The sequence below is a fragment of the Kitasatospora azatica KCTC 9699 genome (assembly GCF_000744785.1).
Classification (GTDB): domain Bacteria; phylum Actinomycetota; class Actinomycetes; order Streptomycetales; family Streptomycetaceae; genus Kitasatospora; species Kitasatospora azatica.
The window spans coordinates 859,681-915,661 of sequence record NZ_JQMO01000002.1 but is presented as its reverse complement, the minus strand read 5'-3'; the positions used below and the strand labels follow the sequence as shown (position 1 = coordinate 915,661).

Here is a 55,981-nt window from a genome sequence, read left to right as displayed (position 1 = left end):
GACCTCGGCGGCGTCTTCGCCGGCAACACCAACACCGGCCAGGGCATCGCCACCGGCCTCCAGCAGGCCGGCAAGCAGGGCGCGGTCAAGGTCGCCGCCTTCGACGCCGAACCCGACGAGATCACCGCCCTCAAGGCCGGCACCGTGCAGGTACTGGTCGCCCAGGACCCCGGCGCCATCGGCACCCAAGCCGTCGACCAACTCGCCGCCGCCTTCGACGGCAAGCCCGCCGAAAAGCAGATCGGCACCACCATGGTTGCCATCACCAAGGACAACATGGACGACCCCCAAGTCAGCAAGTACTTCTACAAGTCCGGCTGCTGACCGACCCACACCCTCCGGGTGGACCCGATCCTCGCCACCCCTCGGGACGAGTCCACCCGGCCCCGCCGCTCCGGGAACCGGTCAGGAATGTGGAGCGCCTGAACCCTGGCACCCAGCTCCGGTCCGCTGTGGCGAGGGCGGATGCGTCAAGCTTGGGCCCTCGCCGCCGCCCTCGCGGTCTGCGGTCACTCGTGACGACGCCGGGCCAGATTCGACCGGCGGCCCGGACTGTGGCCGAAGCGTGGCCGATGAAAGATGTTGTCCCCGCCGGTGGTGATCGCTAAGGTCGGTCGGGTGACTGCCGGGTCGGCCATGGGCCACGCACGAGTGAGGTTCCCGGCCTCGGCGTGAGCCCGAGGCGGGCAAGAGGCCCGCCCCCTTCTTCGAGTCTTAGCTCCCGGCGCCCGCATCCGGCGCCTCGTTCCAGCGGATCCCAAGACCGGAGATACACCACTGATGTCCAATGACCAGCAGTACCCGCATGAAGCCGAGCCGCGAACGGCCGTCGTCCAGCTCAACCACACGGCTGTCTACGCAAGCGACCGGCACCTGTCTGCCGAGTTCCTAGCAGTAGTCCTGGGCTTGAAGGTCGGCACTCCGTTCGGGCCGTTCCTGCCTGTCGACCTCGGCAACGGCGTGACGCTCGACTACTACGAGAAGAGGAACGAGCCAATCCAGTCACAGCACCACGCCTTCCTCATCCCTGACGAGCAGTTCGGAAGCGGGCGCCTGTGCGGGGGCTGGTGGTGAGGGTGAGGGAGCCGTTGTGGGCGTGGGCGACCCAGGCGGCGATGGAGAGGCCGAGGCCGGTGGAGCCTGCGCCGCTGCGGAAGCGTTCGAAGAGTGACTTGGCCTGCTCGGGTGGTACGCCGGGGCCGGCGTCGTCGATGGTGACCGTGCCGTCGGCGGTCACGGTGATCTCGACCTCGGCGGGTTGGCCCGGGTGGTGGCCGTGGGTGAGCGCGTTGTGCAGGAGGTTGGCGACGGCCCGGCGCAGTAGTTCGGGGTCGACGACGACGACCGCCGGCTCGGTCCGCAGGCTCACCCGGTGCTGGTCGGCAGAGGTGTCGCCGACCACGGCCTCGACGAGAGTTGGTCGAGCCGCAGCGGTTCGAGGGCGAGCGGGACCGCTCCGGCCATCAGTCGCGCGCGGGTGAGCAGGCCGTCGACCAGTTCTCCCATCCGGGTGGCCAGGCGCAGGGTGCGTTGCAGGACCTCGGTGGTGCCGGCCTCGCCACGCAGGCCGGTTTCGGCGAGCAGTTGGAGCGAGGCGGCCGGTGTGCGCAGGTCGTGGGCACCACCGGCGACGCGGCGACCCCGTACCAGGACGCGCAGAGCCTCGTCGCCCAGCTGCCCGGCGGCATGCTGCTCACCTACAACGACCTCGGCCACACCGCCTACGGGCGCAGCAACAGCTGCGTCACCGACGCGGTCGACGGCTACCTGGTCGCGCTCAAGCCGGTCCGGCCGGGCGCGAGTTGCTGATCCGAAGGTGCACCAGGAGCGGTCAGCTACCGCTGCGGTAGTAGTCCATCGAGACCTTCACCGGGCCGTTGTCGGTCACGCCGATCACCCGCACGATCGCGAGGTCCTGGGTGCTTCGTGAGCGCACGCAGAACGCTCCGCCGGCGGGCAGATCGGCGAAGTCGACTGCCGTCGCCGCGTGTTGGTCGACGGCCGTCGAGCACTCGGCCGGGGTCGGCCGACCGTTGGGGGCGAGGGCGGCGTTGCTTCCGAATGGGATCAGGAACTCGGTGCTGTTGTGCCCGATGGACCACGGGGTGGACTCCGCGGCGACCACTCGGCCGGTCTTGATGTCGAAGTCGTACGAGTCGTCAGGGGCGGTCAGGACCGCGTCGGTGTACGCCGCGGTGTAGGCGGGCGGGGCGTCCGGGCCCGCCGAGTCGGCCGGCGTCCGGGCGTCGGTCGGTGACGCCGTCGCGTCCGGGGCGGTGTCACTGGGCGTCGGGTTGCCGCCGGCCGGTTCGGTGGCCGCGAGGATCTGGTCGAGCTTGTCGACCAGCAGGAGGCCGCCGACCGTGCCGCCGACGGTCAGCACCAGCGCCGCCAGCAGCACCGGCTTCCAGGACGCCCCATTGCGCTGCGACTTGACCTCCGCCGGGACTGCCGGAGCAGCCACTGCCGGAGCGGGGACCGCCGGAGCAGCGGCTGCCGGAGGGGCGACCACCGGAGCGGCGAGCGTGGGCGACGGGGCCGGCAGCAGAGCAGTCGGCGCCTCGGTCAGCAGGATCGCGGTGGGCGAGGGCTGCGGCAGGTCGGAGCAGCGGGTGAGGTCGGCGGAGACCCGGGTGGGCAGCCAGTCGTCCGCGAAGCGCAGTTGGCCGTTCACCGCCGGGTGGTTGCGGGTGGCCTCGATGATCTCGGCGGGGGTCGGACGGTCCTCGGGCCGCCTGGCCAGGCAGCGCAGCAGCAGCGCGTGCAGCTCGCTCGGGACCCGGCCGAGATCCGGCTGCTCGTTCACCACCCGGTAGAGCACCGCGGCCTCCGGGCCGACGCCGAACGGCGGTGCGCCGCCCGCCGCGTAGGCTGCCAGCGCACCCAGCGCGAAGACGTCGGCCGCAGCTGTGGCCGGGCGGCCGAGCGCCTGCTCGGGCGCCATGAACGCGGGGGAGCCGATCCGGATTCCGGTGCTGGTCACCGCGATGGCGTCGGCCGCGCGGGCGATGCCGAAGTCGATCACGCGCGGGCCGTCGGCCGCGACCAGCACGTTGGCGGGCTTGAGATCCCGGTGCACCACCCCGGCGCCGTGGATCGACTGCAGGGCCTCCGCGATCCCGCCCGTCAGCAGCAGTGTGCTGCGCACCGGCAGGACGCCGTGCTCGCGCACCACCTGCCGCAGCGAGGGGCCGGGAATGTACGCGGTGACCAGCCAGGGCACCTCGGCGTCCACGCCGGCGTCGATCACCTGGGCGGTGTACAGGCCGTGGACCAGGCGGGCGTTGGCGACCTCCTGGGCGAAGCGCCAGCGGAACTCCGGGTCCTGGGCGAACTCCGGCCGCAGCGTCTTGAGCGCCACCGGCCGGCCGCCGGGCGTGTACGACAGGTAGACCCGCCCCATGCCGCCCGATCCCAACCGGGCGTGCAGCCGGTATCCGCCGACCTCGCGCGGCTCGTCCGGCAGGAGCGGTTGGAAGGCCGGCGGCGGGACCACGGGGTCCGGGGACACGTCGACGGGCATGCGGAAGGCCTCCAGTGGTGCGGCTGCGGGGGTGCGGGCGGTGCGGGTGGCACTGTCCAGGTCTCGCCCGCTTCGCTCCCGCCACGACCTCCGTGCATGATTCCCGACCGAAGCTGAGGATTTGATGAGGGCACACCCGGGCCGCACCCAGGCCGCACCCGGGCCGCGCCGGGGGTCCGCCTCGTGAGCCGCGCCGGGAGTCCGTTTCGATGCGATCTTCTGCAAGCAACTGCGCGTTCCTGTTGACTCCGGCGCACTATTGCGCAGATTATGTCATCCACTCGCCAGGTCTCAGCTGTCCATGACAGGACTGTTCGGCAACCCCACGTGCCGATGGCCCGGGCGAGCCTGCCCGACCGCGGCCCGGCAGTGCCGCTCGGCAACCACCCTCACCCAAGGAGCCAACCCCCGTGGCAATCCGAACGCTCCGCAGGCCGCTGCTCGCCGCCCTGACGGTGGCACTGATCCCGGCCGGCTGCCTGCTCGGCACCGGCACCGCGACCGCCAACGACGGCGTCAGCCAGTCGGCGGCGAACTTCTCCTCCGCCGCGACGCCGGGTTCCCCGGTCGCGCCGGTCCCGCCGATGGGCTTCAACAACTGGTCGCGCGCCACCTGCACGCCGCAGGCGCCGCTGGACGGCTCCAACCGGCTCAACTACTCGTTCCAGCAGTACATGGAGGACAACGCCAAGGGCCTGGCGGACTCCGGTCTGATCAACGCCGGCTACAAGAGCATCACGGTCGACGACTGCTGGATGTACCGCAACAGCTCCGGCTACCTGCACGGTGGGCTCAACTGGGGCGGCGCCACCGACGTCCGCGACGCCACCAGGCAGCCCGGCTTCGACTACGAGTTGACCGCCTACGGCGACTACCTGCACAGCCTGGGCGCCAAGTTCGGCATCTACGAGACCTCTGGCACGCACACCTGCAGCACCGACGCGCCGACCGCGCCCAACCTGCCCAACGGCAGCGAGCACTACGAGCAGAACGACGCCAACTCCTTCGTCTACTGGGGCGTCGACGAGCTCAAGTACGACAACTGCGGGCAGCAGGAGCCGATGCAGACGCTGGACGCGCGGATGTCGGGCGACCTGAACACGGCGGTCAGCAACGCCAACAACGCGGGCACGCCGACGCCGAACGTGATGTTCAACATCTCCGCGCCAGCCGCCTACGGGAACGGCTCGACCAAGTTCGCCGCGATGAACTGGGTCCGTTCGCTCGGCCAGCTGTGGCGGGTGGGTCCGGACATCTGGAACTACGGTGACGGCAAGGACCCGTGGAACCAGCCGCTGCCCAGCGGCGGCTACAACTTCGGTGCCTACCAGAGCTTCGACAACTCCCTCGAGCTCAGCCGCTACCAGGGTCCCGGCAACTGGAACGACGCCGACATGCTGCTGATCGGCGACAACGGCATGACCACCGCCGAGGAGCGCAGCCAGCTGGCGCTCTTCTCCTCGCTGGCCGCGCCGCTGGTGATCTCCACCGACGCCCGCAAGTTCGAGCCCTCCTACATCGCCGCGCACCCGAGCGAGGCCGCGCACCTGAACGCCTCGGTGGCGATCCTCGGCAACTCCGAGGTCATCGCGGTCGACCAGGACCCGCTGGGCGCCGGCGGCTACCGGCTGACCGGCGGCGGTGCCAACAGCGACGGCACGCCGGCCGCGAGCAGCGGCATCGACGTGGTGGTCAAGCCGCTGGCCGACGGCAGCCGATCCGTCGTCGTGCTCAACAAGGGCGCCTCCAGTGCCAGTTACACGCTCTCGCTGTCGGCCCTCGGCTTCAGCACCGGCGGCTGCGGCTATGACGTGCGCGACCTGTGGGCGCACAGCACCAGCAGCTCCACCGGCTCGGTGCCGCTGGCCATCGGCTCGCACGACAACGCGATGCTGAAGATCACCCCGCAGAACGGCTGCGGCACCGTCACCCCGCGCGGCCAGATCACCGCCTCCCGCGACGGCTGGGGCAAGGCCTCGCTCTGCCTGGACAACTACCGTTCCGGCACCGGCACCAACAACCCGGTCGACGTCTACACCTGCACCGGCAACTCGAACCAGCAGTGGCAGCGCAACGCCGACGGCTCCGTCCAGCTCCTCCAGAACGGCACCTCGAACCTCTGCCTGACCGCGCAGAGCGGCACCAGCACCGGAGCGGTCAACGGCCAGTCCGGCCAGTGGGTCGGCGTCGCAGCCTGCGGCTCCGCGCCCGGCCGGCAGACCTGGACCTACACCCGGGACGGCAACCTGAAGCTGGCCGGCACCAGCCAGTGCCTGGACGTCTACAGCGGCACCACCACCGCACCAGGAACTCCGGTCGGCCTCTACAGCTGCGGCGCCGCGCCGAACGCCGTCCAGACCAACCAGACCTGGGCCGCGCCCTTCAGCACCCCGCCCACGTCCTGACCCGACGAAGTTCCGACACTCCGGGTGGGGTCGGCGGCAGCGCCTGGCGCCACCGCCCCCGCCCGGCTCACCCGCAGGGCCGAAGCGGACCGCAACCGGTGCTGCGCCGACCTGGAGCCACTCTCCCGCCATGCTCAAAGCTGATCGAACCGCACGCATCCTTGACTACGTCGTCAGGGAGGGCAGCGCGGACGTGCACGCCCTCGCCGAGCTGCTCGACGTGTCCGGGGCGACCGTCCGTCGCGATCTGCAGAGCTTGCACGAGCAGGGGCTGTTGCACCGCACCCGAGGTGGCGCGATGACCGGCGCGGTCAACCTGGAGCTGCCGCTGCGTCACCGGGCCGGTCGGCAGCAGGAGGAGAAGCGGCGGATCGCCGTCGCCGCGGCCGCGCTGGTCCCGGACGGGGCCGTGGTCGGCATGACGGGCGGCACCACCGTCACCGAGATCGCGCACGCGCTGGCCGAGCGCAGCGGGATCACGATCGTCACCAACGCGGTCAACATCGCAGCCGACCTGATCGTCCGGCCCGAGATCCGGCTGGTGGTCGTCGGCGGAAACGCCCGCACGGCCAGCTACGAACTGGTCGGACCGGCGGCGGAGCGGATGCTGGCCCAGTACCACCTGGACATCGCCTTCATCGGGGTGGACGGCCTGACCGCGAGCGAGGGCTGCACCACGCACGACGAGATGGAGGCCCACACGGACCGGGCCTTCCTGCGCAGCAGCGCCCGCTCCGTGGTCGTCGCGGACAACACCAAGATCGGCCGGGTGACCTTCGCCGAGATCTGTCCGCTCGCCACGATCGACGACCTGGTCACCGACGACATCCTCGACGAGGAGCAGGAGAAGGCCATCACCGCCCGTGGCGTGCGGGTGCTGCGCGCCTGATCCGCCGGGAGCAGGACGACGGCCGGTCCGCGATGTCCGCGCACGTAGCGAAGACCATTCCCCCCCACAGCCTTCAGATGGAGGTCGGTCAGATGACCGAGTCGCGCTCCCCGTTCACCCGTCGCAGCTTCCTCGGCGGCGCCGCCGCGGCCGGGGCCCTGTCCATGCTGCCGCCCGGCATGGTGGAGGCACTGGCCGCCCCGGCGACGTCCGGATCCTTGGCCGACGTCAAGCACGTCGTGGTGCTGATGCAGGAGAACCGCTCGTTCGACCACTATTACGGCACGATGAGCGGTGTGCGGGGCTTCGGCGACCGTACCGCGGTCACCATGCCGGGCGGCCTGAACGTGTTCCACCAGCCCTCCCCGGCACGGCCCGACGGCCACCTGCTCCCGTTCAGGATCAACACCACGCAGGTCGACGGCCAGGACGACGACTACCTGCCGCACGCCTGGGGCGACCAGCACCAGGCCATCGACGCCGGCCGGTGCGACCAGTGGATCGCCGCCAAGGGCGAGATGACGATGGGCTACTTCACCGAGCAGGACATCCCGTTCCACCGCGCGCTGGCCGACGCGTTCACCATCTGCGACCACTACCACTGCTCGGTGCAGGGCCCCACCACCCCCAACCGGGTCTACATGTTCTCCGGCAGCATCGACGCGGCCGGCCAGTACGGTGGCCCGGGGCAGAACAACCCCGCGGACTACCAGCCCGTCTACTCCTGGCCGACCTATCCCGAGTTCCTGGAGCAGCACGGGGTCAGCTGGCGGGTCTACGCGAACAACGAGGTCGGCGACGACAGCAAGCACCCCTGGGTCGGCGACTACGGGGACAACCCGCTCTGGCTGTTCAAGGCCTTCCACGACCCGGCCAACACCTCCCTGGCCCAGAAGGCCGGCATCGCCCCGTGGCAGCCGGACTCCGGCCTCGGCAAGGACCCGGCCCATGTGCTCGCGGGCTTTCGCGCCGACTGCGCGGCCGGCGCCCTCCCCGAGGTCTCCTGGATCGTCGCCCCCTACGGATACTGCGAGCACCCCGCCGGGCGTCCGCTCAACGGGGCGGTCTACATCCAGGAGGTGCTGAAGGCCCTGTGGGCCGACCAGGAGCTGTGGGCCTCCACCGTGCTGCTGATCAACTACGACGAGAACGACGGCATGTTCGACCACGTGCCGCCGCCGATGCCGCCGGCCGGCGCCACCGACGAGTTCATCGGCGGCCTGCCGATCGGGCTCGGCGCCAGGGTCCCGATGACGGTCATCTCCCCCTGGAGCAAGGGCGGTTGGGTCAACTCCCAGGTGTTCGACCACACTTCGGTGATCCGCTTCATCGAGACCTGGAAGCACCCCGACAACCCGTTCCCCAACATCTCGCCCTGGCGGCGCTCGATCTGCGGTGACCTGACCAGTTGCTTCGACTTCACCGCCGCCGACCCGGGGATCCCCACCACGCTGCCCGCGATGCCCAGCCACGCCGTCGCGCCCGGTGACCCCGACGACCCCGAGAAGGGCCTGCCCGCCGCCACCCCGCTGACCACCGGCCCGACCGCCGTGCCGACGCAGACCCCCGGGACCCGGCCGGCCCGGCCGCTGCCCTACCAGCCGCTGGCCGCCACCTCGCTCAGCGCCGACCGGCAGATCCTCACCACCACCTTCCGCAACCAGGGAACCGCCGCCGTGCAGTTGGCGGCCTACCGCGCCGACGGGCAGACCGACGGGCCCTGGTTCTACGACGTGGCAGCCGGCGCGACGGTCAGCGACAGCTGGCACATCCAGACCTACGGCGGCGGGAGGTACGACATCGCCGTCCACGGCCCGAACCGGTTCCGCTGGCAGTTCGCCGGCGACGCCAACAGCGCCGGCGCGGGAGTTGAGGTCACCGCCTCCTACACCGCCACCCCCCGACTGCAGTTGGTGATGACCAACTCCTCGGCCGGGCCGGTCACCGTGACCGTGGCCGCCAACCACTACCGGGGCGACGGGCCTTGGACCTACCCGATCCCCGCCGGCGGCTCGATCACCGACAGCTGGAACCTGCTCTCGTTCAGCGGCTGGTACGACCTGTCGGCGACCGTTGACACCGACCCGACCTTCCTGCGGCGCTTCACCGGACACGCGGAGAACGGGCTGCCGAGCCGAACCGGCTGACCGCACACCCGCCGGGCGGGGGCGGCGGACCAGCGCGTCGAACCGGGTTGCTGCGGGGACGTCACCTGAGTGTTGCGCCGGATTGCGTTTCCGGTACGGCACTTGAGCACGGCTGACCGGTGTGTGAGGGTGAGCCGGACGTCCGGTGACCGGAATCCGGGTGGTGAAAGTCGAACCGCGCCGCTCGATGCCGAGCCGGTCGCGGAGGACGGAGGAAGCGGTGCCGTCGCCCTCGCAGCCCCTTCGGAAGCTGGGGTCCCTGACCATCGGGCTGTTCGACCCGGCCGACCCCGCCAAGGGACACGAGTCGACGCTGCGACTCATCGAACTCGGCGAGCAATTGGGGTTCGACAGCGCCTGGGTGCGCCAACGGCACCTGCAGTACGGGATATCCTCGCCGGTCGCCGTGCTGGCGGCGGCCTCGCAGCGCACTGACCGCATCCAACTGGGCACCGCGGTCATTCCGCTGGGCTGGGAGAACCCGCTGCGGCTGGCCGAGGACCTGGCGACCACCGATCTGCTGTCCGGTGGCAGGCTCAACCCCGGCATCAGCGTCGGACGACCCGGTCACTACGACCGGGTCGCCGCCGCGCTCCACCCCGACTCCGCCGAGGCCGAGGAGTTCGGCTACGAGCGGGTTCGGCGGCTGCTGGCCTTCGTCCGCGGCGAGCCGGCCACCGACTTCAGCGGGGTCGAGGGCATCGAGGTGTACTCCGACCGGGTCCAGCCCGTCGCGCCCGGCCTGGCAAGTCGGATGTGGTATGGCGGCGCGAGCCTGCGCTCGGCCCGGTGGGCGGGCGAGCAGGGACTGAGCCTGCTGACCAGCAACGTGGTGCGGGCGGAGGAGTCGGAGGACTTCGCCGAGATCCAGCGCTCGCAGATCCTCGCCTTCCGCGCCCACCACCCCGAGGGCGCGCGTGCCCGGGTCTCCCAGGGGCTGGTCGTCATCCCGACCGACAGCGCCTCGGCGCAGCAGCGCGCGAAGTACCGGGAGTACGTGCGGAGCCGGACCCCGCGAACCGCCGCCCCGCAGGGACCGGCGCGGACCATGTTCGCGCCGGACCTGGTCGGGACGTCCGCCGAGATCGCCGAACGGCTGTACGCCCAGGCCGCGTTCCGGGAGGTCGAGGAGGTCGCCTTCGCGCTGCCGTTCACCTTCGACCACGAGGACTACGTGCAGATCCTCACCGACATCGCCACCGGACTGGCCCCCGCACTCGGCTGGCAGCCGGCGGTCTGAGCCGCAGCCGCCCAACGGTCAGGAGCCCCGCCGGTGTCCGGCGGGGCTCCTGACGTGTCGTCGGATCCCTGACCTGCGGCCGCGCGGCTGCATGAACCTGTCGCCCCGGCGGTGAGTAGCTGCACCTGGCACAGCGGGCTGCGCCGCATCCTGCGGCCGCGTGCAGCTTCCGGAGCGAAACGGCTGCCCCCGCTGCCCGGCCTCCTGGATTCGGTCCCGCAAGCCGGTCCGCACACCAGTACCGATCACACAGGATCGGTCGGCCCGGACCGATAGGGTGGCGGCCGTGCTGGATGCCGATGATGTCCGTCGTATCGCGCTGTCCTTCCCCGAGACCACGGAGAAGGAGGCGTGGAGCATGCCCACGTTCCGGGTGGCCGGCAAGATGTTCGTCACGGTCCCCGATGATCAGACGTCGTTCGCCGTGCGCTGCCCCAAACACGATCGGGTGGAGTTGATCGCGTCGGAGCCGGAGAAGTTCTGGGTGCCGCCGCACGAGGCGAGTTCGCACTGGGTGCGCGTGCGGCTCGGCGCTCTGGAGGACAAGGCCGAGCTGTACGACATCCTGCTGGACTCCTGGAAGCAGGCCGCACCCGAGCGGCTCGTCGAGGCATTCACCGCTCCGGGACCTGGTGGAGGGCCCGAGGCCTGACCGGCCCGGTCGGCGGTCCGTCCTGACCTGCCGGCATGCACGGAACGGCGCAACCCGTTGACCGTGATCAGCGAGTGGGTCGGCTGCGCCCCCGAGCGGGCATACACTTACGCAGCGTCGGGCATGTCCCTGCTCAGCCCGGCCACCTGTCACCGACTCCTTGCGGCCTGGCCACTGTCCTGGCGCACCGACGGGTAGCAAGTTCCCGGCCGACCCGGTCCGAGGTTCGTAGCAGACACCGCCCGATCACAGGGCGCACTCCTCTCCTTCAGCACGCCGCCGCCCCGATCCTCGCGCCGCACCGCCGCGCCGGACGGGAGCCCGGCCAACCGCACGATGCCCGACGGTCCGGCGCCCGGCATTCCAGGCGGCGGGCGGTCGGGTTCTGGTCACCATCGCGGCTCCTGCGCTGCGGCCGGCCCCGCCGAGAGGCCGTGTCGAGCGCGCTGCGCCGGGACTGCCTCTGAGGGGATAGTCGTGGAACTCAGCAAGCTGCTCGACGGGTACGACCACCAGGTTCTCCAAGGCGACCCGGGGACGCAGATCAGCGGAGGAATGAGCTTCGACGCTCACCGGATGGCACCCGGCTCGCTGTATCTGGCGGTGCCCGGTCACCGAGAAGGCGGACCCGAGGCCATCGGGCGGGCGCTGGAACGCGGCGCGGTGGCCGTCCTGGTCGAAGGTGGCGTGCCCGCAGGCGTCACCGTCCCCGACGACGTGTGCGTGGTGAGCGTCCCGGACTCCCGCCGGGCGTCGGCCGTCGCCGCCTCCCGCTACCACGGCGAACCGGGCCGGGAGATGGACATGGTGGCGATCACCGGCACGAACGGGAAGACCTCGGTCTCGTACATGATCGAGTCGGTCCTGCGGGCTGCCACCGGTGCCAGGGTCGGGGTCATCGGGACCTCCGGCAGCCGGGTCGGTGACGAGCCGATCCCGATGCCGAGGACGGTGCTGACCACCCCGGAGTCGCCGGACCTCCAGTACCTGCTGGGTTACATGAGGGACCGGCGAACCAGCAGCGTGGTGCTGGAGGCGACCTCGATGGCGCTGCTGACGCACCGGGTGGATCGGGCGTTCATCGACATCGGGGTGTTCACCAACCTGACGCAGGACCACCTGGACGACCACGGCACCATGGAGAGTTACAAGAACGCCAAGCTCATGCTCTTCCAGGGGCTCTGCCGACGTGCGGTGGTCAACGCCGACGACCCGGTCGTCGCCCAGATCCAGGCGCTGATGCCGGACGCGACGACCACCTACGCCGTGGAGGCCGAGGCCGACTACCGGGCGACCGACCTGGTCGTCGATGGCGCGGGCAGCCGCTTCACACTGCACCACGACGGCAGGAAGTATCCGGCGGCGATCCCGGTCCCGGGCCGGTTCTCGGTGTCGAACGCGCTGGCCACGCTGGCGGCCTGCCACCTGCTGGGGCACGACCTGGCGGCGCTGGTCGGGGCGCTCGACCGGATGCCACCGATCCCGGGACGGTTCGAACGCTTCGTCACCCCGCTGGGCACGTCGGTGATCGTGGACTACGCGCATTCGCCGGATTCACTGGAGCAGGTCCTGTCCACCGTCCGGGGCTTCGCTGCGGCCCGGGTCATCACGGTCTTCGGCTGCGGCGGTGACCGTGACGCCACCAAGCGCGCTGCCATGGGTCGGATCGCCGGCGTGCTCTCCGACCTCTGCGTGCTGACCTCGGACAATCCGCGCACCGAGGACCCCGAGCAGATCCTGGACCAGATCGCCTCCGGGCTCAGCGGCACCGGCACTGTGTTCGAGCGGATCGCCGACCGCCGGCAGGCGATCCGGTTCGCGCTGGCGGCTGCCGGGCCGCAGGACATCATCCTGGTGGCCGGCAAGGGCAGCGAGCCGCACCAGATCGTCGGAGAGGAACTGATCCCCTTCAGCGACATGGACGTCGTCCGCGACCTGGCCAGGACGTAGTCCGCGCGTGCCCGGCTGGGATTCCCGGGGCGGGATTCCCGGGCGGGGTTCCCGGCCCGGGCCCCGCTGCCGCTGCCGCTGTGAGGGGGGCCAGGGGAGCCCGACCCAGGGCTACGTCCCGAAGCCGTTGGCAAGGCTGGTCAGGATGGAGCCGGACCAGCGGCTCTCCCCGAACACGCCGGCCGGCAGGGCGAGCAGGCCGTACTCGCGCTGGAGCGTCGGCGCCGGGATGTCGACCGGGAAGAAGTAGGTGCCGGGAGAAGTCCGGCTCGCCGTGGGAATCGCCCCGAGCACCTCGTCCGGCAGCCGTTCGAACAACCGCTCGGCCCGGGCCGCCAGTTCGTCGCCGACCTGCCGGGGCAGGTCACTGTGCTCGGTCAGCAGACGGTCGGCGAGCCCCAGCTGAGCCGGCGTCGGCGGATCCGCCCGGAACGCTTCGGCCAAGTCCGCCAGTTCGGTTTGCGCCGGGCCCAGCAGGACCACGCCGAACGTGCGGGGCCACAGCCATCCCTTGGTGACCGAGTGCAGCAGGACCGCACGACCGGTGTCCAGCAGTCGCCGGGTGCCGACGGCGAACGGGGTTCCCAGGTCGTAGACGCTGTCGATCAGCAGGTGGCGGTGCGGTGATTCCCGCAGCCACGAGATCACCGCGTCGCACTCGGCCTCGGACAGGTACCGGCCGAGCGGCTTGCTGGGGTTGGCGAGCAGCAGGTACTCGGGCCGGTCGTCCGCCGGCGAACCCGGCAGGAGCGGCGCCGGCAGGAGCGGCGCCGGCAGTGTCGGGTAGGACGCGGGCGCCAGTCCCGCAGCGCGGGCCAGTTCGAAGTAGACCGGGTACACGTCGCTGGGCAACCACAACCGCGCCTGCACGGCGCGCAGCCAGGGGAACAGCACACCGAGCCCGTGCCGGACCCCTCGACAGACCATGGCGCGGCGCGACCACTCCTCCGGCAGCTCGAACCGCCGCAGCCAGGCTCGGGCGAGATCGCACCGGTGCACCGTGCTCAGGTCGGCCGGCGGTGCCGGCCGCAGCGGGGCGAGTGCCCGGTACACATTGGTCTCGGCGGCGTCCAGCAGCAACGGGGCAGCACTGAGTTGCCGCTGCCGGAATTCCTGGAACTCCTCGAACCTCATGCCGCCGCACCTTCCGGCACGATCTCGCTGGCCCGGTCCTCCAGGGAGGCGTAACAGCGTCCGTCGGCCAGGACGTTCCAACTGCGGGCGATCCCGCTGGTGCGTTCCCAGAGCAGGCTGGGCTCGGTGTAAGCGGCGATCCGCATCGGCCGGCCGCCCCAACTGCCCTGGTAGACCGGCGCACCCCAGGGCAGCCGGCTCGCTAGTGCCGCGTCAGGCAACCTTCGCCCCGTCGCGACGCCCGGCACGCACTCTCGCCGCACCGGCCGAAAGCCCAAGTACGTCCAGTACGAGGACTTCCGGCCGGCACGCCGAGAGCACGCACCGGACGCCGCTCCTTGACGGGCAAAGGTTGCCTGACGCGGCACTAGGTCGAAGCCGTGCTGCTCGGCGAACCGGGTGACGACGGAGAGCGAGACCTGGTGCTCCCGGCTCCAGGTGTTGGCGGCGCGGTCGAAGTAGAGCGACTCGGTGCTGGTGGAGACGTAGAGCTCCTTGAAGCAGACTTCCTCGACACCGAGCGCCGCAGCCCACGAGAGGTAGTCGGCGACGCCGGCCGCGTCGGCCACGCCGCCGTGCTGGAGCACGCAGATCAGCCTCATCCGCAGCCCCGGCCAGCGGTCGCGTTCCACCCGCCAGGTGTCGACCACGGAGCTCACCGGTGTGCGCAACATCATCAGCCGCTCGCTGACGGCATCGTCCTGATGGTGCCGGGAGACCGCCAGCACGCTCAGGCCCGCAGCGCTCAGGGCCGCCAGCCGGCCCGCCCGGTCAGCGTGCTGACCCTTCGCCAGGGTGTGCGCGTTGGTGATCAGGACGACTTTCGGGAAGGCGGCCGAGCAGGCGGACACCAGCCGTAGCTGCTGTTCGAACGGTATGAGCGTGGGCTCCCCGCCGCCGGTGATCACTGCCCGCTCGGCGCCCGCCGCACGGGCGCGCTCCAGCCAGACGCCGACCACGTCCCACGGGACCCGGGCCAGCGCCTGGTCGCTGGAGATCGAGGCCGCGGAGAAGCAGAACGAGCACCGGGCCTGGCAGGCCGAGGCGACCGGCAGGATCGAAACCGAGCGCGGTCGGATGTCGGCGTAGCGACGCTGCGCCGATCCGTGCAGGTGCAGGGAGTCCGCCATCGCGTCCTCGACGGTGGTCGGGCAACGGGTCAGCAGGTGAGGGTCTGGCTCTGCACGTCGCCGTACTCTGGTGCAGCCGCATGTGGACCCGGACATCGGTGTGGTACGAGGCACCGTCGGGGCGGCGCTAAGGGCGAGTGAAGGTCAGATGGGTGATGCCGCTGGGTGTCGTCACCGACTCGACCTGAAACCGCTGCTCCAGCCCTTCCAGCCCGTCCCACAGCCGCTCACCGCGGCCCAGGACGATCGGGACGAGGGCGACGTGGAGGTGGTCGACCAGGTCCTCCGCGAGGAACTGCCTGACCGTGGTTGGGCCCCCGCCGATCCGCACATCGAGGCCGCCCGCGGCCTCGCGGGCCTGCTGGAGAGCCTCCTGTGGCGAGGCGTCGATGAAGTGGAAGACCGTGCCGCCCTCCATCTCCAGGGAGGGGCGCGGGTGGTGCGTCAGTACGAACACCGGGGTGTGGAACGGGGGGTTGTCTCCCCACCAGCCCTTCCACTCCTCGTCGGTCCACGGGCCGCGCTGCGGCCCGAACTTGTTGCGGCCCATGATCTCCGCCCCGATCCCGGGCCCCCAGGCCCAGGCGAGGGCGTCGTCGACACCGCTGCCGCCGCGGGTCTGGCCGTGCATCTCGTTGAAGGCGCGGGTCTGAAAGAACCACTCGACCAGCCGAGTTCCGGCATGCCCGAACGGGGCCTCCAGCCCCTGTCCCTCCCCGGCAGCGAACCCGTCCAGCGACACGCTGAGGTTGTGCACTCGAACACGCGACATGACACTCACGTCCCTCACTCGGACTCCATGGTCAAAGCGAGCCTAAACGCGCCCACCGACGTTAGGCCCCGCGCCACAGCGCGGCGCCCGCCCAGACCAGATCCGGGCGGGCGGTGGCGTTCCATCCACGATCCACGACCGGTCCAGGCCCTCGGCCGGCCGCGGTGCCCGGCTGCAGGGCCAGGAGCGGGCCGAGCTTCTGCAACACCCCTTCAGCCGTTAGATCAGCGCAGAACGACGGTGACGCCGAGCTGTTCGAGGAACCGCACAGTGCTCTCGAAGTAGGTGAGCTCTCCGGCCGCATCCACGCTGACCGAGGCCAGGGCCTGCCTGGCTACCTCCGCGTCGTGCCAGATGAGGGTGAACGGTTCCGGGATGGCGTTGCCGCCGCAGGGGCAGCCCTTGAGAACGCCCCAGCACTGGCCGAAGTGGTTGCCGGGACCGGCGACCGCCTCGCCCAGGGCGCACTTGAGGCCGGCGACGTCGGTGACGAAGCTGCCGTCCAGATGGCAGGTGCCGTCTGCGGGCACCTCACCGAGGCTGGCGTTGGTGAACCGCAGCCACTCCTCCCTGCCGCCGGGCGAGAAGCGAGCCCACTCGTTGCGTTCGCTCGGAGCGCCCTCGTACCACGCCTTCCAGACCGGTCGGGCAGCCAGTTGCGGCGGATACTCAACCCCTTCGCGCAGGGAGATGTCGATGAGGGCACTCCCCAGCACGGACGGACGGGACTCGGTGATGTGCAGCGTCAGGCGTTCCTCGGTGCGGATCACCTTGCCCGTGCTGTCCACAGCCCAGAGCTTCACCGGGTCGCCGGTGGTCCTCCGGCGGACGAGCCGCGAGAGCATTTGCTCGGTGGGTTCGCAGCCGATGAGCCGCATCGGCGCGGCCGTCGGGGTCGGCCGGTCGACGTACAGGCCCGCGATCCGACGGCACTGGCCGATCCCGCTGCCCGTCCCGTTGTTGATGTAGGCCTCCGAGACCTTGGGCTCGCTGATGCGGCCAGGTCGGTAGGAGGGCTGGGTCGGTCCGGTCACCTCGGCCTCGACGACCACGTCGACCAGCAGCGGATCGGTCTCGGAAGGCCGGCTGGCGACCACGACGACGTCGTCCAGATTCCAGTAGTGCACCCAGTACCCGCTCCACGAATCCTCATGGTCGTCCGGGAACTCGACCGTGACAAACAAGTGGCCGAGACTGACCGGCTCATGGGCGGACTGATCGATGGCTTTCAGTAGCCGGCCGGTCGGTGCGCACGCGACGAGAGTCAGCGCCTCCCGCCTGGGTATCGGATCCACGAACAGCCCGTCGGCATCGGCACATCGTGCCCATAGCGTCTGCTCGCGGTCCCACTCCTCACTGACCAGCAGATACCTGAGCGGGAGGTCCCGGCCCCAGGCCCAGTTGGCGTCTTCGAACCGCACATCGTCCCTTCGCGAAGCTCCAGCCTGGCTCGACGATACATGCACGGCCTGACCTGTCCGGCGGTTCCCACACTGGGCCGACGGGAAGGGCCGCACCCGGGAAGGGCCGCACCCTCCCCGGGTGCGGCCCTCCTCCCCTGAAACCCGGCGGGATCAGTCCAGTTGAGTCGACGTCAGGCCTTCAGCGCAGCCTCGATCGTGTCGGCGAGCGGAGTGGTCGGGCGGCCGATGAGGCGGGACAGGTCGCCGCTGCCGCCCTCCAGCAGGCCGGGCCTGATGCCGGCGACATCGACGTCGACGAGGATGTCGGCGAACGCTCCCGGCAAGCCCGCGCCGACCAGCACCTCCTTGAGGGCCTCCGGGGGGACGTCGGTGTAGGCGACCGTCGACGCCGACTGCCTGGACAGCTCGGCTGCGTACTCGCCCAGGGTCCAGGCCTGATCGCCGCTCAGCTCGTAGGTCGCGTTCTGGTGACCCTCGCCGGTCAGGACAGCGGCCGCGGCGGCGGCGAAGTCCTGCCGGGTCGCGGAACCGATCCTGCCTTCGCCCGCGCTGCCGACAACGCCGTACTGAAGCTGGACCTGGATCTGGGCGGTGTAGTTCTCGGTGTACCAGCCGTTGCGCAGGAAGGTGTACGTCAAGCCGGAGTCGAGGATTGCCGTCTCCGTAGCCTTGTGGTCGTCCGCGAGCACGAAGTCGGCTGCCGGGCCGCCCAGAACACTGGTGTACGCGATCCGGGCCACACCTGCGTCCTTGGCGGCGCTGACGACGGCGGTGTGCTGGGCGACGCGTTGCCCGACCTCGTTGCCGGAGATCAGCAGCACGACGTCGCCGGCCTGGAATGCGCCGGCCAGAGTCTCCGGCTCGTTGTAGTCCGCGAGGCGGAGTTCGACACCACGATCGGCGATGTCGGAGGCCTTCGCCTTGTCACGTACGACGGCGACGACCTGCTCGGCGGGGACCGTAGCCAGCAGTTCGTCGATGACGAGACGGCCGAGCGCTCCGGTCGCTCCGGTGACCACGATGCTCATGCGATGGGTTCTCCTGTCAACAATTGTGCGGATGCAGGACTAACCCTAGAGCTGGTACTAACTTCTAGATAGTACCCACTTTGAGGTAAGGTACTGGTATGGGAGTAAGCAACGAGTCGAAGGTGCCGCCGATGGCCGCACCCGACGTGAACGTGGCGAGCTGTCCCTCGCGGCTGATCCTGGAGCACGTCACCAGCCGGTGGGGCGTCCTGGTGCTGGCGGCGCTGACCGACGGCACCCGTCGCTTCAGCGAGCTACGCCGCACCGTAGGCGGGGTCAGCGAGAAGATGCTCGCCCAGACCCTGCAGACCCTGGAGCGGGACGGCTTCGTGCACCGCCAGGCGCACCCCGTCATCCCGCCGCACGTCGACTACTCGCTCACGCCGATCGGCGAGGAGGCCGCCCGCCAGGTGTGGTCACTGGCCCGGTGGGTGGAAAGCCGGGTCCCGGACGTCATGGCCGCCCGGGACTCGTACGAGAAGGCCAAACAGGGCCGCTAGGTGTACTCGCCGGGTGCTGCACCGTGCTCGGTGACCTGACCGACCACCTGCCACGGGGTCCGTGTCCGGGCTCGGTTGACGACGTGCGAGCCTTCACGCGGAGCGGGCGGTCAATGGACGGGCCGAGGCCGGCACGTCGATCGGGGAATGGGGGTCAGATGACCGGTGAGAGCGTGATCGAAGCCGCGGTGGCGCGGTTGCGGGCGGCGGGATGCGACGGAGACGCCGAACCTCATCCGCGAGCCGGTGAGCTCGTCCTCCCGGACGGGCAGCCGGCGCCCGACTGCATCCGGCTCTGGGCGGCCTTCGACAACTACTACCCGCTGAACGGCCGCCGCAGCACCATGCCCATCGCCGACCGCGAAGGCGTCCTCGTGGTGGAACCGATGAACAGCGTCCTGCGCCGTCGGGAAACGGCAGCGGGTCGCCCAGGTCCGCGCGGTGCAGAACGGCGTCCGGCCCGAGCCTCTTGCGGGCCAGTTCCAGCATTCCAGCGCTGGAGTCGAAGCCGGTCACGATCGCGCCCCGGTCGCGCAGGGACGCGAACAGGGGGCCGGATCCGCAGCCGACGTCGAGGACCCGCCGCCCGGCCACGTCCCCGGCCAGATCCAGGATCGCGGGCCGGGCGTAGTAGCCGTTGATGAGGTTCGCTTCGGTGCCGGTGTCATACGCCTGGGCGAAGCTGTCGTAGTCGTTGGCCACGGCCTGGCTTGCCGGTCCGGCAGGACTCTCAGAAATGGAAGGCATGCGGATCACCCTGGCAGGACCTGGCCCCGGCGTCCTGGGTTTGGGATGGAGCTGTGACAAGCGGGCTGGACTTGGGACGGAACCGTGACACGGAACTGTGACAGGGAAGCCACGCTCCGGACGACGGCGGCCACCTCTTCGGGCCCCCTACGCCGACCGCGTCGCCACGGGCATGCGTCCTTGGCGTCCAATCCGGCAGCATGACCGGTGAGACCCCGGAAAGTCGGGCCGGTGTCGACGCCACGTGTCAGTGCCTCTTGCCAGGATGCGCGGATGACCTCAACCGGCCACCCGCTCACCACCCCTGACGATCAGCCCCGGGCCCACCTCCATGAGGTGGTCGGCGCCATCGAACCGTGGGACGACCTGGAGCGCGCCCATCTGAAGACCGCTACGGACTGGATCGCCAGCGGAGCCCCGCTCCACCGGGTGCGCAAGCCGGATGTTCCGGCGATGCACCTGGTGAGCTACTTCGCCGTCCTCGACGACACGCGCGGGCTGCTGCTTGTCGCGCACCGCAAGGCGGGCCTGTGGCTGCCGGCCGGAGGACATGTCGAGCCGGGCGAGGACCCGTGGGCCGCGGTGGTCCGCGAATGCCGTGAGGAACTGGGCATCGAGGCCGTGGCATCGCCGATCACCGGCGAGCATCCCCTCTTCCTCACCGTCACCCGGACCCGGGGACAGGGCACACACGCCGATGTCTCGCTCTGGTACCTCCTCCACGCCGACGCCGGCACCGTCATCTCCTACGACCAAGGCGAGTTCGGCGCCATCCGATGGCTGACCGACGGGCAGGTACTCGAGGAGCCGGCCGAACTGCTCGATCCCCACATGCACCGCTTCACCCGCAAACTGCAGCACGCCCGGACCGAGGGGCATCGCGGGTAGCTTCCGGTGGCGGGCTCCTGAATGGAGGGTTGGGGGTGCGGACAGGCTCAGGCCGGGCGCGGCTTGGCGCTGGGTGGGCAAGGTCGGGGTGGGTTAGGCCGGGGATGTGGTGGTGCTGCGCCAGTGCAGGGTGACGATGGTGGTGGCGAGGGCTGTGGAGACGGGCAGGTCGATGCGCAGGCGCTCCAGCCACGGGGCGGCGGGGATCGAGGTGTGGGCGGGTAGCCATTGGGCGGCGAACCACCCCAGCAGGGCCGCCATGCCGGTGGCGGCGATGACGAGTGCGGCAGTCAGCACGGCGCGCGGCGTGGCGGTGGTCCAGCGTCGGGGCTGCCCGCCGTGCCGCAGCCAGGTGCCGACCAGGAGCGCCACCACGGCGGAGGTGCCGGCGATGGAGGTGCAGGCGGCCACGACCAGGTCCTGCTGCCTGGTGACCAATCCGGCGGCGCCCGCCATCAGCGCGGGGGCGACGTAGGCGGTCAGGACCTCGCGCCACAGGGTGAACGGCCGGGACGGCCGGGAGACTGCCCGGGTTCGGCTGGTTCTGTTCTTCGTTGCGGGCATGCTGGCCTCTTTCTCGTTCGTGTGAGGGAGGTGGAGGGCTGTGGCTGGGCTGCGGCGGGGGCGGGCCTACTCGGGCAATATAATTAGGTGGCTAACTATTGCCTCGTAAAAAGGGCCCTGCCGGGAAGGCAGGGCCATAACGGCTGTGAGTCGGGTCAGTCGGCAGCCAGGGCCGCACTGCCGCGCACGACACGGGCTAGCAGCTCCAGGAACACGGCACGCTCGTCGGCGGACAGCCCACCCACCATCGCCTCAAGCCGCCCGAAATGCTCGGACGCCATCTCGCGCAGGCGCTGCGCGCCGCGCGCGGTCAGGATGGCCACCGTGCCCCGGCCGTCCTCCGTGGACGGGCGGCGGGCGATCAGGCCATCGCGCTCAAGGCCGTCCAGCAGGCCGGTGACCGTGGCTCTGGAGACATCGAGGTCGACCGCGAGCTGCGAGGGGGACTTCTCCCCGCCGTGGTCTTCGAGGTCGGTGAGCAGGCGGTAACGCCCCGTCGACAGGCCGAACCTGGCAAAGTGCGCCTCGGCCGCCCGGCCGACCCGCGCGCCCGCCGAGATCAGCCGCACCGCGACCAGCACCGCCTGCGGATCGACCACCAGACCGTAGCGCTCGACCTGCCGCCTGGCCTGGTCCAGCGTGGGCGCCTCGCCATCGATGCCGTCCCTCGTCATGCAGATAATATGGCGGCTAACCACTTTGCCTGTCAAGGACCACAGACTCTCCGGCCATGGCTCTGGTGGGCTCGCGAACGCGTTGCGCCCCCGGACTCAGGCGCAGAGCACCGGCTCCCGGACGGCGCGTTCCGGGATCGTCTCCGTAGCCGCTTCTGCCGCTACCTCCGCCACCGCTGCCGCCTCCGCCGCAGCCTCCCGCCCGCCGGTGCGGGTGGCGCCGGCGCCCGCGATCACCACGAAGACGACGCCGGCGGCCGGCCCCGGGCCGGGGATCTGACCGAGCACCAGGATGCCCATCATCAGTGCGATCGCCGGTTCCAGGCTCATCAGCGTGCCGAACGCGCCCGCGGTGAGGCGGCGCAGCGCGAGGAATTCGAGACTGAACGGCAGCACGGTGCTCAGGGCGGCAAGCCCGAGCATGATGAGGACCAGCGGCCAGGTCGCGTGGCCGAGTTCGGAGGGCGCGGCGACCAGGGTGGCGAGCACGCCGGCCACCGGGAGCGAGACCGCCAGTCCCTTCAGCCCGGTGACCCGGTCGCCGACGCGCTGGGTCAGCAGGATGTACCCGGCCCAGCAGGCCGCCGCGCCGAGCGCGAAGCCGAGGCCGGCCGGGTCGATCCCGCCGTGCCAGGGCTCGGTCAGCAGGACGACGCCGAGAGCGGCCGACGCCGCCCAGACCTTGCGCCCGCCGCCCGGGCGGAAGAGGGAGACCGCGAGCGGGCCGAGGAACTCCAGCGCACTCGCGGTGCCCAGCGGGATGCGCGCGGCGGACAGCATGAAGAGCAGCACCATGCCCGCGGTCACCACGCCCAGCACCGCGCACGCCGCCAGGTCCCGGCCGGCGAAGTCGCGCGGGCGGGGGCGTATCAGCACCAGGACCAGCAGGCCGGCCCAGGCCAGTCGCAGCCCGGCCGTGCCCACGGCGCCGAGCTGGGCGAAGAGCGGTACCGACAGGGCCAGCCCGAGCTGGACGGAGGACATCGCGCCCATGGCCATCAGTGCTCCGCCCTGGGCGGAGCGCAGCTTCGGACGGGTGGCGAGGGGGCGGGCGACGGCTTCCAGCGGGCTCATGGGCATCAGTAGATGACGTGCGCACCGTTTCCGTCCACGTGCCGATCATGGACAATCCGTTCGGGAAAGCTGAACAATGGCCGCATGGACACACGGCGGCTGCAGATCCTCGCGGAACTGTCCCGGCTGGGCTCGATGCGCGCGGTCGCGGATGTGCTCGGCATCACCACCTCGACGGTCTCGCAGCAGATCGCCGCGCTCGCCCGCGAGATGGACACCGCGCTGATCGAGCCCGCCGGGCGGCTGGTCCGGCTGACGCCGGCCGGTCGGCGGCTCGCCGAGCACGCGGTGACGATCCTCGCCGCCGTCGAGACGGCGCACCGTGACCTCGGTCCGGGGGCCGAGCCCAACGGCACCCTGAGGGTGGCCGGCTTCGCCACCGCCATCCGCGGATACCTGCTGCCCGTCGTGGTCGACCTTGCGATGACCAGCCCGCAGGTCCACGTCCTCATCCGTGAACACGAGCCGGCCGAGTCGCTGGAGCTCCTGGCCGCCGATGAGGTGGACCTCGCGCTCACCTACGACTACAACCTGGCTCCGGGCGCCGACGATCCCACGGTCAGCGTGACCCCGCTGTGGACCGCCAGGTGGGGGCTCGGCGTGCCGGCCGAGGCCGAGCCCGGCGAAGGGACGACGCTGGACGTCTTCGCCCGTTTCCGGACGCACGACTGGATCGTCAACTCCCGCAACACGGCCGACGAGGAGGTCATCCGCACGCTCGCCTCGATGGCGGGGTTCCGTCCCCGCGTCACCCACCAGGCCGACAGCCTCGACCTGGTGCAGGAGATGATCGCGGCGGGCCTGGGAGTGGCGCTGCTCCCGATCGGCTTCCCGACCCTGCCCGAGGTGCGGCTCGTCCCACTGGCTTCCCCCGACGTCGAGCTGCGCGCCTACGCGGTGGCCCGACACGGCCGCCTCGACTGGCCGCCGCTCGCCCTGATGACCGACCTGCTCAACGCCGCCGCGAGCCGATGACCCTCGACGGCGGGTACGTGGGGTCTGTCGCGGGCGGGTACGTGGGGTCTGTCGCGGGGCCGTCGGGTGATTGTCCGTCAATCTCCGTTGTCAGAGCCTCCCCATAGTGTGAGGACATCACGCGGGGAGCCTCGGAGAAGGAGCAGGAATATGTCCGCAAACAAGATCCAGCACAAGGTGAATCACGTCGCGCTGGTAGTGGACTGTTCGGGTTCAATGCATCAGCACCAGAGCCAACTCATTCGCGTCGTGGACGAGTTCGTGGCGGGATTGAAGGCCGAGTCGGACAGTCTCGGTCATGAGACCCGGATCAGCCTCTACTCCTTCGACCACAGGGTGGAGAACCTGGTCTGGGACATGGACGTGAAGCACCTGCCGTCCATGCGTGGTCTGTACAAGGTCAACAATGGCGCTACGGCCCTCGTCGAGGCCTCGCTGAAGTCGCTGGACGACCTGGGCCACATCTGGGAGGAGTACGGCGAGCACAGTTTCCTCCAGATCGTGGTGACGGACGGCGAGGAGAACGCCTCCGGAGGTGACAAGCGGCACGACGGCGACATGGCCATTCTCGGCCCCTGGCTCGACCGGATCGCGGCCAAGATGGGTGCGCTTCCGGGACATTGGACTTCCGCGATCCTCGTTCCGAACTCGCTGGCGAAGCGAACCGCCCAGAACTACGGCTTCCCCGCCGGAAACATCGCCATCTGGGACGCGGATTCCCAGGAGGGCGTGGAGGAGGCGATCGGTACCGTCCGCGCTGCCGCCACCAGTTTCCTGCGCGGCCGCGAGAAAGGCGTGCGCGGCACGAAGAACCTGTTCGCGGTCGGCCAGGACCTCTCGGTCGACGAGGTGCGGGCGAATCTCGAACCGATCCCGGCCGACAAGTACCGGCTCCTGAAGGTCGACACGGAGATCGAGATTCGATCCTTCGTCGATTCGCATCCCGGCGTGACGTACGAGCGCGGGTCGTGTTACTACCAGTTGGGCACCCGGGTTCAGGTTCAGCCCGACAAGGAAGTCATCGTGGTCGAGAAGGACACCGACCGCGCTTACACGGGCGACGCGGCACGCAGCCTCCTGTTCGGCACGGGTATCCAGGGGACCGTCTCCGTCAAGGCGGGGCGCAATCCCAGTTTGGAGGTGTACGTGCAGAGCCGTTCGGTGAACAGGAAGCTCAAGCCGAAGACGCGGCTGCTCATCATGTTCTGAAGCGGGGCAACATGTTCTGAAGCGGGACGGCGCCGGCGTGGGTCATTCGATCCCGAGGGGACCGCTGCCCAGGTCCTCACGCATGAGGTCGCGCATCCGGCCCATGGCCGTGCGACGCTGTGCGATCAGGGGCGCAGCCTCGGCGGAGTCGACAACCACGCCCTGGGCATAGGCATCGCGTATCCGGCGCAGGCTGCGAAACGCCTCGTTCCCGGCCGCCACAACCTGCGTCGGGCCCACGAGCCAGAGGCGTTCGCTCGCCGTGTAGAGGCCGGTGCGGCGGAAGGCTTCCCGCACTGCCGCGTCGCGCGCCGACTCGGACATGTGATCGCCCAATGCGACCGCCCGCATCTCCTCGCCCGCTGCCTTGAGCGCGGAGACGAACTCCGTGTACGCCTCGCGCCGCACGTCCAGCGCGCGCCGGCCCTCCTCGCGCCGCCACCGATTGCGATCGGCGATCAGGGTGGCGGTGATGCCGATAGCGGCACCGGTCAGCGTGGAGAGCAGGGGCATCCAGTCCATGCGCCGCAGCTTCTCCGATTCAACGCGGCCGCACCAGTGGCTTTTCAGCTGCGGTTCGTTGTGGTGAGGCTGATCGAGCGGCTCGGACGGAAGCGTGAATCCCGAAGGCGGGCGCTCTGTGCCAGCAGGTGGTGGCGGCTGCCGGGCTGGACCTCGAGGACCAGTGGGGCGCTTCCGGTCCAGGCCCACCAGGAGAGCCGCACCTGGTGGGTCCCGGGGGCGACCGGGAATTCCACCGTGTTGCCGATGCGGATCCTGCCGGCGACCGCGCCGTCGATCAGCACCCGGTACGTGCCCATCGAGCCCTCCAGCTCCACCAAGCGGTGGAGGCTGATGATCCCGTACGCGGACACGGCCCGACTCCTCGCTGTGAACCTCTTCCCGGCGGACAACGCCGGGCATGACTCTACCGCCACCACCCCCGGCCTGATGGAGCTTCAATTCGCCCACGTGCGACGGCTTTTCGCCATCGGCTCTTTGTGGTACTGCTTTCTCCTGATCAGGCACACGACACATGGGGGAACGCGGCATGGTGACGATCGAGCTGTGGGTGTCGGATCCCACCGAACTGCGGGCCCTGCGCTCGCTGCTGGGCCGGATTCAGGGGCTGGAGGTGGTGCAGCGGGCGGGCAGGCCGGCTGAGGGTGAGTTGGGGGCCTGGGACGTCCTTCAGGTGGCTGCGGCCAGCGGGGGCCTGCTGGTGGCGGCCGTCGGCGCGATCCCCGAGTTCATCCGCTCGCGCCGCACGGAGGTGACGGTCACGATCAAGCGGGACGACCAGGAGATAGCCGTCACCGCCGCCAACGCGGAGGACGCGCTGCGGCTGGTGGACAAGGCGCTGAATGGCTGACGCGCTCGACGGCGGGTTCGGCAACTCCCGGGCCGTGCTGGTCGGCGCATGGGACTACGCCGACCTCCCGCAGGTGACGGCCGCCAAGCACAGCTTCGAGCGGTTCAGGAGGATGCTCGGCGGGCCGTTGTGCAACTGGCCCGAGGACCGGATCACGTCCTTCCCGAACCAGAAGTCCCTGGACGGTCTGCCGCACCGGCTGGTCAAGGAGTTCGACGGCGTCACCGACGTCGCCCTGTTCTACTTCGTCGGCCACGGCCAGTACGACTTCAACAACCAGCTCTGCCTGGCCCTGGGAGAATCCGCCACCGATGTCAAGTTCCGCAACGTCACCAGCCTGACCTTCGACCAGGTCCGCAACGCGTTCCAGACCAGCGACGCGAAGACCAAGATCGCCATCCTCGACTGCTGCTTCGCCGGTCTCGCCGTCGAGGAGGACGGCCGACTCTCGGCCGGCCCGAGACTGCCCGCCGCACGCGGCTTCTACCTGATCATGGCCAGTGGCCCGGATACCCAGGCCTGGCACCAGTTGGAGAGCGAGGCGGCCGAGCCGCAGACCTACCTGACCAAGTACCTGATCGACGCGGTCGAGCACGGGATCCCCGGCGAGGGCCAGGGGATTCGCCTGGGCCCGCTGTTCACCACCGTCGCCGACAGGTTGGTCCGGGACGGCAAACCCGAGCCGGGCTCCCATGCCGGCAACCAGGCCGGCGACTTCGTGATCGCCCGCAACCGGGCGGCCGGCCGGCGCGGCCGTGACCTCACCGCTGAAGCCACGATCTCCTTCCGGGAGTCCCTGAACGAGACTCCGGTACTGCTCAGCGTCCCGACCCGCTGCGGCACCTGCGAAGGCACCGGAGGGTTCGGCACCCGCCCGTGCGACAGCTGCCACGGCAGCGGCAACGGGCCGCAGCCCCGTCCGGTCGCTGCCGTTCTACCGCGCGGCGTCGCCGACGGTCAGCGCATCCGCCTGACCGAGCAGGGCTTCGCGGCACCCGGCAACGGTCCGGCCGGCGATCTGCTGGTGACGGTCCACGTCCTGCCCGACCCGGTCTTCGGCCGCGACGACACCCACCTCACGGTCGAGTTGCCGATCACCCACACCGAGCGGCTGCACGGCACCACCGTCTCGCTGCGGTCACCGACCGACGAGTGGGTGGCGGTCCCGGTCCCGCCCGACACCGCCTACGGCGCCACCATCCCCGTGCCGCACCACGGCGTCGACCAGCTGGACGGACGGGGCGATCTCCGCGTCACCGTCACCGAGGCGGCGCCGAGCGATGCGCAGGCCGACGCCGAGCTGCGGCCGCCCGGTGCCGCCGCGACGCGGCCACTGCCTCCCGCGCCCACCGGCGAGGTCACGGTCTTCCAACCGTCAGTGCGCCGACTCCTGATCACCTGGTGGCTGGTGCTCACCTGCGCCGGACTGGTCGTTCTGGTGCTCCTGCTCCCGGCAGTGCTCCCGCCACTGCCTGTCGGCCATTGGGGCAGCCTGCTGGGCCCCCTGTCCGGCACCCTGCTCTTCCCCCTCGTGCGCCGGACCTACCTCCGTCGCAAGCCGCCGCTGCGGATCACCGACGACGGCATCGAGTACGTCCGGTTCGGCTACCTCCCCTGGCCGGACATCGCGTGCGCGTGGCCCGCAGCGCCGGGGCACCCCTGGGTGACCGTCATGCTGCGCCGCAAGCAGCAGTTGTCGACCGGTCAGCCGAGCCCGCTGGTGGTACCGGTCATCATGCTCTCCGACCTGCGCCGCCGCCCCGAGTCGGTCACGGACGCGATGCGCCGACACTGCCCCAGTCTGGTCATCAACTCCCGCCAGTCCGGGCGGTGAGGGACCTGAGGGTGCGCCGACCGAAGTGACCAGGCGTCAGCTGCCTCAAAGGCCGTGAGTGCCCGCCGGGCCGGCGGTCGCGGCGACGATCCTCGGCCCGAGGTCCTCCAGCCGCAGCCGCCGGTCGAGGTACAGCAGCCCGCAGGTCAGCGGAGCCAGCGGTGCCCGGACCGCCATCAGCAGGGCGACAACCATGCAGACGGCGACGACCAGCAGCGTGACGCCGGCGGGGGAGGGCCAACTGGTGGGCTCGGCCTGCCCGCTGTCGAAGGCGTCGGAGGGCAGGAACCGGGACACCGCCATCCCCAGAACGGTCATGCCGGCCCGGACGACCACCTCACCGAGCAACCCGACCACCCAGGGGAATCCCAGACTGCGCCACCAGGCACCGCGGTTGAGCCGCCAAGCGCGCCGGAGCGCAGCCACCGGACGCTGCTCCTCGAAGACCAGCACCGGCACCACCAGGACCAGCCGCACCCCCAGGTAGACGGCGCCGACCAGGCCAGGGATCAGCAACAGCAGACCGTAGGCGGCTGCCGTGAGACCGGCGAGGAGGAAGAGCAGGACGCTGGGCAGGGCGGAGGCGACCAGGATCCCCAGCGATGCCGCAGTAACCAGGAGTTGGACGCCGAGCACGCGCCCGAGGTGCGCCCGGGATCGCGTCCACGCCTGACGGAACGTCAACTGGCGCCCCAACACCGCGTGGTACAGGACGACGGTGCTGACCGTCGTGGCGACGGCAGAGGCGACAGTGGCCAGGAGAAGCAGGAGCACCAGGAGCGCCACCGCGGCCAGCGTCAGGTGCGTGAGCTGCTGGTCGGGGATCCGCCCGGAGGTCGGCAGCGGACCGACCTCCGCGTAGGCCAGGCCGACGCAGCCGCCGAACACCCCGGCGCAGCCGAAGGCCACCAGCAGCAGCGGGTAGTAGAGGGAGCCCGGATAGCGGCGAATGGTGGCGAGGACCCCGGTGACGATGTCCCCCAGGTCGAGTGGGCGCAGCGGTACCGTCCCCGGCTTCGGCGCAGGTGGCGCGACCACCCAGCCGTTCGTGAGCCACGGCCCCAGCGGCCTGCCGCCGGCGCCAAACGCCTGTTGTCCCCCGGGTGTTGTCATGGTGATCCGACCCTCCCGCCGCGGCCGCGCGCCGCGCCCCGGTCGAGCCTAGGGCATGTCCACGACTCGGGACGAGACATGCGAGGGCGGCTGATCCAGGGTCCGTCCGGTCGATCTTGTCGGGCGGGGCCACCGCTCGCCGGGCCGGGGCGCTACAGTTCCTCGTCCCGCTCTGACACCTTCGTCACCACCCTCTCGCAAGAACCTCGGAGCCCGAGATGCACCCCTTCCTCGACCACCGAGGGCCGCTGGCCTTCGCCCACCGGGGAGGTGCGCTCGGCCACCCCGAGAACTCGCTCGCCGCGTTCTCGGCCGCCGTCGAGCTCGGCTACCGGTACCTGGAGACGGACGTGCACGTCACCGCCGACGGCGTGCTGGTGGCCTTCCACGACTCCCGCCTCGACCGGGTCACCGACCGGGCCGGGGCCGTCGCCGAACTGCCCTGGCGCACGGTCGGCGAGGCCCGGATCGGTGGTACCGAGCCCGTCCCGCTCCTGGAGGACCTGCTCGGCGAGTTCCCCCAGGCCCGTTTCAACATCGACGTCAAGGCGGCCGCGGCCGTGCGGCCGCTGGTCGAGGCGATCCGCCGCACCGACGCCTGGGACCGGGTCTGCGTCGGCGGATTCTCCGACAGCCGCCTCGCCGCCGTCCGCGAAGCCGCCGGCCCCCGGCTGGCCACCTCGCTCGGCCCGCGCGAGGTGGCACGGCTGCGGCTGCGCTCGCTGGCCGGGCCGCTGCTCCCGGGCCGAGGGGCGTCGTGGTCGGGGGTCTGCGCGCAGGTTCCGGAGCGGCACCGGGGCGTCCGGGTGGTCGACGGGGCCTTCGTCCGCACCGCCCACCGCCTCGGCCTGCAGGTTCACGTCTGGACTGTGGACGACCCCACACGGCTCAGGGCTCTCCTCGACCTGGGTGTGGATGGCATCATGGCCGATCGCATCGACGTCCTGCGGGACGTCCTCGAGGAGCGCGGCTGCTGGACCGACGGAAACACGGTGATAGGAACCTCATGAACACGGCGACCCACCTGCCCGACCACCCGGCGGCCGCCACCGACACCCGCGCCCTGCGCCGGATGCAGTTCGGCTGGTACATCAACGACTGGGCCAACGCCGCCTTCTCGGCCACGGTCCTGACGGTGTTCCTCGGGCCCTACCTCACCACCGTCGCCAAGAACGCCGCCGATGCGGGCGGCAACGTCCACCCGCTGGGCCTGACGGTGCGCGCCGGGTCGTTCTTCCCGTACACCGTCTCCCTCTCCGTGCTGGTCTCGGTCGCGGTGATGCTGCTGGCCGGCACGGTCGCCGACCGCACCGGGCGGCACAAGGAGTTGATGTGCGGCTTCGCGTACGTCGGCGCGGTCGCCACCATGGGGATGTTCTTCCTCAGCGGCAACCGCTACCTGCTCGGCGGCGCGCTGCTGGTGATCTCCAACATCGCTTACGCCGTGTCGGTCGCGCTCTCCTACGCCTACCTTCCGGGCCTGGCCGCCCCCGACGAGCGTGACGCGGTCTCCTCCAAGGGCTGGGCCTACGGCTACGCGGGCGGCGGACTGCTGCTGATCGCCAACCTGGCGCTGTTCGAGAAGGCCGACGCGCTCGGCCTGTCCTCCGGCACCGCGGTGCGGATCTGCCTGGCCTCGGCCGGTCTGTGGTGGGCGCTGTTCACCATCGTCCCGCTGCTGCGGCTGCCCTCCCGCGCCGGTGCGGCCCCCAGCACCGCCACCGCCACGCCCGACCGGCCCGCCGCCGGCAGTCTGCGCGAACTCGCCCGCACCCTGCGCGGCATGCGCCGCTACCCCCTCACCCTGCTCTTCCTGGGCGCCTTCCTCTGCTACAACGACGGCATCCAGACCGTGGTCTCCCAGGCCTCGCTCTACGGCAGCGAGGAACTCGGCATGGACCAGACCTCGCTGGTCGCCGCCATTCTGCTGGTCCAGATCGTGGCGATCGGCGGCGCGCTGCTCCTCGGCCGGATCGCCAGCCGGTACGGCGCCAAGCGGACCGTCCTCGGCTCCCTGGTCGGCTGGGTGATCACCCTCGCCCTGGGCTACCTGATGCCCGCCCACCAGCCCGCCTGGTTCTTCGCCCTGGCCGCCATGATCGGACTGGTGCTCGGTGGCAGCCAGGCCCTCTCCCGCTCGCTGTTCTCCCACCTCATCCCGGCCGGCCGGGAGGCCGAGTACTTCAGCGTGTACAAGGTCAGCGACCGCGGCACCAGCTGGATGGGACCGCTGGTCTTCGGCCTCGCGTACCAGATCACCGGCAGCTACCGCTCGGCGATCATCTCGCTGCTGGTGTTCTTCGTGATCGGCTTCGCCGTGCTGGCGAAGGTCCCCGTCCGCCGCGCCATCGAGGCCGTCGGCAACCCGGTGCCCGAGCGCCTCTGACGAACCCTGGAGCCGGCCCGCTCACTGACGGAGGGTCCGCCGATCGGCCCGCTGATACGGCACCGGAGCGTCACCCGTCCCAGGGCAGCACGGCTGCGCGGGTCGCCGACGACGCTCGTCGGGCGGTCGATCCGCCATTGCTCAGCCGGCCCTCCCGGGGAAGCAGAGGTCTGCTGGTGTGAGCGGGGCGCGGGCAGAGCCGTCGGGCCTGGGCAGCGCCGACGGCGGGTCGGCGCCGATGCGCTCGCAGGTCAGTGAGGAGACCAGGATCGCGTCGTCGGAGGCGCAGGCGAGCGTCGCAAGGGCTGCTCGCCGGAGCAGTTCGGGCGTGCGGAGGCCGCGGCGTACGAGGGCGTCGAGGAAGCCGGAGGTGAAGGCGTCTCCCGCGCCGACGGTGTCCACGACGGCGACCTTGCGTCCCGGGCGCGTGACGGGCTGCTCGCCCGGGCGGAACAGGTGGGCACCGTCGGGGCCGTCGGTGATGACGACGAGCAGCGCGCCCAGACCGAGCCAGCGTGCGGCGACCGCCTCCAGGGGCGTGTCCGGATAGAGCCACTCGACGTCCTCGCGGCTGGCCTTCACCAGGTGGCTGCGGGCCACGGACCGTTCCGCCAGCGGCCGGCCCTTGTCGGGACCGCCGAGAAGGAACGGGCGGATGTTGGGGTCGTAGCTGATCAGGACCTGGCCGCGGTCGTGCAGTCGGGAGGCGAGGGCGTGGATGTGTGCGTCGCCGGGCGCGGTCCAGGAGGCGAGGGACCCGTGGTGCAGGACGGCGGTGCCGGGCGGGAGGTCGGCGGTCTCGGCGGCGGACCACTGCCAGTCGGCGGTGCCGTCGAGGTAGAAGTCGTAGTGGGCTTGGGCGTGTTCGTTCAGCGAGACGATGGCAAGGCTGGCGGGCTCGGCGGCGCGCGGCGCATGGGTCAGATCGATGCCTTCGGCTTCGGCGTGAGCGCGCAGGATGCGGCCGAACGCGGTGTCTGCCAACCGGGCCATCAGCGAGGTGCGCAGGCCCAGCCGGGCCAGACCGACGGCGACGTTGAAGGGGCTGCCCCCGGGGAGCGCGCGGAAGTCGCCGGGCCGCTCGCCGGGGACCATGTCGATCAGCGCTTCGCCGATGACTGTCACCACCGGGGCCGGGGAAGCCGAGGTGCTCTCGCTCGTTTCAGCCACGGGTGCCTGCTCCTGTCGTCAACTCGCCCGAGCCGCGCTGGATCAGCTGGGTGGGCACGATGAGGGTCTCGGTCTGCGAGGTGTCGCCGTCGAGCCGGCGGAAGAGGGTCTTGGCGGCGAGCCTGCCCAGCGCGTCGGCGTCCTGGGCGATCACCGAGACCCCGGGTTCCAGCATGTCGGCGAGCGGGAAGTCGTCGAAGCCGACCATGGCCACCGCGCGGTGCTGCCTCAGCCGCCGCAGCGCCCGGCAGGTGGCGATGGTGACCAGGTTCTGGCTGGTGAACAGGGCGGTGGGCGGGTCGGGGAGGGCGAGCAGCTGCTCGACGGCCTCCTCTGCGGCCTCGGCGGTGCGCAGGCCGTGGCGGATGAGCGCCGGGTCGAGCGGAACGCGGGCGAGGTTCAGTGCGTGCTGGTAGCCGTCGAAGCGGAGGGCGGCGGTGGGGATGGAGATCTGGTCGCCGAGGTAGGCGATGCGCCGGTGCCCTGCGGCGAGGAGGTGCTCGACAGCGGTGATCGCGCCCTGCCGGTTGTCGGAGACGACGGCGTCGGCGCCCAGCAGACTCGGTTCGCGGTCGACGAAGACCAGTCGGGTGCCGGCCTGCTGCTCGGTGACCAGGTAACTGTGGTCGAGCCCGGCGGGGACCATCACCAGGCCGTCCACGCGCCGGTCCAGGAGTGCGCCGACCAGTTCCCGCTCGCGGGCGGGGTCCTCGTCCAGACTGCCGAACAGCACCAGCACGCCCCGGCTGCGGGCGACATCCTCGACCGCGCGCATCAGCGCCGCGGAGAACGGGTTCGCGGCGTCCTCGACCAGCATGCCGATGGTCGCGGTGCGCCCGTCCCGGCGGCGGAGGTTGCTCGCCGTCAGGTTGGGCCGGTAGCCGAGTTTTCGGGCGGCTTCGTTGACGCGGGCGGCCAGTTCGGGGTCCACGGTACTGACCCCGTTGACGACCCGGGAGACGGTCTTGATGGAGATCCCGGCCAGTGCTGCGACGTCCCGCATCGTGGGCCGGGCGCTGGGCGCCCCAGCCTCCGGTTTGCCCAGAGTCATCGTTGTCTCCATGACGTCGGCGTTACCAATTCGTTAACTGAGCACTTGTCATCAGTGCCTTGACGCAGTCTGCCATGCAGGAAACGATCGCGTCGAGTCAACGTTGTCTCGCCATCGCGGCGCGATGGTTACGAAGGGACGAATCACCATGAACCACTTCGACACCGTTCACGTCTCGAACCCGCGCCGCCGGATTCGGCGCAACCAGGTGGCCGCCGCGGGTCTCGCGCTCGGCCTCGCCACCGCGCTGGCGGCCTGCAGTTCCTCCACCACCACCGCCTCGTCCGGTAGCGGCTCCTCCGGTGGCTCCGGCGGCGGCAAGGTCGGGGTCTCGCTCATCCTGAAGACCCTGACCAACCCCTACTTCGTGAGCATGGAGAACGACGCCAAGGCCGCGGCGGCCAAGGACAACGTGAGTCTCACGGTGGCCGCGGGCACCAAGGACGGCGACACCCAGACGCAGATCTCGGCGATCGACAACGCGATAGCGCGCGGCGACAAGGGCATCCTGATCACCACGAACGGCGACGCGGTCAACGCGGCGCTCAAGCAGGCCAAGCAGGCCGGCCTCTTCGTCATCGCGCTGGACACCGCGCCGAACCCGCCGAGCACCGCCGACATCACCTTCGCCACCGACAACACCGCGGCGGGCAAGCTCGACGGCCAGTACGCGGCGGCGGCCCTCGGCGGCAAGCCCGCCGTCATCGCCATGCTCGACCTGTTCAACAACCAGGTGGTCTCCGTCGACATCGACCGCGACCACGGCTTCCTGCAGGGCATGGGCATCGACCCGGGCAGCACCACCCAGAACGGCCAGGAGGCCAAGACCGGCAGCTACTCCGGCGGCTCCTACACCGTCGCCTGCCACCAGCCCACCCAGGGCGCCATCGACGGCGGGCGCACCGCGATGGAGAACTGTCTCTCCGCCAACCCGAACATCAACGTGGTCTACGCCATCAACGAGCCGGCCGCCGAGGGCGCCTACAACGCCCTGAAGGCCGCAGGCAAGACCGGCCAGGTCGCGATCTACGCGATCGACGGCAGTTGCGCCGGGCTGAAGCTCGCCAGTAGCGGTGAGTTCACCGCCGACGCCGTGCAGTACCCCGGCAAGATGGCCTCGCTCGGCGTCGACGCGATCGCCAAGCTGGCCCGCGGCGGCTCCAAGCCCAGCGTCACCGACGGCAAGTCCTTCTACGACACCGGCACGGCCCTGGCCGCGACCAAGAGCGTCTCGGGCGTCACCGTCCAGTCGCCCGCCGACGCCGCCTCGGCGTGCTGGGGCAGCTGACCTGCGGGCCCTACCGCGGCCCCTCGGCAGACCGGGGGTGTCGCCGGCAGCTGTGCCTGCCGCCGACACCCCCGGCCGACCACCAGGACCAGACCTCCCGGACCAGACCTCCCGGACCAGACCATCCGGACCAGACCATCCGGACCAGACCATCCGGACCAGACCATCCGGGCCAGACCTCCAGGTCGACCGACCGGACCGTACGGGCGGCCGACCAGCTTCGAAGTTAGGACAGCCGTGACCATCCAATCGAGCGGCGAGACCGCGCCCACGACGGCGGAGGACTTCCTCAACCGCCCCGCCAGCGTGGGCCAGCGCGTCCACGCGGCACTGCACCGCCAGCCCGCGCTGAGCCCGGCGATCGTCCTGCTGCTGGCAGGCGTCGCCTTCGCGCTCCTCAACAGCCGCTTCTACGCGCTCCAGAACCTCTCCCTGGTCGCCCAGCAGGTCGCCGTCGTCGGAGCCCTCGCCGCCGGCCAGACCCTGGTCATCCTCACCGCCGGCATCGACCTGTCCATCGGCGCGGTGATGGTGCTCGCGTCACTGGTGATGTCCAAACTGGTCTTCGACAGCCACGTCAACGGGGTCCTGGCCCTGCTGGCGGGAGCCGCCATCGCGATCGCGGCCCAGGCAGTCAACGGCCTGCTGGTCACCCGGATCAAGCTGCCCCCGTTCATCGTCACCCTCGGCACGCTGAGCGTCTTCACGGCCATCACGCTGATCTACGCCAAGGGCCAGACCGTGGCTCTGCAGCCGGGCAGCTTCCTGCTGTGGAGCGCGGAGAGCATCTCCATCGGCTCGCTCCACATCACCACCGGCGTGCTGCTGATGATCGCCCTCTACGGGGTGCTCGGATTCGCGTTGCGCTACACCGCCTGGGGCCGTCACCTCTACGCGGTCGGCGACGATGTCGAGGCGTCCCGGCTGGCCGGCATCTCGGTCAACCGCGTGCTGCTCAGCGCCTACATGGTCGCCGGGCTCGCCATCGCGGTGTCCGCCTGGATCCTGGTGGGCCGGGTCGGAGGCGGCGACCCCAACAGCGGGATCAGCGCCAACCTGGAGTCGATCACCGCCGTCGTCATCGGCGGCACCAGCCTCTTCGGCGGACGCGGCGTCATCTTCGGCTCGCTGATCGGCGCCCTGATCGTCCAGGTCTTCGACAACGGGCTGGCGCTGGCCGGGTTCGACCCGAACTACCAAGTCCTCGCGGTCGGCCTGCTGGTCATCGCCGCGGTGTCCGTCGACCAGTGGATCCGGAGCGTGAAAGCATGACCACCCCCACCAACGCCCCCGTCCTGCAGGCCAAAGGCCTGGTCAAGACCTTCGGCCGGGTCGTCGGCCTGGACGACGTCGACCTGACGCTCCACCAGGGCGAGGTGCTGGCCGTCATCGGCGACAACGGCGCCGGCAAGTCCACCCTGATCAAGTGCCTCTCCGGCGCGCTCGTCCCGGACGAGGGAACCATCCTCGTCGACGGCGAGCCGGTCCAGTTCAAGCGCCCGCAGGACGCCCGCGACGCCGGGATCGAGACGGTCTACCAGACCCTGGCCGTCGCCCCGGCACTGGACGTCGCCAGCAACCTCTTCCTCGCCCGGGAGATCCGGCGCAAGGGCCTACTGGGCTCGGTCCTGCGGATGCTCGACACCGGAGAGATGAAGCGCCAGGCCGAGGCGCACGTCAAGCGGCTGGGCATCAGCACCCTGCAGAACATCAACCAGGCGGTGGAGACCCTCTCCGGCGGCCAGCGCCAAGCCGTCGCCGTCGCGCGGGCCGGGGCTTTCGGCGGCAAGGTCGTCATCCTCGACGAGCCCACTGCCGCGCTCGGCGTCCGCGAGACCGGCCAGGTCCTCAAACTGGTCCGCGACCTGCGCGACCAAGGCCTCGGCGTCATCCTGATCAGCCACAACATGCCCAACGTCTTCGAGGTCGCCGACCGCATCCACATCCAGCGGCTCGGCGCCTGCGCCGGCGTCATCACCCCGCAGTCCCACTCCATGGAGGATGCCGTGGCCGTCATGACCGGCGCCAAGAAGCTTTCCCCAGCCACCACATGAGCGCCTGGACCATCGAGCGGTTCACCTGGGGAGGCGAGCCCTGCCTGGCCGTCCGCGACCACGGCGGCACCGTGCATGCCGCCGTGGCCCTGCACGGAGCGACCCTGCTCAGCTGGCAGATCCACCAGGACGGCGAACCGCTCCAGCTCACCGACGGCTACCGCGATCCCGCCGAGTTGCACGAGCAGTCCGGGGTGCGCAACGGAGTGCTGGCGCCCTTCCCCAACCGCGTCGCCGACGGCCGCTACCGCTTCCACGGCCGGGAGCACGACCTGCTCCCGGGCGTGGCGGGCGACCGCACCGTCTACCACGGCTTCGCCCGCAGCCTGCCCTTCGCCCTCGAGCACGCCACCGCCACGGCCGACAGCGCCCAACTGGTCCTGCGCAGCAACGAGATCCGACCAGGACGCTTCGACGGCTACCCCTTCTCCCTCGACCTCACCGTCACCTACACCATCACCGAAGACGAACTCGTCCTCGACATCCACGCCACCAACACCGGCGACACGACAGCGCCGTACGCAGGCGGCTGGCACCCCTACTTCCAACTCGGCGACGGCACAGCGGACATCGACGACCTGGAACTGCGCATTCCGGCCGGCACCCTCATCCGCACCGACGACGCTCTCATCCCCGTCGACGGCCCCGACTGCCGCATCGACCTGAACGACCTACCGGAGATGGACTTCCGCGACGGGAATCCGCTCGGCCGACGCGTCATCGACGCCTGCTACGCCGACCTCCAGTTCGGGCCCGACGGCCGCGCCGAGACCATTCTGCGCGACCCGAAGACCGGCCACGAGCTGCGGATCTGGCAGGAGAGCGGCTACCTGCACGTCTTCACCGGCGACACCCTGCCCAGAGACCGGCGCAAGTCCGTGGCCGTAGAGCCGGTCGAGGCCATGACGAACGCCTTCAACCGCGAGGAGTTCGGACCCGCGATCACCATCGACCCCGGACAGACCCGCCGGTTCCGCTGCGGCGCCAGGCTCGTCCGCGCCTAGGGGTCTGTCCAGCACCACGCCAACCAGCCTCCGGAGAAAGGCGAAGCAGCATGTCCAGACCCACCCGCCGGAACCGTAGACTCCTCGCCGCCACGGCCGTCCTGTCCGGGCTGGCCCTCATCACCTCCTCGCCCGCCACCGCCGGCACCCTCCAGGACGAGCAGTACCGGCCCCAGTTCCACTTCACCCCGGCCCAGAACTGGATGAACGACCCCAACGGCCTGATCTGGTACAGGGGCCAGTACCACCTGTTCTTCCAGTACAACCCGTCCGGGAACACCTGGGGCAACATGTCCTGGGGTCACGCCGTGAGCACCGACCTCGTGCACTGGACCCAGCTCCCGGTCGCCATCCCGCAGGACGACAACGAGATGGTCTTCTCCGGCAGCGTCGTGCTGGACAAGGACAACAGCAGCGGCCTCGGCACCACGGCCGACCCTCCCCTGGTCGCCGTCTACACCAGCTTCGTGAAGGCCACCGGAGTCCAGCGGCAGTCCCTCGCCTACAGCACCGACGGCGGCCTGACCTGGACGAAGTACGCCAACAACCCGGTGCTCGACATCAACTCGCAGAACTTCCGCGACCCCAAGGTCTTCTGGTACGCCCCCACCCACAGTTGGCTGATGGCCGCCGCCCTCTCCGACCAGCACAAGGTCTCCTTCTACAGTTCCACCGACCTCAAGAGCTGGACCCACCTGAGCGACTTCGGTCCGGCCGGGGCCACCGGCGGGGTGTGGGAGTGTCCGGACGTGTTCCCGCTGGCGGTGGACGGCGACCCGAACAAGACCAAGTGGGTCCTGGCCGTGGGCCTCAACCCGGGATCCATCGCCGGCGGTTCCGGCGTCCAGTACTTCGTCGGGGACTTCGACGGCAGCAGGTTCACCGCCGACGACGGCTCCGCCACCCCGCCGCCCGGCACCGCGCTGCAGGACTTCGAGTCCGGTACCTTCGGGAACTGGACCACGACCGGCACGGCCTTCGGCAGCGCGCCGGCGACGGGGGCGCTGGCCGGCCAGAGCACCGTCACGGGCGCAGTCGGCAGGTACTTCGCCGACAGCTTCAACGGCGGCGACGCCTCCACCGGCACCCTCACCTCGCCGGCCTTCACCGTCACCGGCAACTACATCAACTTCAAGGTCGGCGGCGGCAACCACCCGCACCTCCCCGGCACCGTGCTGGGCGACGAGCCGGTGCCCACCGGCGAAGTCCTCGCCGACTTCGAGGGCAGCACCTACTCCAGCCCCGTCGGCGACTGGACCACCACCGGCACCGCCTTCGGCACCGGACCGGCCCAGGGCACCCTCCCCGGCCAGCAGCAGGTCTCCGGCTACCTCGGCCACGGGCTGGTCAACAGCTACCTGAGCGGCGACTCCTCCACCGGCACCCTCACCTCACCGACCTTCACCATCGACAAGAAGTACCTGGACTTCCTCATCGGCGGCGGCGACCACCCAGCCTCCTCCGACGCCCCCACCGCGGTCGAACTCGTCGTCGACGGCAAGGTGGTGCGCTCCGCCACCGGCACCGACAACGAAGCCCTGAACTGGGCCTCGTGGGACCTGTCCGCCCTGCAGGGCAAGCAGGCCCAGATCAAGGTCGTGGACGACGACACCGGCGGCTGGGGCCACCTCAACCTCGACCAGGTCGTCCTGTCCGACACCCAGGCCCAGCCCCGGTCCACCGAGACCGGCGTCAACCTGCTCGTCGACGGCAAGATGGTGCAGAGCGCCACCGGCTCCGACTCCGAGAACCTGGACTGGGCGTCCTTCAACACCAGCGCGTACCAGGGCAAGCCGGTCCAGATCCAGCTCGTCGACAACAACACCGGCGGATGGGGCCACGTCCTGGCCGACCAGTTCGAAGCCGCCGACCAGCCCGCGCTGTCCACCGTCCAGCGCGCCCACTGGATCGACTACGGCGAGGACTTCTACGCCTCCCAGACCTACAACGACGCCCCCGGCGGCCGCCGCATCATGATCGGCTGGATGAGCAACTGGAACTACGGCGGGAGCATCCCCACCAGCCCCTGGCGCAGCGCCGACACCTTCCCGCGCCAGCTCGCGTTGCGGACCGTGGACGGCAAGGTCCAGCTGCTCCAGCAGCCGGTAGACGAACTGGCCACCCTGCGCGCCGCCGGCACCCACGTTTCCACCACCACCGCCACCAACACCACCACGGCGCTCGGCGTGCAGGGCAGCACCCTCGAGCTCCAGGCCGCCCTCACCGCCGGCACAGCCACCGACTTCGGCCTCGACGTGCGAACGGGGTCCGGGCAGCGCACCCGGATCGGCTACGACACCACCACCGGCGAGGTGTACATCGACCGCACCGGCTCCGGCGCGGTCGACTTCGACCCCTCCTTCCCCGGCGTCCAGCGCGCCCCCCTCGCCCTCGACGGCGGGACCCTGCGCCTGCACGTCCTCGTCGACTCCTCCTCCGTCGAGGTGTATGCCGAGAACGCCCACGGCGACCAGGTCGTCCTCACCGACCAGGTCTTCCCCGACCCCTCCAGCACCGGTGTCGACCTCTTCGCCGACAACGGCACCGCCACCCTCAGCAGCATGCAGGCGTGGCAGCTGAACTCCAGCCGGTGATGACAGCCCTCGAAGCGTCGTCCGAGGACGCTGCCGACCCGCGTCGCACTCGGCGAGACGATCAAGGTTGCGACCTGGGCGGATGGCTGATCGGCACCCGCAGTGTCACTTCATCGGATGCGGGATCCGGTGAAGCGTGAGACGACGGCCAGGTCGTCCCCGATCCGGCTCGCGGCCTCCCGCAGCGGGGGGAGGACGGTGTCGCGGATCTGGTCGGCGGTGCCACGGCTGGCGTGCAGGGCGACGTTGGCGGCGGCGATCACCCGTCCGAGGTCGTCGGTGACGGGGGCGGCGAGGGAGCACAGCCCCTCCTCCAGTTCCTGGTCGACCAGCGCCCAGCCCTCCCTCGCCGCCGTGGCCAGAGCACGTGAGAGAGCCGGGACGGTCGTCTTGCTGCGTGCGGTGAACTGACGAGGCGTCACCCGGCGCAGGTGATCCAGACGTTCCTGCTCGGGCAGCGCAGCCAGGAGCACCCGGCCCATCGAGGTGGCGTATGCGGGGAACCGGGTGCCCACGGTGATGTCGACCCGCATGATGCGGGAGGCGGTGACGCGGGCGATGTAGCGGATGTCGTCGCCGTCGAGGACGGCGACGGACGCCGATTCGTGGACCTGCTCCACGAGGGCGGCCAGATGGGGCCTGGCGATCTGGGCGAACGTCAGTTGGGACAGGCGCGGGAAGCCGAGGTCCATGACGCGGGGGAGCAGCCGGTAGCCGTCCGGTTCGGCGGCGGCATAGCCGAGGTGCTGCAGGGTGATCAGGGCCCGGCGTGCCGTGGCGCGGGGGAGTCCGGTGGCGCGCGCCGTGTCGGCCAGGCTCATGGTTCCGCGCCGCGACCCGAGGGCGCGCAGGACGTCGAGTCCGCGCGCCAGCGACTGCAGGAATCCGGAGCCCAGCTCCTCCTTCAGCGAGCTGTCGAAGGCCGCGACGGCGTCGGTGGGCGGCGCAGGGGCCGGGGCCCGGGAGCGCAGCGTGTGTTCCATGGCGTCGACGGTGGAGCGCAGCTGGGGGAGGGCGTGCTCGGCCAGTGACGGGGCGGTGTGGCGGCTCGTGTGGCTGACGACGCTGACGGCGCAGACCGTGGCGCCCGAGGGGTCGCGGACGGGCAGGGCCACGGCGACCAGCCCCGGCTCGATCAGTTGGTCGTCCACCGACCAGCCGGCCTCGCGGGCCGCCCGCACCCGGTCTTCGAAGTCCGCCTCGACCTTCCGGTCGTCGTCGGCTCCGCTCCGCTTCGGGACAGCGGGGAAGCGGCTGTCGAGCGGATCCGTCCGGCGCCGGGACAGCCAGCGCTCGCGCTCGACCTCGGTCCACCGGGTGGCGAACAGAGCTCCGGGCGCGCAGCGCTCGGCCGGCAGCAGGTCGCCGATCCGGAAGGAGACGGCCATCGTCCGCCGACGCGGTGCCTGGGTGATGAACCGCACGCCGTCCTCGTCGGGTACGGCGATCGATACGGACTCGTCCAGCCGGTCGGCGAGTGCGAACGCGTGCGGCGCGAGCGCCTCGGGCAGTCCGCAGGATGCCAGGTAGGCGTTGCCGAACTCCATCAGCCGGGGGGTGAGCATCAGGTCGCGCCCGTCGGAGCGCAGATGGCCGAGGCGGGTCAGCGTGGTCGCCACCCGGTCGACGGTCGAGCGGGCCAGTCCGGTCTCCCTGGCGAGGTCGCCGGCGCGCTGCCGCGGACTCGGGTCGGCCGCCATGGCGCGCAGTACCGCCAGGCCGCGCTCCAGCGGCCGGACTGATTCGTCCGGAGAAGAGGCGGTCATCTCGGACCTTCCTGATCGGTGGCACGGAAGTGATCGGTGGCACGGAAGCCATGGCGCGGCATTGACACGGCCGGTACGGCGGCGCACACTCTGGCCCTGCCATTATGCACCATCGTTCACCAGGCGAACGCGATGGTTCGACGGAATGGGTCAACACATGGACAAAGTGGTTGCGACCGCCGAGGAGGCGGTCGCGGACATCGGGGACGACTCCTCGCTGGCCGTCGGAGGGTTCGGCCTCAGCGGCGTACCGAACGTACTGATCCAGGCGCTGTTCGGGCACGGATCCAGCCGCCTCAGCGTGGTCTCCAACAACTGCGGCGTGGATGGCGGCGGCCTCGGTCTGCTGCTGGAGGTCGGCCGGATCAGCCGGGTCACCGGCAGCTATGTCGGCGAGAACAAGGAGTTCGCCCGCCAGTACCTCGGAGGCGAACTGGAGCTGGAGCTTGTCCCGCAGGGGACGCTGGCCGAGCGGCTGCGGGCCGGCGGCTGCGGCATCCCGGCGTTCTTCACCCCGGCCGGCGTCGGCACCCAGGTCGCCGACGGCGGGCTGCCCTGGCGCTATGCCCCGGACGGCAGCGTGGCGGTCGCCTCGCCGCCCAAGGAGGTCCGCGAGTACGACCGGCGCGAGTACGTCCTCGAGCGCGGCATCACCACCGACTTCGCCCTGGTCCGGGCGGCCAGGGGCGACCGCCACGGGAACCTGGTCTTCAACAAGGCCGCGCGCAACTTCAACCCGCTGGCGGCGATGGCGGGCCGGATCACCATCGCCGAGGTCGAAGAGCTCGTCGAGCCGGGCGAGTTGGACCCGGACGAGGTGCATCTGCCCGGTGTGTTCGTGCAGCGCGTGGTCGCGCTGACCCCGGAACAGGCCGCCGACAAGGGCATCGAGCGGCGAACGATTTCCGCGCCTCCGGCACGAGGGACAGTCATCGAGAAGAGGACAGCGCAGTGAGCTGGACCAGGCAGGAGATGGCGGCCCGGGCCGCCCGGGAGCTGGCCGACGGCAGCTACGTCAACCTCGGCATCGGGCTGCCCACGCTGGTGCCCAACTACCTTCCCGAGGGCGTCGACGTCGTCCTCCAGTCGGAGAACGGCCTGCTCGGCGTCGGCCCGTACCCGACCGAGAGCGAGGTCGACCCCGATCTGATCAACGCCGGCAAGGAGACCGTGACCGTGCTCCCGGGCGCGGCGTTCTTCGACTCCGCCCTCTCCTTCGGGATGATCCGCGGTGGCCACATCGACGCCGCGATCCTCGGCGCCATGCAGGTCTCCGCCCGCGGCGACCTGGCCAACTGGATGATCCCCGGAAAGATGGTCAAGGGCATGGGCGGCGCGATGGACCTGGTCCACGGCGCCCGCAAGGTCATCGTGGTGATGGAGCACACCGCCAAGGACGGCGCTGCGAAGGTCGTCGCCGAGTGCTCGCTCCCGCTGACCGGCCAGGGCTGCGTCCACCGCGTCATCACCGATCTCGGCGTCCTCGATGTCACCGACGACGGGCTGGTGCTGGTCGAGACCGCCCCCGGGGTGACCCCCGAAGAGATCGTCCGGCGCACGGCGGCGCCCGTGCGGATCGCCGTCCCCGTCGGCTGACCACCCCCAGGAGCCTCCATGACCAGGGACGTCTACATCGTCGATGCCGTCCGCACACCCGTCGGCAGGTACGGCGGCGCCATCGCCATCGGTCACCCCCTCGGCGCGGCCGGCGCCCGCCTGGCCGGCACCGTCGCCCACCAACTCAAGGCCCGGGGCCGCGGCACCGGCGTCGCCACGCTGTCCATCGGCGTCGGCCAAGGACTCGCCCTCGTCCTGGAAAGGTAACCAACCGCCATGTCGCCGACCCAGCGGGACATCTCCGAGGAGATCGCCCGGGAGCACGAGGCGTACGCCCACGCCGGCTCCGTCCAGCACCACCCCGACCGGGGCTACGCCCCCTACCGCAGCAGTCTGCTCCGCCACCCCAAGCAGCCGCTGGTCGCCGTCCAGGACCCGGACGCCGTCGAACTCTCCGGCCCCGCCTTCGGCGTCACCGACGTCACCGAGTTCGACAGCGACCTGACCCGCCGGCACACCGGCGAGCCGCTCGGCGAGCGGATCGTCGTCACCGGCCGCGTGCTCGACAGAGCCGGACGCCCGGTGCGCGGCCAGCTGGTGGAGATCTGGCAGGCCAACGCCGCCGGCCGGTACGCCCACCAGCGCGACCAGCACCCGGCACCGCTGGACCCCAACTTCACCGGGGCCGGCCGCTGCCTGACGGATGATCAGGGAAACTACCGCTTCACCACCGTCAAGCCCGGCGCTTACCCCTGGCGCAACCACACCAACGCCTGGCGCCCCGCCCACATCCACTTCTCGCTGTTCGGCACGGCCTTCACCCAGCGACTGGTCACCCAGATGTACTTCCCCGGCGACCCGCTCTTCGCCCACGACCCGATTCTGCAGTCCGTCACCGACGACGCCGCCCGGGCCCGCCTGGTCGCCGACTACGACCACGACCTGTCCACCCCCGAGTGGTCGCTCGGCTACCGCTGGGACATCGTCCTCGACGGCCCGGCCGCCACCTGGATCGAGGAGGGCCGATGACCGCGCTCCCCACCCCCTCGCAGACCGTCGGCCCGTTCTACGGCTACGCCCTGCCCTTCCCGGGCGGGGGCGAGATCGCCCCGGCCGGCCACCGCGACACCATCGCCGTCCACGGCCGCGTCCTGGACGGTGACGGCGAAGCGATCCCCGACGCGCTGCTGGAGATCTGGCAGCCCGCCCCGGACGGCTCGCGCACCGGCGCCCCGGGCTCGCTGCGCCGGGACCCCGTCACCGGCGGATTCCTGGGCCGTGACGGCGTCACCTTCACCGGCTTCGGCCGCGTGGCCACCGATGCCGACGGCCACTACAGCCTGCGCACCCTCCCCCCGGGCGGTGTGCCGTACCTGTCGGTCTGCCTCTTCGCCCGAGGACTGCTCCACCACCTGTTCACCCGGATCTACCTGCCCGGCGCGGACCTCGACGCCGAGCCGCTGCTCACCTCGCTGGAGCCGGGCCGCCGCGGCACCCTGCTCGCGGCCGAGGAGGCCCCGGGCACCTACCGCTTCGACCTGCGGCTGCAGGGGCCCGAGGAGACGGTCTTCCTTGACTTCCGCTGATCAGACTCCGGCCGCCGATGTCGGCCTGCTCTCCCCGGTCCGGGCGGGGTCCGCCGTCGAAGCGGCCACCGGCGACGTCGCCTTCCTCCAGGCGATGCTCGACGCCGAGGCCGCCCTCACCCGCGCCCAGGCCCGCCTCGGGCACGCTCCGGCCTCGGCAGCCGCCGCCGTCGACGCGGCAGCCCGCGCCGAGCGATTCGAGGTGCGCGACCTCGCGATGCGCGCGCGAGCCGGCGGCAACCCGGTCATCCCGCTGGTTGCCGATCTGACCGCCGCCGTGCCCGGCGATGCCGCACCTTTCGTGCACCGGGGCGCGACCAGCCAGGACATCCTGGACACCGCCGCCATGCTGGTCGCCGCCCGCAGCAGGCCGCCGATCCTCGAGGACCTGCACCGGACCGCCGAGGCCCTCGCGCACCTGGCGGCCGAGCACCGCGACACCCCGATGCCCGGCCGCACGCTGACCCAGCACGCCGTCCCGACCACCTTCGGCCTCAAGGCGGCAGGCTGGCGAAGCCTCGTCCTGGACGCCGCCGACCGACTGTCCGCCGTCCGCCTGCCCGCCCAACTCGGCGGTGCCGCAGGGACCCTGGCCGCCTTCGAAACCCTGGCGCAGGAACCGCGCAGCGGCCCCGAGCTGGTCGAGGCCCACGCCCGGGAACTGGGCCTGGACGCACCAGTCCTGCCCTGGCACACCCTGCGCACCCCGATCGCCGACCTGGCCGCCGCGCTCGCCTTCACCACCGCGGCCCTCGGCAAGGCGGCGGCCGACGTACTCGTGCTCTCCCGCACCGAAATCGGCGAGGTCGCGGAGGGCAGCGGCGGAGGCTCATCCGCCATGCCCCACAAGGCGAACCCGGTCCGCGCCACCCTGATCGCCGCCGCCGCCCGCCAGACACCCGCCCTCGCCGCCGTCCTGCTCGGCTCGCTCGCCGCCGAGGACGAACGCGCCGCCGGCGCCTGGCACGCCGAATGGCAGAGCCTGCGCGAACTGCTCCGCCTCACCGGCGGAGCCGCCCGCGCCGCAGCCGAACTCGCCGAGGGCCTCCAGGTGTTCGCGTACCGGATGCGCGACAACCTGGACCTCACCCAGGGCCTGGTGGTCAGCGAGCGCCTCGCCGCCGAGCTCGGCGAACTGCTCGGCCGTCGAGCGGCCAAGGAGTTGCTCACCGAAGCCTCCCACCGGGCCGTCGCCGAAGGTCTCAGCCTGCGGGACGTCCTGGAGGACCAGCCCGACCTGAAGGACCGGATCGACACCTGGCGGCTGCGCGAACTCACCGACCCGGCCGGGTACCTGGGATCGGCCGCCGCGCTGGTCGACCGCGCCCTGCGGCGCACCCCGCCACCGTCCCCACCGCGGAGGAATCTCCCGTGACGCTCCACTTCACCGCCGAAGGACTGCCGGACGCCCCGGCGTTGGTCCTCGGTCCCTCGCTCGGCACCTCGCTCGCCGTCTGGGACGACCTGGCGGGTGCCCTCGCCCGGCACCACCGGGTGGTCCGCTGGGACCTGCCCGGCCACGGCCGCTCCCCGGCCGGGCTCGTCTCCGAGGGCGCCACCGTCGCCGACCTCGCCGATCTCGTGCTGGCCGTCGCCGACCGGCTCGGTCTGACGCGCTTCGCCTACGCGGGCATCTCCCTCGGCGGCGCCGTCGGCACCCACCTCGCCGTCCACCACCCCGAGCGGATCTCCTCGCTCGCCCTGGTCTGCTCCTCGGCCCGCTTCGGTGAACCCGAAGCCTGGCGCGAGCGCGCCGAACTCGTCCGGCGAGCGGGCACGGCACCGCTGGCCGAGACCGCACCCGCACGCTGGTTCACCCCCGCCTTCGCCCGGACCCCTGCGGCCGACGCCCTGGTCGCCGACCAGCGCGCCGCCGACCCGGCCGGTTACGCGGCCTGCTGCGACGCACTGGCCGCCTTCGACCTGCGCGCCGAACTGCACCGCATCACGGCGCCGACCCTCGTCCTCGCCGGCCGTGACGACCTCGCCACCCCGCCCCCGCACTCCCGCCAACTCGCGGACGGCATCCCCGGATCCGGGCTGGTCGAGATCCCCCGGGCTGCCCACCTCGCGCCGGTCGAACGGCCGCAGGCCGTACTCGACGCCCTGCGGAGCCACTTCACCCCCTGGCCCGGCGACGACGACAACCGGCGCGCCGCGGGCATGACCGTCCGCCGGGCAGTGCTCGGCGACGCCCACGTCGATCGGGCCATCGCCGGTACCAGCGAATTCACCGCCGCCTTCCAGGACTTCATCACCCGCTACGCCTGGGGCGAGATCTGGACCCGCCCCGGCCTGGACCGCCGCACCCGCAGCTGCATCACCCTCACCGCTCTGGTCGCGGGCGGCCACCACGAGGAACTCGCCATGCACGTCAGGGCTGCGGTGCGCAACGGCCTGACCCCCGAGGAGATCGGCGAGGTGCTGCTCCAGACCGCCGTCTACTGCGGTGTCCCCGCCGCCAACGCGGCCTTCGCCGTAGCAAACCGCGTTCTGAATCAGCACAGCTTGAACGACCATAAGGACGACCAATGATGCACACGACCGTCGGAATCATCGGCGCCGGGCCCTCCGGTCTGCTGCTCGCCCGGCTGCTCCAGCAGGCCGGCATCGACAGCGTCGTCCTGGAGGCCAAGGACCGCTTCTACGTCGAACACCGCCAGCGCGCGGGCATCCTGGAGCAGACCACCGTGGACACGCTGCGGGCGGTCGGCGCGGGGGAGCGGATGGACCGCGAAGGCCTGATCCACGACGGCATCGAACTGCGCTTCGACGGCCGCGCCCACCGCGTCGACCTCCCCGAGCTGACCGGCGGGCGGAGCGTCATGGTGTACGCCCAGACCGAGGTGGTCAAGGATCTGATCGCCCTTCGGCTCGCCGAAGGCGGCCCGCTGCTCTTCGAGGCCCAGGTCCACTCCGTCGAGCAGGCGAACGGCGACCGCCCGACCGTCCGCTACACCCACGAGGGCCGCGAGCAGACCCTCACCTGCGACTACGTCGTCGGCTGCGACGGCTTCCACGGCGTGACCAGGAACGCCGTCCCGGCGGCTGTCCGGCGGACCTACGAGCGCACCTATCCGTACTCCTGGCTGGGCATCCTCGCCGAGGCGCCCCCGGTCTACGAAGAGCTGATCTACGCCCACTCCCCGCGCGGCTTCGCCCTCGCCTCCATGCGGTCGCCCTCCGTGAGCCGCCTCTACCTCCAGGTGCCCAACGGCACCGAGGTCGCCGACTGGCCCGACGAGCGGATCTGGGACGAGCTCGACGCCCGTCTCGCCACCCGCCAGGAACCGGGCTGGAAGCTGGTGCGCGGCCCCATCACCGCCAAGTCGGTGCTGCCGATGCGCAGCCACGTCACCGAACCGATGCGCCACGAGCGGGTGTTCCTGGCCGGCGACGCGGCCCACATCGTCCCCCCGACCGGCGCCAAGGGCCTCAACCTCGCCGCCACCGACGTCATCGTCCTCGCCGAGGCGTTCACGGAGCTGTACGAGACCGGGTCCACCGCCCTGCTCGACGCCTACTCCGAGACCTGCCTCGAACGCGTCTGGCGGGCCGAGCACTTCTCGTACTTCATGACCACCACCCTGCACTCCGACCCGAAGCAGTCCGCCTTCGACACCCGCCTGCAGCTCTCCCAACTGGCGCGCATCGCCGCCTCCCCGCACGCGGCCGCGGAACTCGCCCACAACTACGTCGGCTTCCCGATCGGCCAGGACCGTGCGTGACGATGCCTCAGCTGTGGATCCCCGGCTCAGAGGTCCAGGACCAGCCGCTCTCCCCGGCAGCGGGAGACGCAGATCAGCATGGTCTCCCCGGCCGCCCGCTCCTGCGCCGTGAGCACTGAGTCACGGTGGTCGGGGACGCCCTCCAGGACGTCCGTCTCGCAGGTCCCGCAGGTGCCCTCGGCGCAGGAGTACAGCACCTCGACGCCGGCTGCGCGAACGGTCTCCAGGACGGAGGTGCGCTCCAGGACGGACAGGGTCAGGCCGGAGCGGGCCAGCACCAGCTCGAACGGGGCGTCCGGAGAGATCGCCCGGGCCTTGGGCTGGAAGCGTTCCATCCGGGGCTCCGGCCGTCCGTTCGCCGCGCAGTACTGCTCGACGGCGTCCAGGAGCGCGCCCGGACCGCAGCAGTACACGGTGGTGTCCGGTTCCGGGGCACCCAGGTAGGAGGCCAGGTCCAGCAGCCCGGTCTCGTCCTGCGGCCGGACGGCCACCCGCTCGCCGTAGCGGGCCAGTTCGTCGAGGAAGGCCATGGACCCGCGCGTGCGCCCGCCGTAGAGCAGGGACCAGTCGGCGCCGGCCGCGGCCACCGCCCGCAGCATCGGCAGGACAGGGGTGATGCCGATGCCTCCGGCGATGAAGAGGTAGCGACCGGCGGGCCGGAGCGGGAAGTTGTTGCGCGGTCCCCGCACCCGCACGGTCTCGCCGACCCGAAGCCGCTCGTGCACGAAGGCCGATCCTCCGCGCCCCTCGGGCCCGCGCAGCACGGCGATCCGCCAGACGTCCCGTTCCGCCGGGTTCCCGCAGAGCGAGTACTGGCGCTCCAGGCCGTCGGCGAGCAGGAGGTCGAGGTGCGCGCCCGGTTCCCATGCGGGAAGGCCGCTGCCACGGAGGGTCAGGGAGATGACGCCGTCGGCCTCCTGGCGGCGGTCGGCGACGACGACGGTGTGGAGGTTCTCAGTCACTCGGTGCCTCGCTCGGGTGTCCTTCCGGGTGGGCCAGCAGCCAGGCCCACATCTCGACCGGATCGTCGGCCGTGTGCTGCGCGCCGCAGTGGCAGATGCCGTGCAGCAGATCGGTGCCGGGCTGCCAGTCGATGCGGTTGACCGCTCCGCTCGACGGGCCGGTCATGCGGCGGCCAGCCTGGCGAGGATGCGGCGGGCGGCGAGGCCGCCGGTGTCGATGTTGATGCTGAGCTCCTGGTAGCCGGCCGGCTCGCTGTCCAGCGCGCGGTGCAGCAGGTTCAGGGCGTCGACGTCCTGCATCACCACCTGGTGGTTGAAGTCCCGCAGGAACGCGGTGACTTCGTCGTCGTCCGTCGCGAAGTCGCGGGAGACGGCCCAGAAGTCGTAGACCTTGCCGGGTGCGGAAGGGGTGATGGCGTAGGTGATCTCGGTGCGGAACACCGGCGCGTCCTGCCCGACCGGCATGATCCGGCTGTGCAGCAGGTAGAGGCAGGGGGCGAAGTACTCGATGTCCTGCAGGCGGGTGATGCGGCCCTGGATCCCCGTCGAACGGGCGTAGAAGGGCGGGCACTCGGCGTCCGCCATGTGGCGGGAGACCCGGACGATGCCGGCGCCCTCGTCGACCTCGGTGGTGATGGGGGTCTCGGCGACCTCCGGGGTGCCGATGTAGCCGCCGTGCAGGTAGGTCTCGTGGGAGAGGTCCATCAGGTTGTCGACCAGCAGCCCGTAGTCGCCGTCGATCGGCTCCATGCCGCAGACGGTGACCAGGTTCGGGTCCGCCAGGTGCGGGGCGCGTGGGATCAGCTTCTCGTCGGCCAGCGCCGGATCGCCGATCCAGACCCAGACGAACGAGTCGAGCTCGACCGCCGGATGGGCGGCGACCCGGGGGGTCCGGGGGATGCGCTGCTGGCGAGCTCCCACAGCCGCAGGCCGATGTGGTAGACGCCCTCCCGGTCACGCTCGAGCGCACCCCAGGCCGTCAGCAGCCCGACGAGGCGGTGCGTGGTCGGCAGGGTGAGGCCGGCGCGCCGGCTGATCTCGGTCAGCGACAGCGCGGGGCCGGCGTGCCCGAAGGCCGCCAGCACGGCGAGCAGCCGGTCGGCGGCCGAACGGGGGGCCTGGTCGGTCACGCGTAGAAACGGTAGACGGCCTGGGCGACGACGGCGGGCTTGGGCTGTCCGTCGATCTCGACGGTCAGGTCGACGGTCACCTCCGCGCCGCCCTTGACCTCGGTGACCGAGGCGATCGCGCCATGGGCGCGGATCTTGGCACCGACCTGGACGGGGGAGGGGAAACGGACCTTGTTGAGGCCGTAGTTGACGGCCATCCCGATGCCCTGGACCTCCAGCAGTTCGCTCCACAGCGGGATGAGCAGCGAGAGGCTCAGGTAGCCGTGGGCGATGGTGCCGCCGAAGGGTCCGTCCTTCGCCCGCTCGACGTCGACATGGATCCACTGGTGGTCGTCGGTGGCGTCGGCGAAGGTGTTCACCCGCTCCTGGGTGATCTCCAGCCACTCGCTGCGGCCGAGGTCGGTGCCGCCGAGCTCGAGCAGTTCGGCAATGCCGTTGACGGTACGGGACATGGGGAAGCCTCTCTGAATGGTCCAGGGCGTGATCCGAAAGACACGCCCTAGGGGGGTCAGCGCTGCCCGTAGGTGGCCCGGAGCGGGCCCTTGAGCAGCTTGCCCGCGCCGCTGCGCGGGAGGGCGTCGGCGAAGAGCACCGACTTGGGGATCTTGTAGCGGGCGAGCCGCCCGTCCAGGTGGGCGGTCAGTTCCTCGATGCCCACCTCGGCGCCCGGCCGCAGGACGACGACGGCGCGGCCGACCTCGCCCCACTTCTCGTCGCGGACACCGAAGACGGCGCACTCGGCGACGGCCGGGTGCTCCAGCAGGGCGTCCTCGACCTCGGCCGGGTAGACGTTCTCGCCGCCGGAGATGAACATGTCCTTCAGCCGGTCGACCAGCCGGATGTAGCCCTCGGCGTCCACCGCGGCGATGTCGCCGGAGCGGAACCAGTGGCCGTCCCTGAACGCGTCGGCACTCTCCTCGGGACGGCCCCAGTAGCCGGGCGTGACATTGGGCCCGGCGACCAGCACCTCTCCCGGTTCGTCCACCCCGACCGGATCGCCGGCCGGGTTCAGCAGCCGCACGTCCGTGAAGAAGTGCGGTACGCCGGCCGTACCGGCGTGCGTCAGCGCGTCGTGCCGGTCCAGCAGCAGGACGCCGGGGGAGGCCTCGGTCATTCCGTAGCCCTGGACGAAGGCCAGTCCCCGCTCGAGGTAGCGACGGATGGTCCGGGCCGGGACGGGCGCGCCTCCGCAGAGCAGGTTGCGCAGGCTGCTGAGGTCCGCTTGCGCCCAGCCGGGCTCGGCGGCCACCGCGTCGTACATCGCGGGGACGCCGAACAGGCAGGTGATCCGGTGGCGTTCGATCAGCTCCAGGGTGCGGACGGGGTCGAAGGCGGACTCCAGCACGGCCGTGCCGCCCTTGAGCAGCGTGGGCAGGCAGGTCATGTTGAGGGCGGCGGTGTGGAACAGCGGCGCGCTGACCAGGGTGACCTCGTCGGTCGAAAGGTCCACGTCGACCAGGACGTTGAGGCTGTTCCACAGGATGTTGGCATGGGTGAGCATGGCGCCTTTGGGGCGGCCGGTGGTCCCCGAGGTGTACATGATCATGCACAGCTCGTCCGGACCGGTCGGCACGTCGAGCGGCTCGGCCGAGGCCCCGGCCAGCAGCGCCTCGTACGTCTCGCCCTCGGCCTCCAGCAGCTCGACATCCCCGCCGAGTTCGGCGGCACTGGAGTGACGCACCGTCAGCAGCAGGCTGCTGCCCGAGTCCTGCAGCTGGTAGCGCAGCTCAGGCACGGCGAGGCGGGTGTTGAGCGGGACGAAGACCGCGCCGAGCTGTCCGGCGGCGAACAGGGCCTCCAGGAACGCGGGGTGGTTCGGCCCCAGGAAGGCCACCCGATCGCCGTGCCGCACGCCGCGTGCGCGCAGCAGGTGGGCGAGGCGGGTGGTCCGGTCGTGCAGCTCGGCGTAGCTGGTGGCGTGCTCCTCGTGGAGCAGGGCGGTGCGGTGCGGGGTCTTGCGGGCCCGGCGGGCGGGCCAGGACCCGATGCCTTGGTTCTGCAACGCGGGACTCCCTTGTCTGGCGTCACTGCTGCTTGTCGAGGCCGAGCAGCCTGGCGGCATTCTCCTTGAGGATCTTCGGACGGACCTCGTCCTTGATCGGGAGCTGGGCGAAGTCGGCGAGCCAGCGGTCCGGGCTGATCAGCGGGTAGTCGGAGCCGAACAGCACCTTGTCCTTGAGCAGGCTGTTGGCGTACTGGACCAGCTGCGGCGGGAAGTACTTCGGTGACCAGCCCGAAAGGTCGATGTACACCTGTGGCTTGTGGGTGGCCACCGCCAACGCCTCGTCCTGCCAGGGGAACGAGGGATGGGCCAGGATGATCGGCATCCCGGGGAAGTCGGCGGCGACGTCGTCGACCAGCATCGGGTTGGAGTACTTCAGCCGGATGCCGCCTCCGCCCGGCGCCCCCGCGCCGATCCCGGTCTGGCCCGTGTGGAAGACGGCGATCGCGCCGGCCTCCTCGATGGCCTCGTACAGCGGGTAGGCCAGGCGGTCGTTCGGGTGGAATGCCTGGACGTTGGGGTGGAACTTGAAGCCCTTGACCCCGAACTCCTCGACCAGCCGGCGGATCTGGCGGACGGCCATCTTCCCCTTGTACGGGTCGACGCTGGCGAAGGGGATGATCACGTCGGGGTTCTCCAGCGCGGCCTGCGCGACCTCCTCGTTGGGGACGGCCGGGGTGCCGGTGGCCGCCTCGGCGTCCACGGTGAAGACCACGCAGGCCATCCGCCGCTCGCGGTAGTGGGCGGCGATCTCCGGGAGGGTCGGGCGGCGGTGCTCGGCCTTGAAGTACGCCCCGGCGGCGCTGTCCAACTCCTCGGAGAGCGAACCCTCGCCGCGCGAGGACACCTCGGCGTGGGTGTGCACGTCGATGGCGACGAGTTCGTCCACGTTCATCGGGTTCATCGCGTTCATCGGGCGGACTCCCTTCAGATCCGGGGCGCCGGGATGCCGTAGGTCTCCGGCACGCGCCCGACGGAGACCGGCCAGGCGGCGGCGATGGCGTCCGCGCTCCAGCCGCCGTCGGCGTAGGCGACGGAGACCTCTTGCGGGTGCGACCACAAGGCCAGCTTGTCACCGCCGATGCCGATGCACTGCCCGGTGATCCCGGCGGAGGCGTCGGAGGCGAGGAAGGCGATCAGCGGGGCGACGTCCTGCGCGGTGCCGAAGCCCTCGCCCTTGCGCAGGGCGTCCGGCAGTGGGGTGCCGTGCTGCTCCAGGGCGTCGACGTGCGGGGCGAAGGCGGGGATGGTCCTGGTCATCGCGGTGGCCGCGACCGGGATCACGGCGTTGGCGGTGATGCCGGCCTTGGCCAGTTCCATCGCCCAGGTGCGGACCATCGCGGCGATGCCCGCCTTGGCGGCGGCGTAGTTGGTCTGGCCGAAGTTGCCGCGTTGGCCGGCGGGGGAGCCGGCGACGATGATCCGCCCGCCCTCGCCCTGCTCGCGCATCCGCTCCACGGCCGCCCGGACGCAGGTGAAGGTGCCGCGCAGATGGACCTGGACGACGGTGTCGAAGTCCTCGTCGGTCATCTTCCACAGCACCCGGTCGCGCAGCACGCCCGCGTTGGTGACCATGACGTCCAGCCGCCCGAAGGCCTCGACGGCGCGGGCGACCAGGGCCTCGGCGGCCTCGGTGGTGCCGACGGCGGCCACCTCGGCGACGGCCCGGCCGCCGGCCGCCTCGATCGCCTTGACCGCGGCGTCCGCCGCGTCCGCGTCGACGTCGTTGACCACGACGGCCGCGCCCGCGGCGGCCAGGGCCTCGGCGTAGGCGAGTCCGAGGCCGCGACCGCTGCCGGTGACGACGGCGACCTTGCCGCTCAGATCCATGGGACTGCTCCTTGGCTGGGGTTGTCGGTGCGCTCAACCTAGGCAGATTTCTGTCGGCCGTCAATGGAACTGCCTAATATTCGGACGCACCCGCACCCCGGCCGCCGAGAGGTCCTACGCTGTGCCCGTGACCAGTCCCGATCTCGCCCCGCGTCCCCAGTCACTGATGCTCAGCTTCTTCGGCATCCATGTGCTCGGCCAGGAGATCGCCCTGTCCTCGGCCTGCGTGATCGACGTGTTCGCGCGGATCGGCGTCACCGAGGAGGCCGTCCGCTCGACCCTGACCCGCATGGTCAACCGCGGTCTGCTGGAGCGGCACCGCCAGGGCCGGAAGATGTACTTCGCGCTGACCCGCCGGGCGGTCGCCGTGCTGCGGGACGGGCACGACCGGGTCTGGCGCACCGGCGCGGTCAACCGCGACTGGGACGGCCAGTGGACGCTGGTCGGCTTCTCGTTGCCCGAGGCCTGGCGGCGCGAACGGCACGACCTGCGCTCCCGGTTGACCTGGGGCGGCTTCGGCCCGCTGCAGAGCGGCCTGTGGGTCGCGCCGGGCGTGGTGGACGTCAACGCGCTGCTGGAGGACCTCTCGCTCGCCGCGCACGTGCGGGTCTTCCGCGGTGCGGTGCTGG

52 protein-coding genes and 5 pseudogenes (2 of these 57 running past the window's edge) are annotated in these 55,981 nt (G+C 71.1%); 31 read left to right on the top strand and 26 right to left on the bottom strand.

Features of this window, described 5'->3' with window-relative positions:
* On the top strand, positions 1-324 hold the 3' end of the coding sequence (locus BR98_RS04350) for an ABC transporter substrate-binding protein (RefSeq protein ID WP_035840243.1). The gene continues 675 nt to the left of window position 1, outside the view; only the last 324 of its 999 coding nucleotides appear in the window; its start codon lies beyond the left edge, outside the window; the stop codon is at positions 322-324.
* Positions 325-780: 456 nt separating this feature from the next.
* Positions 781-1,041, top strand: a pseudogene (locus tag BR98_RS04345) (VOC family protein); the annotation flags it as partial.
* On the opposite strand, the gene BR98_RS40075 reads toward BR98_RS04345, so the two are convergent.
* Positions 1,022-1,369: a sensor histidine kinase gene (locus BR98_RS40075; RefSeq protein ID WP_232247336.1), complete on the bottom strand. Its 348-nt coding sequence runs from the start codon at positions 1,367-1,369 to the stop codon at positions 1,022-1,024. The pseudogene BR98_RS04345 and the gene BR98_RS40075 overlap by 20 nt on opposite strands.
* Positions 1,366-1,584, bottom strand: coding sequence for a histidine kinase (locus BR98_RS40855; protein WP_232247335.1), 219 nt, complete (start codon positions 1,582-1,584; stop codon positions 1,366-1,368). Before BR98_RS40855 ends, BR98_RS40075 begins: the two co-directional genes overlap by 4 nt.
* Positions 1,585-1,614: 30 nt before the next feature.
* Here BR98_RS40855 and BR98_RS40850 point away from each other — a divergent pair, with 30 nt between their 5' ends.
* Positions 1,615-1,809: an alpha/beta hydrolase gene (locus BR98_RS40850; RefSeq protein WP_324606655.1), complete on the top strand. Its 195-nt coding sequence runs from the start codon at positions 1,615-1,617 to the stop codon at positions 1,807-1,809.
* Between the two features lie 22 nt (positions 1,810-1,831).
* Here BR98_RS40850 and BR98_RS40065 read toward each other — a convergent pair whose 3' ends face one another.
* A complete protein-coding gene (locus BR98_RS40065; RefSeq protein WP_051969289.1) occupies positions 1,832-3,523 on the bottom strand; it encodes a serine/threonine-protein kinase in 1,692 nt (563 codons plus the stop codon).
* A 410-nt stretch (positions 3,524-3,933) separates the two neighbouring features.
* Here BR98_RS40065 and BR98_RS04325 point away from each other — a divergent pair, with 410 nt between their 5' ends.
* The 6 genes from BR98_RS04325 (at position 3,934) to BR98_RS04300 (ending at position 12,806) form a co-directional block, all read left to right on the top strand.
* Complete coding sequence (locus BR98_RS04325) at positions 3,934-5,928, top strand: alpha-galactosidase (protein ID WP_035840241.1); 1,995 nt, start codon at positions 3,934-3,936, stop codon at positions 5,926-5,928.
* Positions 5,929-6,058: 130 nt separating this feature from the next.
* A complete protein-coding gene (locus BR98_RS04320; protein WP_035840240.1) occupies positions 6,059-6,817 on the top strand; it encodes a DeoR/GlpR family DNA-binding transcription regulator in 759 nt (252 codons plus the stop codon).
* 92 nt (positions 6,818-6,909) lie between these two features.
* Positions 6,910-8,964 carry a phosphocholine-specific phospholipase C gene (locus BR98_RS04315; protein ID WP_035840238.1) on the top strand — a complete coding sequence of 685 codons (2,055 nt, stop codon included), beginning with the start codon at positions 6,910-6,912 and terminating at the stop codon, positions 8,962-8,964.
* Between the two features lie 220 nt (positions 8,965-9,184).
* A complete protein-coding gene (locus BR98_RS04310) occupies positions 9,185-10,204 on the top strand; it encodes an LLM class flavin-dependent oxidoreductase (RefSeq protein WP_035840237.1) in 1,020 nt (339 codons plus the stop codon).
* Between the two features lie 286 nt (positions 10,205-10,490).
* Positions 10,491-10,856 (top strand): MmcQ/YjbR family DNA-binding protein, encoded by a 366-nt coding sequence (locus tag BR98_RS04305; RefSeq protein WP_035842887.1) that lies wholly within the window; start codon positions 10,491-10,493, stop codon positions 10,854-10,856.
* Positions 10,857-11,333: 477 nt separating this feature from the next.
* The gene (locus BR98_RS04300) at positions 11,334-12,806 is read left to right on the top strand and encodes a UDP-N-acetylmuramoyl-L-alanyl-D-glutamate--2,6-diaminopimelate ligase (RefSeq protein WP_035840235.1); all 1,473 of its coding nucleotides are present in this window, start codon (positions 11,334-11,336) and stop codon (positions 12,804-12,806) included.
* Positions 12,807-12,917: 111 nt separating this feature from the next.
* On the opposite strand, the gene BR98_RS04295 is transcribed toward BR98_RS04300, so the two are convergent.
* From BR98_RS04295 to BR98_RS04275, 5 genes are all read right to left on the bottom strand, one after another.
* Positions 12,918-13,940, bottom strand: a complete 1,023-nt coding sequence (locus tag BR98_RS04295; RefSeq protein WP_035840233.1) for an aminotransferase class I/II-fold pyridoxal phosphate-dependent enzyme — start codon at positions 13,938-13,940, stop codon at positions 12,918-12,920.
* Positions 13,937-15,070, bottom strand: a complete 1,134-nt coding sequence (locus BR98_RS04290) for a radical SAM protein (protein WP_232247236.1) — start codon at positions 15,068-15,070, stop codon at positions 13,937-13,939. The genes BR98_RS04295 and BR98_RS04290 overlap by 4 nt, the downstream gene beginning before the upstream one ends.
* A gap of 127 nt (positions 15,071-15,197) precedes the next feature.
* On the bottom strand, positions 15,198-15,842 hold the full coding sequence (locus tag BR98_RS04285; RefSeq protein WP_035842881.1) for a dihydrofolate reductase family protein: 645 nt from the start codon (positions 15,840-15,842) through the stop codon (positions 15,198-15,200).
* A gap of 224 nt (positions 15,843-16,066) precedes the next feature.
* Complete coding sequence (locus BR98_RS04280; protein WP_157537387.1) at positions 16,067-17,359, bottom strand: hypothetical protein; 1,293 nt, start codon at positions 17,357-17,359, stop codon at positions 16,067-16,069.
* Between the two features lie 77 nt (positions 17,360-17,436).
* Positions 17,437-18,294, bottom strand: coding sequence for an SDR family oxidoreductase (locus tag BR98_RS04275; RefSeq protein ID WP_035840227.1), 858 nt, complete (start codon positions 18,292-18,294; stop codon positions 17,437-17,439).
* A 98-nt stretch (positions 18,295-18,392) separates the two neighbouring features.
* Here BR98_RS04275 and BR98_RS04270 point away from each other — a divergent pair, with 98 nt between their 5' ends.
* Complete coding sequence (locus BR98_RS04270) at positions 18,393-18,794, top strand: winged helix-turn-helix transcriptional regulator (RefSeq protein ID WP_035840225.1); 402 nt, start codon at positions 18,393-18,395, stop codon at positions 18,792-18,794.
* Positions 18,795-19,193: 399 nt separating this feature from the next.
* On the opposite strand, the pseudogene BR98_RS40845 reads toward BR98_RS04270, so the two are convergent.
* A pseudogene (locus BR98_RS40845) lies at positions 19,194-19,541 on the bottom strand (class I SAM-dependent DNA methyltransferase); the annotation flags it as partial.
* Positions 19,542-19,814: 273 nt separating this feature from the next.
* On the opposite strand from BR98_RS40845, the gene BR98_RS04265 reads away from it, so the two are divergent.
* Positions 19,815-20,429: an NUDIX domain-containing protein gene (locus tag BR98_RS04265; protein WP_035840223.1), complete on the top strand. Its 615-nt coding sequence runs from the start codon at positions 19,815-19,817 to the stop codon at positions 20,427-20,429.
* Positions 20,430-20,522: 93 nt separating this feature from the next.
* On the opposite strand, the gene BR98_RS04260 is transcribed toward BR98_RS04265, so the two are convergent.
* The 3 genes from BR98_RS04260 to BR98_RS04250 all read right to left on the bottom strand — a co-directional run bounded on the left by BR98_RS04260 (position 20,523) and on the right by BR98_RS04250 (position 22,741).
* Entirely contained in the window at positions 20,523-20,993 is a 471-nt protein-coding gene (locus BR98_RS04260; protein WP_035840221.1) for a hypothetical protein, read from the bottom strand.
* 155 nt (positions 20,994-21,148) lie between these two features.
* A complete protein-coding gene (locus tag BR98_RS04255) occupies positions 21,149-21,667 on the bottom strand; it encodes a MarR family winged helix-turn-helix transcriptional regulator (protein WP_035842878.1) in 519 nt (172 codons plus the stop codon).
* A 96-nt stretch (positions 21,668-21,763) separates the two neighbouring features.
* Complete coding sequence (locus BR98_RS04250) at positions 21,764-22,741, bottom strand: EamA family transporter (RefSeq protein ID WP_232247235.1); 978 nt, start codon at positions 22,739-22,741, stop codon at positions 21,764-21,766.
* An 84-nt stretch (positions 22,742-22,825) separates the two neighbouring features.
* On the opposite strand from BR98_RS04250, the gene BR98_RS04245 reads away from it, so the two are divergent.
* Positions 22,826-23,716: a LysR family transcriptional regulator gene (locus BR98_RS04245; RefSeq protein ID WP_035840219.1), complete on the top strand. Its 891-nt coding sequence runs from the start codon at positions 22,826-22,828 to the stop codon at positions 23,714-23,716.
* A 150-nt stretch (positions 23,717-23,866) separates the two neighbouring features.
* Positions 23,867-24,925 carry a vWA domain-containing protein gene (locus tag BR98_RS04240; protein WP_035840216.1) on the top strand — a complete coding sequence of 353 codons (1,059 nt, stop codon included), beginning with the start codon at positions 23,867-23,869 and terminating at the stop codon, positions 24,923-24,925.
* Between the two features lie 42 nt (positions 24,926-24,967).
* Here BR98_RS04240 and BR98_RS04235 read toward each other — a convergent pair whose 3' ends face one another.
* Both BR98_RS04235 and BR98_RS38965 read right to left on the bottom strand, forming a co-directional pair.
* Positions 24,968-25,447: a hypothetical protein gene (locus BR98_RS04235; protein WP_232247234.1), complete on the bottom strand. Its 480-nt coding sequence runs from the start codon at positions 25,445-25,447 to the stop codon at positions 24,968-24,970.
* Between the two features lie 44 nt (positions 25,448-25,491).
* Positions 25,492-25,800 carry a hypothetical protein gene (locus BR98_RS38965; protein WP_035840213.1) on the bottom strand — a complete coding sequence of 103 codons (309 nt, stop codon included), beginning with the start codon at positions 25,798-25,800 and terminating at the stop codon, positions 25,492-25,494.
* Between the two features lie 176 nt (positions 25,801-25,976).
* On the opposite strand from BR98_RS38965, the gene BR98_RS04225 reads away from it, so the two are divergent.
* Together BR98_RS04225 and BR98_RS35990 are read left to right on the top strand one after the other, a co-directional pair.
* Entirely contained in the window at positions 25,977-26,297 is a 321-nt protein-coding gene (locus tag BR98_RS04225; protein WP_051969288.1) for an effector-associated constant component EACC1, read from the top strand.
* Positions 26,290-28,131 carry a caspase, EACC1-associated type gene (locus tag BR98_RS35990; protein ID WP_051969287.1) on the top strand — a complete coding sequence of 614 codons (1,842 nt, stop codon included), beginning with the start codon at positions 26,290-26,292 and terminating at the stop codon, positions 28,129-28,131. The genes BR98_RS04225 and BR98_RS35990 overlap by 8 nt, the downstream gene beginning before the upstream one ends.
* Before the next feature lie 45 nt (positions 28,132-28,176).
* Here BR98_RS35990 and BR98_RS04210 read toward each other — a convergent pair whose 3' ends face one another.
* Positions 28,177-29,169, bottom strand: a complete 993-nt coding sequence (locus tag BR98_RS04210; protein ID WP_035840210.1) for a DUF7544 domain-containing protein — start codon at positions 29,167-29,169, stop codon at positions 28,177-28,179.
* A 293-nt stretch (positions 29,170-29,462) separates the two neighbouring features.
* Here BR98_RS04210 and BR98_RS04205 point away from each other — a divergent pair, with 293 nt between their 5' ends.
* Complete coding sequence (locus BR98_RS04205; RefSeq protein ID WP_035840207.1) at positions 29,463-30,254, top strand: glycerophosphodiester phosphodiesterase; 792 nt, start codon at positions 29,463-29,465, stop codon at positions 30,252-30,254.
* Positions 30,251-31,630, top strand: coding sequence for an MFS transporter (locus BR98_RS04200; protein ID WP_035840204.1), 1,380 nt, complete (start codon positions 30,251-30,253; stop codon positions 31,628-31,630). Before BR98_RS04205 ends, BR98_RS04200 begins: the two co-directional genes overlap by 4 nt.
* Before the next feature lie 141 nt (positions 31,631-31,771).
* Here BR98_RS04200 and BR98_RS04195 read toward each other — a convergent pair whose 3' ends face one another.
* Both BR98_RS04195 and BR98_RS04190 read right to left on the bottom strand, forming a co-directional pair.
* Positions 31,772-32,800 carry a carbohydrate kinase family protein gene (locus tag BR98_RS04195; RefSeq protein WP_232247233.1) on the bottom strand — a complete coding sequence of 343 codons (1,029 nt, stop codon included), beginning with the start codon at positions 32,798-32,800 and terminating at the stop codon, positions 31,772-31,774.
* Positions 32,793-33,851, bottom strand: coding sequence for a LacI family DNA-binding transcriptional regulator (locus BR98_RS04190; RefSeq protein WP_035840201.1), 1,059 nt, complete (start codon positions 33,849-33,851; stop codon positions 32,793-32,795). The genes BR98_RS04195 and BR98_RS04190 overlap by 8 nt, the downstream gene beginning before the upstream one ends.
* Positions 33,852-33,999: 148 nt before the next feature.
* Here BR98_RS04190 and BR98_RS04185 point away from each other — a divergent pair, with 148 nt between their 5' ends.
* The 5 genes from BR98_RS04185 to BR98_RS04165 all read left to right on the top strand — a co-directional run bounded on the left by BR98_RS04185 (position 34,000) and on the right by BR98_RS04165 (position 40,791).
* Positions 34,000-35,139 (top strand): substrate-binding domain-containing protein, encoded by a 1,140-nt coding sequence (locus BR98_RS04185; protein WP_035840200.1) that lies wholly within the window; start codon positions 34,000-34,002, stop codon positions 35,137-35,139.
* A 237-nt stretch (positions 35,140-35,376) separates the two neighbouring features.
* Positions 35,377-36,411, top strand: coding sequence for an ABC transporter permease (locus BR98_RS04180; protein WP_051969286.1), 1,035 nt, complete (start codon positions 35,377-35,379; stop codon positions 36,409-36,411).
* Positions 36,408-37,193, top strand: a complete 786-nt coding sequence (locus BR98_RS04175) for an ATP-binding cassette domain-containing protein (RefSeq protein ID WP_035840198.1) — start codon at positions 36,408-36,410, stop codon at positions 37,191-37,193. Before BR98_RS04180 ends, BR98_RS04175 begins: the two co-directional genes overlap by 4 nt.
* Positions 37,190-38,197 (top strand): aldose 1-epimerase, encoded by a 1,008-nt coding sequence (locus BR98_RS04170; protein ID WP_035840196.1) that lies wholly within the window; start codon positions 37,190-37,192, stop codon positions 38,195-38,197. Before BR98_RS04175 ends, BR98_RS04170 begins: the two co-directional genes overlap by 4 nt.
* 50 nt (positions 38,198-38,247) lie before the next feature.
* Positions 38,248-40,791: a glycoside hydrolase family 32 protein gene (locus BR98_RS04165; protein ID WP_035840194.1), complete on the top strand. Its 2,544-nt coding sequence runs from the start codon at positions 38,248-38,250 to the stop codon at positions 40,789-40,791.
* 110 nt (positions 40,792-40,901) lie between these two features.
* Here BR98_RS04165 and BR98_RS04160 read toward each other — a convergent pair whose 3' ends face one another.
* Positions 40,902-42,557: an IclR family transcriptional regulator domain-containing protein gene (locus BR98_RS04160; protein WP_035840191.1), complete on the bottom strand. Its 1,656-nt coding sequence runs from the start codon at positions 42,555-42,557 to the stop codon at positions 40,902-40,904.
* A gap of 157 nt (positions 42,558-42,714) precedes the next feature.
* Here BR98_RS04160 and BR98_RS04155 point away from each other — a divergent pair, with 157 nt between their 5' ends.
* The 8 genes and pseudogenes from BR98_RS04155 to BR98_RS04120 all read left to right on the top strand — a co-directional run bounded on the left by BR98_RS04155 (position 42,715) and on the right by BR98_RS04120 (position 49,428).
* Positions 42,715-43,512, top strand: coding sequence for a CoA transferase subunit A (locus BR98_RS04155; RefSeq protein WP_035840190.1), 798 nt, complete (start codon positions 42,715-42,717; stop codon positions 43,510-43,512).
* Positions 43,509-44,153 (top strand): CoA transferase subunit B, encoded by a 645-nt coding sequence (locus BR98_RS04150; RefSeq protein WP_035840188.1) that lies wholly within the window; start codon positions 43,509-43,511, stop codon positions 44,151-44,153. The genes BR98_RS04155 and BR98_RS04150 overlap by 4 nt, the downstream gene beginning before the upstream one ends.
* A gap of 72 nt (positions 44,154-44,225) precedes the next feature.
* Positions 44,226-44,381 (top strand): annotated as a pseudogene (locus BR98_RS04145) (3-oxoadipyl-CoA thiolase); the annotation flags it as partial.
* 9 nt (positions 44,382-44,390) lie between these two features.
* Positions 44,391-45,143, top strand: coding sequence for a protocatechuate 3,4-dioxygenase subunit beta (pcaH, locus tag BR98_RS04140; protein WP_035840170.1), 753 nt, complete (start codon positions 44,391-44,393; stop codon positions 45,141-45,143).
* Positions 45,140-45,700 (top strand): protocatechuate 3,4-dioxygenase subunit alpha, encoded by a 561-nt coding sequence (gene pcaG, locus BR98_RS40840; protein WP_035840162.1) that lies wholly within the window; start codon positions 45,140-45,142, stop codon positions 45,698-45,700. Before pcaH ends, pcaG begins: the two co-directional genes overlap by 4 nt.
* Positions 45,687-47,075, top strand: coding sequence for a 3-carboxy-cis,cis-muconate cycloisomerase (pcaB, locus tag BR98_RS04130; protein WP_051969285.1), 1,389 nt, complete (start codon positions 45,687-45,689; stop codon positions 47,073-47,075). The genes pcaG and pcaB overlap by 14 nt, the downstream gene beginning before the upstream one ends.
* Entirely contained in the window at positions 47,072-48,235 is a 1,164-nt protein-coding gene (gene pcaDC / locus BR98_RS04125) for a bifunctional 3-oxoadipate enol-lactonase/4-carboxymuconolactone decarboxylase PcaDC (RefSeq protein WP_035840160.1), read from the top strand. Before pcaB ends, pcaDC begins: the two co-directional genes overlap by 4 nt.
* Positions 48,235-49,428, top strand: a complete 1,194-nt coding sequence (locus tag BR98_RS04120) for a 4-hydroxybenzoate 3-monooxygenase (protein WP_035840158.1) — start codon at positions 48,235-48,237, stop codon at positions 49,426-49,428. Before pcaDC ends, BR98_RS04120 begins: the two co-directional genes overlap by 1 nt.
* A gap of 26 nt (positions 49,429-49,454) precedes the next feature.
* Here BR98_RS04120 and BR98_RS04115 read toward each other — a convergent pair whose 3' ends face one another.
* The 8 genes and pseudogenes from BR98_RS04115 to BR98_RS04090 form a co-directional block, all read right to left on the bottom strand.
* On the bottom strand, positions 49,455-50,390 hold the full coding sequence (locus BR98_RS04115) for a PDR/VanB family oxidoreductase (RefSeq protein ID WP_035840155.1): 936 nt from the start codon (positions 50,388-50,390) through the stop codon (positions 49,455-49,457).
* Entirely contained in the window at positions 50,383-50,556 is a 174-nt protein-coding gene (locus BR98_RS40060) for a hypothetical protein (protein ID WP_198042123.1), read from the bottom strand. The genes BR98_RS04115 and BR98_RS40060 overlap by 8 nt, the downstream gene beginning before the upstream one ends.
* 2 nt (positions 50,557-50,558) lie before the next feature.
* Positions 50,559-51,299 (bottom strand): annotated as a pseudogene (locus tag BR98_RS04110) (aromatic ring-hydroxylating dioxygenase subunit alpha); the annotation flags it as partial.
* Positions 51,281-51,520: pseudogene (locus tag BR98_RS37445) on the bottom strand (helix-turn-helix domain-containing protein); the annotation flags it as partial. The pseudogenes BR98_RS37445 and BR98_RS04110, both read right to left, overlap by 19 nt.
* On the bottom strand, positions 51,517-51,972 hold the full coding sequence (locus BR98_RS04105) for a MaoC family dehydratase (protein ID WP_035840150.1): 456 nt from the start codon (positions 51,970-51,972) through the stop codon (positions 51,517-51,519). The pseudogene BR98_RS37445 and the gene BR98_RS04105, both read right to left, overlap by 4 nt.
* Positions 51,973-52,028: 56 nt before the next feature.
* A complete protein-coding gene (locus BR98_RS04100) occupies positions 52,029-53,522 on the bottom strand; it encodes an acyl-CoA synthetase (RefSeq protein ID WP_035840147.1) in 1,494 nt (497 codons plus the stop codon).
* Positions 53,523-53,544: 22 nt separating this feature from the next.
* Positions 53,545-54,417, bottom strand: a complete 873-nt coding sequence (locus tag BR98_RS04095) for an amidohydrolase family protein (protein WP_035842852.1) — start codon at positions 54,415-54,417, stop codon at positions 53,545-53,547.
* A 32-nt stretch (positions 54,418-54,449) separates the two neighbouring features.
* Positions 54,450-55,352, bottom strand: coding sequence for an SDR family oxidoreductase (locus BR98_RS04090; protein ID WP_035840144.1), 903 nt, complete (start codon positions 55,350-55,352; stop codon positions 54,450-54,452).
* A 121-nt stretch (positions 55,353-55,473) separates the two neighbouring features.
* On the opposite strand from BR98_RS04090, the gene BR98_RS04085 reads away from it, so the two are divergent.
* Positions 55,474-55,981, top strand: the 5' portion of a protein-coding gene (locus BR98_RS04085) for a PaaX family transcriptional regulator (RefSeq protein WP_035840141.1). The gene runs 311 nt beyond the window's last position; the window shows 508 of its 819 coding nt (coding positions 1-508); the start codon lies at positions 55,474-55,476; its stop codon lies off the right edge, out of view.

Coding starts and splice junctions, on each gene's coding strand:
- BR98_RS04095 (WP_035842852.1), bottom strand. CDS start 54,417: ATGAACGTGGACGAACTCGTCGCCATCGACGTGCACACCCACGCCGAG.
- BR98_RS04265 (WP_035840223.1), top strand. CDS start 19,815: ATGACCTCAACCGGCCACCCGCTCACCACCCCTGACGATCAGCCCCGG.
- BR98_RS04250 (WP_232247235.1), bottom strand. CDS start 22,741: ATGAGCCCGCTGGAAGCCGTCGCCCGCCCCCTCGCCACCCGTCCGAAG.
- pcaG (WP_035840162.1), top strand. CDS start 45,140: ATGACCGCGCTCCCCACCCCCTCGCAGACCGTCGGCCCGTTCTACGGC.
- BR98_RS04120 (WP_035840158.1), top strand. CDS start 48,235: ATGCACACGACCGTCGGAATCATCGGCGCCGGGCCCTCCGGTCTGCTG.
- BR98_RS04185 (WP_035840200.1), top strand. CDS start 34,000: ATGAACCACTTCGACACCGTTCACGTCTCGAACCCGCGCCGCCGGATT.
- BR98_RS04315 (WP_035840238.1), top strand. CDS start 6,910: ATGACCGAGTCGCGCTCCCCGTTCACCCGTCGCAGCTTCCTCGGCGGC.
- BR98_RS04260 (WP_035840221.1), bottom strand. CDS start 20,993: ATGCCCGCAACGAAGAACAGAACCAGCCGAACCCGGGCAGTCTCCCGG.
- BR98_RS04165 (WP_035840194.1), top strand. CDS start 38,248: ATGTCCAGACCCACCCGCCGGAACCGTAGACTCCTCGCCGCCACGGCC.
- BR98_RS40065 (WP_051969289.1), bottom strand. CDS start 3,523: ATGCCCGTCGACGTGTCCCCGGACCCCGTGGTCCCGCCGCCGGCCTTC.
- BR98_RS04090 (WP_035840144.1), bottom strand. CDS start 55,352: ATGGATCTGAGCGGCAAGGTCGCCGTCGTCACCGGCAGCGGTCGCGGC.
- BR98_RS04105 (WP_035840150.1), bottom strand. CDS start 51,972: ATGTCCCGTACCGTCAACGGCATTGCCGAACTGCTCGAGCTCGGCGGC.
- BR98_RS04235 (WP_232247234.1), bottom strand. CDS start 25,447: ATGGACTGGATGCCCCTGCTCTCCACGCTGACCGGTGCCGCTATCGGC.
- BR98_RS35990 (WP_051969287.1), top strand. CDS start 26,290: ATGGCTGACGCGCTCGACGGCGGGTTCGGCAACTCCCGGGCCGTGCTG.
- BR98_RS04320 (WP_035840240.1), top strand. CDS start 6,059: ATGCTCAAAGCTGATCGAACCGCACGCATCCTTGACTACGTCGTCAGG.
- BR98_RS04285 (WP_035842881.1), bottom strand. CDS start 15,842: ATGTCGCGTGTTCGAGTGCACAACCTCAGCGTGTCGCTGGACGGGTTC.
- BR98_RS04175 (WP_035840198.1), top strand. CDS start 36,408: ATGACCACCCCCACCAACGCCCCCGTCCTGCAGGCCAAAGGCCTGGTC.
- BR98_RS04270 (WP_035840225.1), top strand. CDS start 18,393: ATGGGAGTAAGCAACGAGTCGAAGGTGCCGCCGATGGCCGCACCCGAC.
- BR98_RS04245 (WP_035840219.1), top strand. CDS start 22,826: ATGGACACACGGCGGCTGCAGATCCTCGCGGAACTGTCCCGGCTGGGC.
- BR98_RS04170 (WP_035840196.1), top strand. CDS start 37,190: ATGAGCGCCTGGACCATCGAGCGGTTCACCTGGGGAGGCGAGCCCTGC.
- BR98_RS04205 (WP_035840207.1), top strand. CDS start 29,463: ATGCACCCCTTCCTCGACCACCGAGGGCCGCTGGCCTTCGCCCACCGG.
- BR98_RS04290 (WP_232247236.1), bottom strand. CDS start 15,070: ATGGCGGACTCCCTGCACCTGCACGGATCGGCGCAGCGTCGCTACGCC.
- BR98_RS04155 (WP_035840190.1), top strand. CDS start 42,715: ATGGACAAAGTGGTTGCGACCGCCGAGGAGGCGGTCGCGGACATCGGG.
- pcaH (WP_035840170.1), top strand. CDS start 44,391: ATGTCGCCGACCCAGCGGGACATCTCCGAGGAGATCGCCCGGGAGCAC.
- BR98_RS04255 (WP_035842878.1), bottom strand. CDS start 21,667: ATGACGAGGGACGGCATCGATGGCGAGGCGCCCACGCTGGACCAGGCC.
- BR98_RS40060 (WP_198042123.1), bottom strand. CDS start 50,556: ATGACCGGCCCGTCGAGCGGAGCGGTCAACCGCATCGACTGGCAGCCC.
- BR98_RS04200 (WP_035840204.1), top strand. CDS start 30,251: ATGAACACGGCGACCCACCTGCCCGACCACCCGGCGGCCGCCACCGAC.
- BR98_RS04240 (WP_035840216.1), top strand. CDS start 23,867: ATGTCCGCAAACAAGATCCAGCACAAGGTGAATCACGTCGCGCTGGTA.
- BR98_RS04190 (WP_035840201.1), bottom strand. CDS start 33,851: ATGACTCTGGGCAAACCGGAGGCTGGGGCGCCCAGCGCCCGGCCCACG.
- BR98_RS04275 (WP_035840227.1), bottom strand. CDS start 18,294: ATGAGCATCGTGGTCACCGGAGCGACCGGAGCGCTCGGCCGTCTCGTC.
- BR98_RS04160 (WP_035840191.1), bottom strand. CDS start 42,557: ATGACCGCCTCTTCTCCGGACGAATCAGTCCGGCCGCTGGAGCGCGGC.
- BR98_RS04225 (WP_051969288.1), top strand. CDS start 25,977: ATGGTGACGATCGAGCTGTGGGTGTCGGATCCCACCGAACTGCGGGCC.
- BR98_RS04295 (WP_035840233.1), bottom strand. CDS start 13,940: ATGAGGTTCGAGGAGTTCCAGGAATTCCGGCAGCGGCAACTCAGTGCT.